Source organism: Methylobacterium sp. 001424705 (assembly GCF_059816145.1).
In genome coordinates this window covers 54623-110376 of record NZ_JCBANU010000018.1, presented here as the reverse complement: position 1 = coordinate 110376, position 55754 = coordinate 54623, and the positions used below count along the sequence as shown (strand labels likewise).

At 69.7% G+C, this 55754-nt stretch carries 54 protein-coding genes (2 of these 54 running past the window's edge); 22 read left to right on the top strand and 32 right to left on the bottom strand.

What is annotated here, in order from left to right:
• A protein-coding gene (locus tag AC6EUL_RS14845; RefSeq protein ID WP_056214370.1) for a SpoIIAA family protein crosses the window boundary here: on the top strand, positions 1-158 show its final stretch. Its footprint begins 202 nt before the window's first position; the window shows 158 of its 360 coding nt (coding positions 203-360); the start codon falls outside the window, past its left edge; the stop codon is at positions 156-158.
• A 193-nt stretch (positions 159-351) separates the two neighbouring features.
• Here the strand turns inward: AC6EUL_RS14845 and AC6EUL_RS14840 are convergent, their stop codons facing one another.
• From AC6EUL_RS14840 to AC6EUL_RS14805, 8 genes are all read right to left on the bottom strand, one after another.
• A complete protein-coding gene (locus AC6EUL_RS14840) occupies positions 352-747 on the bottom strand; it encodes a hypothetical protein (protein ID WP_056214366.1) in 396 nt (131 codons plus the stop codon).
• A 211-nt stretch (positions 748-958) separates the two neighbouring features.
• Positions 959-1954 carry an asparaginase gene (locus tag AC6EUL_RS14835; RefSeq protein WP_056275157.1) on the bottom strand — a complete coding sequence of 332 codons (996 nt, stop codon included), beginning with the start codon at positions 1952-1954 and terminating at the stop codon, positions 959-961.
• Positions 1955-1968: 14 nt separating this feature from the next.
• A complete protein-coding gene (locus AC6EUL_RS14830; protein ID WP_056214359.1) occupies positions 1969-2175 on the bottom strand; it encodes a Trm112 family protein in 207 nt (68 codons plus the stop codon).
• A gap of 27 nt (positions 2176-2202) precedes the next feature.
• A complete protein-coding gene (locus AC6EUL_RS14825) occupies positions 2203-2871 on the bottom strand; it encodes an LON peptidase substrate-binding domain-containing protein (RefSeq protein ID WP_056214355.1) in 669 nt (222 codons plus the stop codon).
• A gap of 28 nt (positions 2872-2899) precedes the next feature.
• Positions 2900-3799 (bottom strand): thioredoxin, encoded by a 900-nt coding sequence (gene trxA / locus AC6EUL_RS14820; protein WP_499870946.1) that lies wholly within the window; start codon positions 3797-3799, stop codon positions 2900-2902.
• 184 nt (positions 3800-3983) lie between these two features.
• On the bottom strand, positions 3984-4469 hold the full coding sequence (locus AC6EUL_RS14815) for a hypothetical protein (protein WP_499870959.1): 486 nt from the start codon (positions 4467-4469) through the stop codon (positions 3984-3986).
• Positions 4470-4534: 65 nt separating this feature from the next.
• The gene (locus tag AC6EUL_RS14810; RefSeq protein ID WP_499870944.1) at positions 4535-5512 is read right to left on the bottom strand and encodes a glutathione S-transferase family protein; all 978 of its coding nucleotides are present in this window, start codon (positions 5510-5512) and stop codon (positions 4535-4537) included.
• A 44-nt stretch (positions 5513-5556) separates the two neighbouring features.
• On the bottom strand, positions 5557-6537 hold the full coding sequence (locus AC6EUL_RS14805) for an alginate O-acetyltransferase AlgX-related protein (protein WP_499870942.1): 981 nt from the start codon (positions 6535-6537) through the stop codon (positions 5557-5559).
• Positions 6538-6670: 133 nt separating this feature from the next.
• On the opposite strand from AC6EUL_RS14805, the gene AC6EUL_RS14800 reads away from it, so the two are divergent.
• From AC6EUL_RS14800 to AC6EUL_RS14785, 4 genes are all read left to right on the top strand, one after another.
• Positions 6671-7201 (top strand): 2'-5' RNA ligase family protein, encoded by a 531-nt coding sequence (locus AC6EUL_RS14800; protein ID WP_499870940.1) that lies wholly within the window; start codon positions 6671-6673, stop codon positions 7199-7201.
• A gap of 90 nt (positions 7202-7291) precedes the next feature.
• The gene (locus tag AC6EUL_RS14795) at positions 7292-8065 is read left to right on the top strand and encodes a phosphatase PAP2 family protein (RefSeq protein WP_056214342.1); all 774 of its coding nucleotides are present in this window, start codon (positions 7292-7294) and stop codon (positions 8063-8065) included.
• A 94-nt stretch (positions 8066-8159) separates the two neighbouring features.
• Complete coding sequence (locus tag AC6EUL_RS14790; protein WP_056214337.1) at positions 8160-8531, top strand: hypothetical protein; 372 nt, start codon at positions 8160-8162, stop codon at positions 8529-8531.
• Between the two features lie 132 nt (positions 8532-8663).
• Positions 8664-9974 carry a Gfo/Idh/MocA family protein gene (locus AC6EUL_RS14785; protein WP_499870937.1) on the top strand — a complete coding sequence of 437 codons (1311 nt, stop codon included), beginning with the start codon at positions 8664-8666 and terminating at the stop codon, positions 9972-9974.
• A 39-nt stretch (positions 9975-10013) separates the two neighbouring features.
• Here the strand turns inward: AC6EUL_RS14785 and AC6EUL_RS14780 are convergent, their stop codons facing one another.
• The gene (locus AC6EUL_RS14780) at positions 10014-11444 is read right to left on the bottom strand and encodes a TAXI family TRAP transporter solute-binding subunit (protein WP_056275142.1); all 1431 of its coding nucleotides are present in this window, start codon (positions 11442-11444) and stop codon (positions 10014-10016) included.
• An 81-nt stretch (positions 11445-11525) separates the two neighbouring features.
• Between AC6EUL_RS14780 and AC6EUL_RS14775 the strand changes: the two genes are divergently transcribed.
• From AC6EUL_RS14775 to AC6EUL_RS14765, 3 genes are all read left to right on the top strand, one after another.
• Positions 11526-12143, top strand: coding sequence for a regulatory protein RecX (locus tag AC6EUL_RS14775; protein WP_056275140.1), 618 nt, complete (start codon positions 11526-11528; stop codon positions 12141-12143).
• 123 nt (positions 12144-12266) lie between these two features.
• A complete protein-coding gene (locus AC6EUL_RS14770; protein WP_499870934.1) occupies positions 12267-13481 on the top strand; it encodes a putative DNA modification/repair radical SAM protein in 1215 nt (404 codons plus the stop codon).
• A 1-nt stretch (position 13482) separates the two neighbouring features.
• Positions 13483-14964, top strand: a complete 1482-nt coding sequence (locus AC6EUL_RS14765; RefSeq protein WP_056381169.1) for a UdgX family uracil-DNA binding protein — start codon at positions 13483-13485, stop codon at positions 14962-14964.
• 4 nt (positions 14965-14968) lie between these two features.
• Here the strand turns inward: AC6EUL_RS14765 and AC6EUL_RS14760 are convergent, their stop codons facing one another.
• The gene (locus AC6EUL_RS14760) at positions 14969-16783 is read right to left on the bottom strand and encodes a monovalent cation:proton antiporter-2 (CPA2) family protein (RefSeq protein WP_056214315.1); all 1815 of its coding nucleotides are present in this window, start codon (positions 16781-16783) and stop codon (positions 14969-14971) included.
• Positions 16784-17129: 346 nt separating this feature from the next.
• Here AC6EUL_RS14760 and AC6EUL_RS14755 point away from each other — a divergent pair, with 346 nt between their 5' ends.
• From AC6EUL_RS14755 to AC6EUL_RS14735, 5 genes are all read left to right on the top strand, one after another.
• Positions 17130-18287, top strand: coding sequence for a YihY/virulence factor BrkB family protein (locus AC6EUL_RS14755; RefSeq protein ID WP_499870931.1), 1158 nt, complete (start codon positions 17130-17132; stop codon positions 18285-18287).
• Between the two features lie 45 nt (positions 18288-18332).
• Complete coding sequence (locus AC6EUL_RS14750) at positions 18333-18629, top strand: nucleotidyltransferase family protein (protein ID WP_499870929.1); 297 nt, start codon at positions 18333-18335, stop codon at positions 18627-18629.
• A complete protein-coding gene (locus AC6EUL_RS14745; RefSeq protein WP_499870927.1) occupies positions 18619-18909 on the top strand; it encodes a HepT-like ribonuclease domain-containing protein in 291 nt (96 codons plus the stop codon). Before AC6EUL_RS14750 ends, AC6EUL_RS14745 begins: the two co-directional genes overlap by 11 nt.
• 103 nt (positions 18910-19012) lie before the next feature.
• Positions 19013-22105, top strand: a complete 3093-nt coding sequence (gene polA, locus AC6EUL_RS14740; protein ID WP_499870925.1) for a DNA polymerase I — start codon at positions 19013-19015, stop codon at positions 22103-22105.
• A gap of 423 nt (positions 22106-22528) precedes the next feature.
• The gene (locus tag AC6EUL_RS14735; protein ID WP_056214300.1) at positions 22529-23245 is read left to right on the top strand and encodes a DUF4142 domain-containing protein; all 717 of its coding nucleotides are present in this window, start codon (positions 22529-22531) and stop codon (positions 23243-23245) included.
• A 78-nt stretch (positions 23246-23323) separates the two neighbouring features.
• Here AC6EUL_RS14735 and gph read toward each other — a convergent pair whose 3' ends face one another.
• On the bottom strand, positions 23324-24004 hold the full coding sequence (gph, locus tag AC6EUL_RS14730) for a phosphoglycolate phosphatase (protein WP_499870921.1): 681 nt from the start codon (positions 24002-24004) through the stop codon (positions 23324-23326).
• A 311-nt stretch (positions 24005-24315) separates the two neighbouring features.
• On the opposite strand from gph, the gene AC6EUL_RS14725 reads away from it, so the two are divergent.
• Positions 24316-24837 carry a GcrA family cell cycle regulator gene (locus tag AC6EUL_RS14725; protein WP_499870919.1) on the top strand — a complete coding sequence of 174 codons (522 nt, stop codon included), beginning with the start codon at positions 24316-24318 and terminating at the stop codon, positions 24835-24837.
• A gap of 89 nt (positions 24838-24926) precedes the next feature.
• Entirely contained in the window at positions 24927-25169 is a 243-nt protein-coding gene (locus tag AC6EUL_RS14720; RefSeq protein ID WP_056277091.1) for a hypothetical protein, read from the top strand.
• Positions 25170-25176: 7 nt separating this feature from the next.
• On the opposite strand, the gene AC6EUL_RS14715 is transcribed toward AC6EUL_RS14720, so the two are convergent.
• The 15 genes from AC6EUL_RS14715 to AC6EUL_RS14645 all read right to left on the bottom strand — a co-directional run bounded on the left by AC6EUL_RS14715 (position 25177) and on the right by AC6EUL_RS14645 (position 40961).
• The gene (locus AC6EUL_RS14715) at positions 25177-25386 is read right to left on the bottom strand and encodes a hypothetical protein (RefSeq protein ID WP_156389702.1); all 210 of its coding nucleotides are present in this window, start codon (positions 25384-25386) and stop codon (positions 25177-25179) included.
• 114 nt (positions 25387-25500) lie between these two features.
• Complete coding sequence (recN, locus tag AC6EUL_RS14710) at positions 25501-27174, bottom strand: DNA repair protein RecN (RefSeq protein ID WP_499870917.1); 1674 nt, start codon at positions 27172-27174, stop codon at positions 25501-25503.
• Positions 27175-27316: 142 nt separating this feature from the next.
• The gene (locus tag AC6EUL_RS14705) at positions 27317-28195 is read right to left on the bottom strand and encodes an outer membrane protein assembly factor BamD (RefSeq protein WP_056215974.1); all 879 of its coding nucleotides are present in this window, start codon (positions 28193-28195) and stop codon (positions 27317-27319) included.
• A gap of 221 nt (positions 28196-28416) precedes the next feature.
• Positions 28417-29364: a UDP-3-O-acyl-N-acetylglucosamine deacetylase gene (gene lpxC / locus AC6EUL_RS14700; RefSeq protein WP_499870914.1), complete on the bottom strand. Its 948-nt coding sequence runs from the start codon at positions 29362-29364 to the stop codon at positions 28417-28419.
• A gap of 329 nt (positions 29365-29693) precedes the next feature.
• Positions 29694-31490 (bottom strand): cell division protein FtsZ, encoded by a 1797-nt coding sequence (gene ftsZ, locus AC6EUL_RS14695; protein WP_056215978.1) that lies wholly within the window; start codon positions 31488-31490, stop codon positions 29694-29696.
• Positions 31491-31613: 123 nt separating this feature from the next.
• Entirely contained in the window at positions 31614-32936 is a 1323-nt protein-coding gene (gene ftsA, locus AC6EUL_RS14690; protein WP_499870912.1) for a cell division protein FtsA, read from the bottom strand.
• A 66-nt stretch (positions 32937-33002) separates the two neighbouring features.
• The gene (locus AC6EUL_RS14685) at positions 33003-33989 is read right to left on the bottom strand and encodes a cell division protein FtsQ/DivIB (RefSeq protein WP_056215983.1); all 987 of its coding nucleotides are present in this window, start codon (positions 33987-33989) and stop codon (positions 33003-33005) included.
• A complete protein-coding gene (locus AC6EUL_RS14680; RefSeq protein ID WP_499870909.1) occupies positions 33956-34879 on the bottom strand; it encodes a D-alanine--D-alanine ligase in 924 nt (307 codons plus the stop codon). Before AC6EUL_RS14680 ends, AC6EUL_RS14685 begins: the two co-directional genes overlap by 34 nt.
• Before the next feature lie 38 nt (positions 34880-34917).
• Positions 34918-35241, bottom strand: coding sequence for a type II toxin-antitoxin system PemK/MazF family toxin (locus AC6EUL_RS14675; protein WP_499870907.1), 324 nt, complete (start codon positions 35239-35241; stop codon positions 34918-34920).
• Positions 35242-35278: 37 nt separating this feature from the next.
• On the bottom strand, positions 35279-35512 hold the full coding sequence (locus AC6EUL_RS14670) for an AbrB/MazE/SpoVT family DNA-binding domain-containing protein (RefSeq protein WP_056215989.1): 234 nt from the start codon (positions 35510-35512) through the stop codon (positions 35279-35281).
• A gap of 37 nt (positions 35513-35549) precedes the next feature.
• The gene (gene murB / locus AC6EUL_RS14665; protein WP_499870904.1) at positions 35550-36482 is read right to left on the bottom strand and encodes a UDP-N-acetylmuramate dehydrogenase; all 933 of its coding nucleotides are present in this window, start codon (positions 36480-36482) and stop codon (positions 35550-35552) included.
• Between the two features lie 219 nt (positions 36483-36701).
• Positions 36702-36848, bottom strand: coding sequence for a hypothetical protein (locus AC6EUL_RS14660; protein WP_499870903.1), 147 nt, complete (start codon positions 36846-36848; stop codon positions 36702-36704).
• Between the two features lie 352 nt (positions 36849-37200).
• Entirely contained in the window at positions 37201-38616 is a 1416-nt protein-coding gene (gene murC, locus AC6EUL_RS14655; RefSeq protein ID WP_056215994.1) for a UDP-N-acetylmuramate--L-alanine ligase, read from the bottom strand.
• A gap of 72 nt (positions 38617-38688) precedes the next feature.
• Positions 38689-39798: an undecaprenyldiphospho-muramoylpentapeptide beta-N-acetylglucosaminyltransferase gene (gene murG / locus AC6EUL_RS14650; RefSeq protein WP_499870900.1), complete on the bottom strand. Its 1110-nt coding sequence runs from the start codon at positions 39796-39798 to the stop codon at positions 38689-38691.
• Complete coding sequence (locus tag AC6EUL_RS14645) at positions 39795-40961, bottom strand: FtsW/RodA/SpoVE family cell cycle protein (protein WP_056215997.1); 1167 nt, start codon at positions 40959-40961, stop codon at positions 39795-39797. Before AC6EUL_RS14645 ends, murG begins: the two co-directional genes overlap by 4 nt.
• 528 nt (positions 40962-41489) lie before the next feature.
• Here AC6EUL_RS14645 and AC6EUL_RS14640 point away from each other — a divergent pair.
• Positions 41490-43181 carry a methyl-accepting chemotaxis protein gene (locus tag AC6EUL_RS14640; protein WP_499870898.1) on the top strand — a complete coding sequence of 564 codons (1692 nt, stop codon included), beginning with the start codon at positions 41490-41492 and terminating at the stop codon, positions 43179-43181.
• A 39-nt stretch (positions 43182-43220) separates the two neighbouring features.
• Here AC6EUL_RS14640 and AC6EUL_RS14635 read toward each other — a convergent pair whose 3' ends face one another.
• Positions 43221-44207, bottom strand: coding sequence for a CobW family GTP-binding protein (locus tag AC6EUL_RS14635; protein WP_056216000.1), 987 nt, complete (start codon positions 44205-44207; stop codon positions 43221-43223).
• Positions 44208-44260: 53 nt separating this feature from the next.
• Entirely contained in the window at positions 44261-44863 is a 603-nt protein-coding gene (locus AC6EUL_RS14630) for a TetR/AcrR family transcriptional regulator (protein WP_499870895.1), read from the bottom strand.
• Positions 44864-45016: 153 nt separating this feature from the next.
• Between AC6EUL_RS14630 and AC6EUL_RS14625 the strand changes: the two genes are divergently transcribed.
• The 4 genes from AC6EUL_RS14625 to panB all read left to right on the top strand — a co-directional run bounded on the left by AC6EUL_RS14625 (position 45017) and on the right by panB (position 48927).
• The gene (locus AC6EUL_RS14625; RefSeq protein ID WP_499870893.1) at positions 45017-45970 is read left to right on the top strand and encodes a quinoprotein relay system zinc metallohydrolase 2; all 954 of its coding nucleotides are present in this window, start codon (positions 45017-45019) and stop codon (positions 45968-45970) included.
• Positions 45971-46108: 138 nt separating this feature from the next.
• Positions 46109-46966 (top strand): quinoprotein dehydrogenase-associated SoxYZ-like carrier, encoded by an 858-nt coding sequence (locus AC6EUL_RS14620; RefSeq protein ID WP_499870891.1) that lies wholly within the window; start codon positions 46109-46111, stop codon positions 46964-46966.
• Positions 46967-46982: 16 nt separating this feature from the next.
• On the top strand, positions 46983-47570 hold the full coding sequence (locus AC6EUL_RS14615; protein WP_499870957.1) for a rhodanese-like domain-containing protein: 588 nt from the start codon (positions 46983-46985) through the stop codon (positions 47568-47570).
• A gap of 532 nt (positions 47571-48102) precedes the next feature.
• On the top strand, positions 48103-48927 hold the full coding sequence (gene panB / locus AC6EUL_RS14610) for a 3-methyl-2-oxobutanoate hydroxymethyltransferase (protein ID WP_056277125.1): 825 nt from the start codon (positions 48103-48105) through the stop codon (positions 48925-48927).
• Between the two features lie 43 nt (positions 48928-48970).
• Here the strand turns inward: panB and AC6EUL_RS14605 are convergent, their stop codons facing one another.
• From AC6EUL_RS14605 to AC6EUL_RS14595, 3 genes are all read right to left on the bottom strand, one after another.
• Positions 48971-51049 (bottom strand): TonB-dependent siderophore receptor, encoded by a 2079-nt coding sequence (locus tag AC6EUL_RS14605; RefSeq protein ID WP_200927247.1) that lies wholly within the window; start codon positions 51047-51049, stop codon positions 48971-48973.
• Between the two features lie 477 nt (positions 51050-51526).
• Positions 51527-51826 carry a hypothetical protein gene (locus tag AC6EUL_RS14600; RefSeq protein ID WP_056216013.1) on the bottom strand — a complete coding sequence of 100 codons (300 nt, stop codon included), beginning with the start codon at positions 51824-51826 and terminating at the stop codon, positions 51527-51529.
• Between the two features lie 191 nt (positions 51827-52017).
• A complete protein-coding gene (locus AC6EUL_RS14595; protein WP_056216016.1) occupies positions 52018-52950 on the bottom strand; it encodes a LysR family transcriptional regulator in 933 nt (310 codons plus the stop codon).
• Positions 52951-53203: 253 nt separating this feature from the next.
• On the opposite strand from AC6EUL_RS14595, the gene AC6EUL_RS14590 reads away from it, so the two are divergent.
• Together AC6EUL_RS14590 and AC6EUL_RS14585 are read left to right on the top strand one after the other, a co-directional pair.
• On the top strand, positions 53204-54316 hold the full coding sequence (locus AC6EUL_RS14590; RefSeq protein WP_156649818.1) for an asparaginase: 1113 nt from the start codon (positions 53204-53206) through the stop codon (positions 54314-54316).
• Between the two features lie 187 nt (positions 54317-54503).
• Positions 54504-55385 carry an AraC family transcriptional regulator gene (locus tag AC6EUL_RS14585; protein WP_499870887.1) on the top strand — a complete coding sequence of 294 codons (882 nt, stop codon included), beginning with the start codon at positions 54504-54506 and terminating at the stop codon, positions 55383-55385.
• A gap of 121 nt (positions 55386-55506) precedes the next feature.
• Here AC6EUL_RS14585 and AC6EUL_RS14580 read toward each other — a convergent pair whose 3' ends face one another.
• Positions 55507-55754, bottom strand: the end of a protein-coding gene (locus tag AC6EUL_RS14580) for a bestrophin family protein (RefSeq protein ID WP_499870885.1). The gene runs 673 nt beyond the window's last position; 248 of the gene's 921 nt are visible here — the last part of the coding sequence; its start codon lies beyond the right edge, outside the window; its stop codon occupies positions 55507-55509.

The window sequence follows — 55754 nt, the reverse complement described above, 5'->3', positions numbered from 1 at the left end:
TCGCCATGATGAAGGGCGTCAGCCACGTTGCCCTGGTGACCGACGCCTCGTGGCTGCGGATGATCGCCGACACCTTCGGCAAGGTCTCGCCGGCCCAGATCAAGACCTTCGACCGCGCGCATATCGAGGAAGCGCGCCAATGGCTCGCGGCCGCCTGAGGCCCTGAACCGACGGCCGGGACACGCATCCGGCCGGCTCGTCCCTCTCCCCCTGTGGGGAGGGGTGAGGCGCGGGGGCCCTGGGGCCCCGTCCACCGCGGATCGACCGCCGGTCGCGGTCGTCCACAAGCGCGACGAGAGTCCCTTCAGGCCCGCGATCCGCCGGGGAAGCGGGCCGCGTCCGGCTCGAACCCTACTCCGCCTGGGCGGTCCGGGTGGTGTGGCGTCGGGCCGTCCAGCGGCCCGAGCACAGGGAGGAGACCTTCCAGGTGCCGCCGCCGCTCTGGGCCTGGAGGCGGCCCGAGACCGCACCCGAGGCGGTGCCGTTCGAGACGTTGAGGCCGACGGTGCCGTCCGGCCCGACGCGGCCGTTCAGGGTGGCGCCGGCCGCCGCGGAGGTGAGGCGCACCTGCCCCTCCTGCACCGACACCGCATAGGTGTAGCGGCTGTCGCAGACCATGCCGCTCTCGGTGACCAGTTCCACCGACCAGGCCCCGTTGAAGTTTCCGCCGTCGCGGGCCGCGGCCGGGATCATCGCGGGCGAGGACAAGCCGGCTCCGAGCGCCAGAACCACCGCAACTTTGGACATGCATCATCCTTCGGCAAAACAGCGTCCGTCCGAGCCGCGGCCACAGGATGGCGCACCGGCGGTTCAAGCAGACGATCAAGTGAGAGTGCGCTGAGCATACCCGCCGAAGCGGCAGGATTGTGACAAGCGCCGCAATCGATGGATGAGACTTATTGCCGAACGTGTCTGAACAGGCCATGACCATGGCCCAGGACCAAGCCGAAGCTTGGCGTTACCGGTCGTAATACGCTTGCAATGCTTGGCGGTCCCGGGTGATCGGCAGGGCGAGGAGTGCCAGGACCCGGGCCTTGTCCGGCGAGAGGTCGTCGGCGAAGACCGCGCCGGCCGCCCGCAGCGTGCTGCCGCCGCCCTTGAAGCCGTAGACGGGCAGCGCCCGGCCATGCGGGACCTGGCTCGCCACCACGATGGTGACGCCGGCGGCGATGGCTTCGACCACCGCGTCGTAGAGGGCCTCGTTGACGTTGCCGAAGCCGTAGGCGGCGACCACCACGCCCTCGGCCCCATCCGCCACCGCGTGGCGGAGCTGGCGCCCGTCGTCACCGGCCGCCATCGCCACGAGCGCGACCCGGGCGAGCCGCTCGGGGAGCGGCAGGGTCTGGCGCCGCAGGGGCTTGCGGGCGAACACGACCCGGTCCTCGTCCACCTGCCCGAGGAAGCCGGCCTCGCCGGAATTGAAGGTCTCGACGTTGTTGGTGTGGGACTTCCGCACCGCGCGGGCGGCGTTGATGTTGTGGTTCAGCGTCACCGTCACCCCCAGCCCACGCAGATCTTCGCGCGCGCCCTGGGCCAGGATCTGGCGGACCGCATTGAGGAGGTTGCGCGCGCCGTCGGCATCCGCCTCGGAGGCGTTGCGCTGGGCGCCCACCATCACCACCGGCTTGTCGCTCGCCAGCGTCAGATCGAGGAAATAGGCGGTCTGGTCGAGGGTGTCGGTGCCGTGCAGGACGATGGCGCCCGCGATGTCCGGCCGCGCCAGCAGGTCCGCCACCGTGCGGCTGAGGCCGGGCCAGAGGTCCGGGCCCATATAGGCGCTCGGCACGTTGGCGAACTCCACCACCGCGATCCGGGCGAGGTCGGCCAAGCGCGGCACCGCGGCAGCGAGGTCGGCCCCCGTCAGGGCGGGCACCGGGGCCCCCGTGACGGGATCGTGCTTCATCGCGATGGTGCCGCCGGTGGCGACGAGGGCGATGGTCGGGCGATCGGTCATGCCGGCGCGGCCGATCAGTCGGTGAGCGCCCGCGCCTCTTCCGGCAGCATGATCGGGATGCCGTCGCGGATCGGATAGGCGAGGCGGGCGGAGCGGCTCACCAGTTCCTGGCGGCCGGCATCGTATTCGAGGGTGTCCTTCGTCAACGGGCAGACGAGGAGCTCGAGGAGCTTGGGGTCGACGCGGGTGGCCTCGACGGGGCCCGGGGTGTCATCGGCCATCTGGGGCGTATCCTTCGCGGGAAAAAACTATTGCAGCGTGGGCTCGGAGCCCGACCCGCGCACCAACTCCATTTCGGTCACCGCAATCAAGACCTCGGCCCGCGTCTTGAGGTCCGGCGCCTCCAGCATGGCCTGCTTCTCGCGGGCGCCGAAGGGACTCATCATGCAGAGGGCGTTGACGAGGGCCTCGTTGGGCGCCTCCTCGATGCCGGCCCAGTCGACCTTGAGGTCGTTGACCTCGACGAAGTCGCGCAGGGCCTTGAGCACGCCCTCCCGGTCCACCGCCGCCTCACCCGCCCGCGCCTCGAAATCCGTGGCGAAGTCGTCGTAGGAGACCTGGCAGCGGCGGTAGCGGGTGGTGGTGGCGAGCTCGCTCTCCACCCGGAACCGGGCGATGCCGGTGAGCGAGATGAGGTAGCGCCCGTCACCGGTCTCGGCGAACTGGGTGATCCGCCCGGCGCAGCCGACGCGGAAGAGTTTCGGCGTCATCGGCGACGAGCCCGCCTCCACGTCGGGCTGGATCATGCCGATGATCCGGTCGTTCCGCAGGGCATCGTCGATCATGGCGAGGTAGCGCGGCTCGAAGATGTTCAGCGGCATCTGTCCGCGCGGCAGCAGCAGCGCACCGGGCAGCGGGAAGACCGGAATCACTCCGGGGCAGTCGGCCGGTCCCTTGTAGCCCGCATGCGTGCTCATCGTGTTCCCCTGCGGTTCGTTCGCGGCCTCACGCGAAGACGAGCGTCGACAGGCGTCGCCGCCCGCGGATCGAGGCCTTGTCCATCAGGCCCCAGGCCTCGAAGAAGGTGAGGAGCTGCTTGCGCGCCGCGCCCTCGTTCCAGGTGCGGTCCCGGCGCTCGATCTCGATGAGCTGGTCCACCGCCTCGTCGCGCAGGTTGCGGCCGTTGAGACCGAGCGCGAGGTCGAAGCGAGCCTGGAAATCGTTCGGGTCTGCCTCGATCCGGGCCTGAAAGGTACCGAGGTCGCCCAGGGCCGCCGCCTGCTCGGCGAGCTCGATCGCCGCGCGCACGCTGGCGAGGCCGGCATGGGACGCCGTCTCGGGCGGCGCCATGGCGACGAGCTCCTTGGCGTTCTCGATGTCGCCGGCGTCGAGCTGGATCTTGGCCAGCGCCGCGATCGCGTCGACGTTCGCGGGCTCCTCGGCGAGCACGGCGGCGTAGAGCTGCGCGGCCTGCGCCACGTCGCCGACCCCGAGGAAGGCCTCGGCCTCGGACAGGGCCTCCTCGATCGGCGTCGGACCGGCGGGGCCGGCCAGGCGCGTGATGAAGTCCTTGATCTGGGCCTCGGGCACCGCGCCCATGAACCCGTCGACCGGCTGCCCCTTGTCGAACGCGATCACGGCGGGGATCGACTGGATGCCGAGCTGGCCGGCGATGGAGGGATGCTCGTCGATGTTCATCTTGACGAGCTTCACCTTGCCGGCGGAGCCCGCGACCACCTTCTCCAGCACGGGGGCGAGCTGCTTGCACGGGCCGCACCACGGGGCCCAGAAGTCGACGAGCACGGGCTGCTGCATCGACTCGGCGATGACGTCCTGGCGGAAGCTCGCCGTGGTCACGTCCTTGGTGGGGGTGGGGCCGCCCGGCACCGGCGCATCGTTCAGCATAACGTCCTCGAGGCCTTCGTTTGGATCCGTCGGAGGGTCCGGGTCTGTCCACCCGTTCCGTCCTGCGTCAAGAGATGGGAACTCCGCGCGCTCGGACCAGAGCGGACGTCCACACGCAATCGCCCCCGGGTCATCGGCGGATCCCGTTTCGACACGACCCACCCACCGGAGGAAGCCCGCGCTCCTAGCGGGGGGCGCTGCCGCCGGCCTTGCCCGCATCCGGTGCCTTGGCATCGGTCACGAAGACACCCTGGTAGGTTCCCTTGGCGGCGTTCGCCTCGCAGGTGATCGTCGTCTTGCCCGGCTCCGGGGTGCTGAAGGCGCAGGAGCCGACGGCGACCAGGGGGCCCTGGACCACGCCGTCCTTGGTGGTCTCGCTCGGGATCACGAGGTTGATCGGCTGGAGCGGGTCGGTCTCCTCCGTCCGCTCCTGCTGGGCGCCGTTGCCGCTGAAGCTCAGGGACCGGCCCTCGGCGGCGAAGTCGAAGCTCGTACGGTTGCGCGAGACCGTGTTCATCAGGGTGTTCTTGCAGCTGGCCGAGACGTCCTGGCCGGCGATCACGAGCTTCTCGCAGCGCCCCTCGAGCTTGACGGCCGTCTGGGCGAAGGCGGGCGCGGCCGTGAGCAGCGGGGCGGCGAGAAGGACGAGGCGGGTGGTCGAGAGGCGCATCATGATTCCGATGTAAGGCTGCGGGTCGGTTCGTCGAGGGGCTGCGGGCGCGCAGGGCTCCGGGCTCAGGCGGGAAAGCGGGCGGCGCGGTCGTTCGGGGCGTCGAAGTCGAGGGCCGGCCCGAGGGGCACGATCCGGGTCGGATTGATGGTCGGGTGGCTCTCGTAATAGTGCCGCTTGATATGGGCGAGGTTCACCGTGCCGGCGACCCCCGGCAGGGCGTAGAGGTCGCGCAGATAGTTCGACAGATTGGGATAGTCGGCGATGCGCTGGCGGTTGCACTTGAAATGCCCGACATAGACGGCGTCGAACCGCACCAGGGTGGTGAACAGGCGGAGATCCGCCTCGGTCAGCCGGTCGCCGCAGAGGTAGCGCGCCGTGTCGAGGCGGGCCTCCAGGGCGTCGAGTTCGGCGAACAGCGCGGTGAAGGCCTCCGCGTAGGCGGCCTGCTCGGTGGCGAAGCCCGCCTTGTAGACCCCGTTGTTGACGGCGTCGTAGACCCGGGCGTTGACCGCGTCGATCGCGCCCGCGAGGTCGGCCGGGTAGAGGTCCGGCCCGGCGGTCCCGAAGGCGCCGTTCAGCATCCGGATGATCTCGGCCGACTCGTTCGACACGATGGCGGCGCGCTGCTTGTCCCACAGCACCGGCACGGTGACGCGGCCGGTGAAGTCGGGGTCGTTCTTCAGGTAGACCTCGTAGAGGCGGGTCGCGCCGTTGACCGTGTCGGGCGTGGCGCCGGGCGAATCGCCGAAGACCCAGCCCTCCGGGCCCATGTGCGGATCGACCACAGAGACCGAGATCGCCGCCTCCAGGCCCTTCAGGGCCCGCACGATCAGAGTGCGGTGGGCCCAGGGGCAGGCCAGCGACACGTAGAGGTGGTAGCGCCCGGCCTCCGCCGGGAACCCGCCCTCCCCGCTGGGACCGGGGGATCCGTCGGCGGTGATCCAGTTCCGGAACTTGGCGTCGGTGCGCTTGAAGCGGCCGCCGGTCTCCTTGGTGTCGTACCAGGTATCCTGCCAGACGCCGTCGACGAGCAGCCCCATGATCGTTCCCTCCCGCGTTTGCGTGTCCGCGGAAAGATGGGCGCTCAGGCCTCGGCGGATAGCCCCTCCGGTGCGGGGACCTCGGCCGGGGGGGCCGCGACGGCGGGCGCGGCGGCCGCGAGGTGCTCGCCCTTCTGGTAGGTGGCGATGTCGAAGGTGTCGTCCGGCAGGCGGGTGACGAAGCGCTCGGCCATCTCGAAGACCAGGAGGTCGGGCCGCACCCGCTCGACGTAGCCCCAGTCGATGCTCGACGACCAGACGAAGTGCACCTCGCGGAAGCTCTCCGCCAGGATGCCGGTGAGCATGATCGGCGCGAAATGCGCGTAGGAATCGCCGAACAGCACCAGGGTGCGCGGATCGACGTCCGGCCGGTCGTTCCGGAAGCAGACATGGGCGCCCACATGGAGATCCGGGGCGCGGCCGGCGGCCTCGTAGGCGGCCACGAGCGGGCTCGCGTAGGTCCGGCGGGCGTCGCGGTCGAGCACCGCATGGCTCGCCGTCTCGATCGGCTTCTCCGGAATCTTCTCGCCCAGATCGCGCACCCGGGTGGTCTCGTAGCGCTCGCGGGCATCGAGATCGGCCGGGGGCACCGCCCCGCAGGCCCGCATCAGCACGCCGTAGGCCAGCCGGCAGCCCTCGTAGTTCCAGTGCGTGTCGGTGCGGTAGTAGAGCGGCACCGCGCCGTCGCGCGCCGCCCGCATCGGCGCCAGCAGGTCGACGTAGTGGGGATTGTTGATCAGCCGCCGGGCCAGCACGCGGGTGGGCGCCTGGAGCGGATCGAAGCGCAGATCCTGGGTCCGGTCGTCGTAGACCGACAGCTTCTCGGGCACGACGACGTGCACGTAGCGGATGCCAAGCGCCTGGGCCCGGGCGGCCCGCGCCGCGACGAGCTTGACCCAGCCGCGCAGGCGCCACCACCGGGACAGGCTGGCGCGATACTGCTCGAGGACACCGTTCGTGCCTCCGATCAGGAAGAGCCAGCCCTCGCGCCCCACATGGACGATTTCCCGGTGTTTGCGCCGCATCGGGGCTCTCTACCCGGCCCGGACCGCCCTGAACAGGCCGGGCGGCGGCGGCCACGCCGCGGACCGTGGCGGCGCCCGGCCCTGGACGCAGCTCCCGCCCGCGCCATCTCCCTGCCTCACGCCGGATCGGACCATGACAGACTACACCCCCACGCCCGACCCGCTGATCCTCACCCTGGGGATGGATCCCGACACCTTCGCGCGGTTCGACGGCCTGCGCCGCCGGCACTTCCCGCAGGCGCTGAACCACATCCCGGCCCACGCGACCCTGTTCCACCACCTGCCGGGCCCGAGCGAGCCGGGCATCGTCGAGACCCTGTCGGCGATGACCCGGACCCAGGCGCCGCCGGAGGTGGCGGTGACCGGCCTGCGCTTCACCGGGCGCGGCGTCGCCTACGTGCTCGCCTCCGACGCCCTCTCGGCCTTCCGGGCGCGGCTCGCCGACCCGTTCGAGGCTTTGGGCGAGGGCCTGACCGCGCAGGATCGGCAGGGCTGGCGCCCGCACGTCACGGTGCAGAACAAGGTCGATCCCGGCACCGCCCGGACGCTGCACGCCGAGCTGGAGGCGGATTTCACGCCCTTCCGGTTCACGGCGCCGGGCCTTCTGCTCTGGCGCTACCTCGGCGGTCCCTGGGAGCGTCGCGCCAGCTTCGCGTTCGGGTAACGCCGCGTCCGCCCGGATGGAGGACGCCCCGCCGATCCGCTATGCCGGGAGCCCCCAGCCCCCCATCGACCAGTTCGCGAAGACGCCCGCATGAAAGCCCTGCCCTCCGGCTACCGCAACAATCCGCTCGTCACCCGGGCGAACGCCCTGCGCCTGGCCCTGCGCCTGAACGAGGTCGGCCCGGTCCTCGCGCTGCTGGCGGTGAGTCTCCTCGGCTACGGCTTCTTCGCCCTGGCCAACGAGGTCGGCGAGGGCTCGACCGCCGCCCTCGACCGCAAGATCCTCCTCGCCCTGCGCAATCCCGCCGATCTCTCCGACCCGATCGGGCCGCGCTGGCTCGAAGAGACCATGCGCGACATCACCGGGCTCGGCAGCGTCTTCACCATCGTGTTCGTGACGGCAGCGGCCTGCGCCTATCTGGCGATGACGGGGCGCCGGCGCATCGCCGTCTTCGTGGTCGCGGCGATCGGCGGCGGCGAGATCGCCTCGACGGTGCTCAAGATGTTCTACCAGCGCCCCCGCCCGGACCTCGTGCCCCACGGGATGGAGGTGTTCACCGCGAGCTTCCCCAGCGGCCACGCCATGATGTCGGCCATCGCCTACCTGACCCTGGCGAGCCTGATCGCCCGGGTGGACCGCCAGCGCGGGGTGAAGATCCTGGTGCTCATCGTCGGGGTGTCGATGACGCTGCTGGTGGGGCTCAGCCGCATCTATCTCGGGGTGCACTGGCCGAGCGACGTGGTCGCCGGCTGGTGCGTCGGAGCCGCCTGGGCCGCCCTCTGCTGGTTCGTCGCCCTGGTTCTGCAGCAGCGCGGCGACGTCGAGGCCCCGACCCGTCACGGAGAGCCGGAGCGGACGCCTTAACCCTACCGGACGATGAATCGCTCCGGCGCTTTCGCCCACCGGCACCGGGAGGCCACAACCCTGTTACCCCAATGCCACTTCTGAAGAGGGTCACATGGGTTCGATCACCCGCGAGCGTCGACAGGGCAACCGGCTGCGGAGCCTCCTCGGCGCCGAGATCCGCATCGCCCCGCACGCCTCCGACACGGCCTGCCTGATCCGGGACTGCGGTCCCGATGGCTTGCGCCTCGCGCTCAGCGACGGCGTGCCCCTGCCGGAGATCTTCGACCTCCACATCCGCAAGACCCGGCAGATGCGACCGGTACGCCTGATCTGGCGGGGCGACGATTGCGTCGGCGTCCAGTTCGTGCCGGACCCGCCCGCCGCGGTGCCCATCCCCATCGGACTCATGCGCGACCTTCGGGCGGCGCGCTCGGAGATCGCGTCCCTGCGGGCCCGCCTGGCCGCGCGGGGCGACGAGGCCTGAGGGCGGCAGCGATCCGGTGGCGCAGGCCGTCGGATCGCCGGAACCGCGTTTCTCGCCGTGACGTTCCCGAAGGAGCAGGCCGGCGGTTCTCCATCCGCGGCCCCTGTCCCGCCGGAACCGACAGCGAGCTTCATGACGGATGACATCCCCCTCTCCCGCCGCAACGTCCTGCGCGCGGGCAGTGCGACCCTGACCGGCCTCGCCCTCGGGGCGACGGGCGCGGGCGCGCAATCGGGCCCGCCCGGCCCCTCGGTCCCGGCCGATACCGGCGCGGTGCAGGGCGGCAAGGTCATGTTCCCGAACTGGCGCGGCCCCGGGGACCGGGCGCCCCCGCCGCCCCCCGCCCCGATGCCGCCGGGCCAGCGCGTGGGCTTCGCCATCGTGGGCCTCGGACGCCTCAGCCTGGAAGAGATCCTGCCGGCCTTCGGCGAGACGAAGCGGGCCCGCGTGGTCGCTCTGATGTCGGGCACCCCTGCCAAGGCGAAGCTCGTGGCCGAGCAGTACGGGATCGCGCCGGAGGCGGTCTACGGCTACTACGAGTGGGACCGCCTCGCGCAAAACCCCGCGGTTCAGGCCGTGTACGTGGTGACGCCGAACGCCGTCCATCGCGGGGACGTGCTGGCCGCGGCCAAGGCCGGCAAGCACGTGCTCTGCGAGAAGCCGATGGCGAATTCCTCCGCCGAGGCCCGGGACATGATCGCGGCCTGCGCGGCGGCCAAGGTCAAGCTGATGATCGCCTATCGCTGCCAGTACGAGCCCTACAACCGCGAGGTGGCGCGTCTCGCCCGCTCCGGTGAGGTCGGCCGGACGCGCCTGATCCAGGCCTTCAACGGCCAGACCACCGGCCTGCCCCAGCAATGGCGCCTGAAGAAGGCCCTGGCCGGCGGCGGTGCCCTGCCGGATATCGGGCTCTACTGCCTGAACGGCGTGCGCGCCCTCACCGGCGAGGAGCCCGTCTCGGTGGAGGCACAGATCCATTCGCCGGAAGGCGATCCGAAATTCGCCGAGGTCGAGGAGTCGGTCTCCTTCACCCTGCGCTTCCCCTCGCAGGTCATCGCGCAGTGCCTGACGAGCTACGGGGTTCACGAGTCGCGCCGGCTCCAGGTCCATACCGACCGGGCCGCCATCGACCTGCAGAACGCCTTCGCGTATCGCGGCCAGCGCCTGGTGATCGCGCGACCGGACGGGCAGGCGGAATCGCAGGACACCCGCATCCTCGCGCAGAAGAACCAGTTCGCCCTGGAGATCGACCACATGGCGCGCTGCATCCAGGAGGATCGGCGCCCGCGCACCCCCGGCGAGGAGGGCCTGCAGGACCAGGTGCTGATGGAGGCGATCTATGAGGCGGCCCGCACGGGCCGGCCCGTCACGGTCGGCCCGCCGCCGGGCGCACCGAGCGGCCTCGACGTCACCCGCGGCCCCGAACTCGACGCGGCGGGCTGATCCCGGACGTCCGCCGCGTCGCGATCGGGTCTCGGCCGGCTACTCCGCCGCCGGCGTGTGGAGCGAGAGGAGGCGGGCCGTGCGAGCGTGGTCCACCGCCCGCCCGCTCTCGATGTCACCCGCGCCGAGATTGCGGCGCTCGTCATTGATCGCCGCATGGACCGCGTCGATGGCCAGGATGAGGGCGCTCACGGTGCGGTTGTCGATGTTGCGCTCGCGGGCATGCTGGACGACGTCGGCCACGAGGTCGTCGGTCTCGCGCACGAGGCCGTCGAGGTCGGCCTTGCCGGTGGCGGCGCGCACCTCGCGCAGGATGTCGAGGAGCCGGTCGAGGACGATGTCGATGCGCTCGCGCCGCTTTCGGGCGAGGCGCTGGGCGACCCAGGCGACACCTGAGCCGACGGTGCCGCCGAAGAACGCCAGCAGGTAGATGTAGTCCTCGTAGCGCTCGAACATCGTCTGCTGTTCGCGCTCGAAGTAGTCCACCGCGCCGGGATGATTCGGCAGGCGAGCGCTCGTGGCCGCGACGGTGGAATCGAAGTCCGGCGCCTTCATCAGGTTGGCGATCGGCGCCAGGGGCGCCAGCTTCGAGCGCCACTCGAACAGGTGCTGGGTCACCGAGGCGACCGTGAAGCGGCTGACGCCGCCGCGGGCCATCAGCCGGTAGGAGGCGCCCACCGTCTTCACGTCCTCGTCCGGGCGCTTCGGGCGACCGCCGAAGGTGCCCGCCGGGATCGTCACGGATTGCAACTCGGGCATCCGCTGGATGATCGCCCCGCCATCCGGCACGGAGACGAAATTGATCTTCTTCTCGGCCGAGGCCGCCTCGACGGCACGCACCGTCGAGATCGCCGCCTTCGAGGCCGGAGCGGCGATGACCGCCACCGCGTCGACGCGGCCCTCCGCGATGGCGCTGGTGACCTCCTGGGGGGTGAGCGGCACGAGGGCGATCCGGGCCGGGCCGAGCCCGGTTTCGGGGACCGGCTCGGCCGCCGGCTGGGCGGAGAAGTCGTAGAAGGCGAGGAGGTTCGTCAGGAACGGCATGTCGGCGGCGTGCCGCTCGACCACGCCGAGGCGCTTGCGCGCGAGGTCGGGGAAGTTCTCGATGCCCGCCGCTTCCGGCGCGGCGATCAGCAGGGCCTCGTCGTGCAGGATCGCCAGGGTGAGCCCGTTCTCGGGCAGGAGGACGTCGGGCCGGACCACGGCGAGGTCGGCCTTGTTGCGCTGGAGCGCCTCGGCGCTGTCGCGCACGTCATCGTAGAAGTTCAGCTTGAGGCGGACATCCTCGCGACCGCGGGCCAGAGCCTGGGCGTAGGTCTGAAGCAGGGTCGCCTCGGCGCCGTCCCGGGGACCGACCGCCACGGTCAGGGTGGTGGGACGCGACAGGTAGACCAGCATCCCCGCCACGACGGCGAAGCCGAGCGCCAGAAGGACGAGAAGCCACTCGCGTCTCACGAGAAATGCCGGCATGGCAGGAACGAGCCTTTGTCCAGCGGGATCACCATATCTGCGAGACCGACCCCCGAACCCCGTCCGGATCGTGAAGAACCGATGACACCGCGAAACGTTGCGTCCCGCCGCCCCACCGGAGCCGCACCGGATGACCGGGCCGAGGTCAAACCGCCCCCGCCCGTCACCCCCGCCTATCTCGAGCGGGCGGCCCTGCATTACCTCGAACGCTACAGCGCCTCCGTGGCGATGCTGCGGCAGACCCTGAAGCGCCGGGTCGACAAGCGCTGCCGCCTGCGCGGGGAGGAGGCGAGCGCCTTCGCCGAGGCGATCGAGGCCACGGTCGCCCGCGCGGTCGGCGCCGGCCTCGTCGACGACGCCCGCTTCACCGCCGGGCGCCTCGCGGCCCTGCGCCGACGCGGTGCCTCCGCCCGGGCCCTGTCGGCCAAGCTCGCCGCCAAGGGCGTGTCGCGCGAGCAGGTGGCGAGCGCGATGGAGGCCGAGCGCGAGACGGCGGAGGCGGGCGTCGACCTCGAGGCGGAAGCGGCCCGGGCCTATGCCAAGCGGCGGCGCCTCGGACCCTGGCGCCGGCCCGGGACGCGCGAGGCCCATCGCGACCGGGATCTCGCCGCCATGGCCCGCGCCGGCTTCCCGTACGGCCTCGGCCGACGGGTGATCGAGGCCGATCCCGACGCCGAGCCCCTCGACCACGAGGCTTAGCTTCGGGACCGGGTTCCGGGCTTTGGTTCCCCGATATAAGGCTGCGACATCGCGGCGGCGGAGAAAGCCCGAATCCGCACGCGAAAACTTGAACGAAGCGCGAACGAGGCGCATTTCTCGTCGATGGACGAAACGCTCGCGAAGAAGCTGCGCATCCTCGCCGATGCCGCCAAGTACGACGCCTCGTGCTCGTCGTCCGGGGCGCCCAAGCGCACGGCCGGCAAGGGCGAGCTCGGCTCGACCACCGGCGCCGGCATCTGCCACGCCTATACGCCGGACGGGCGCTGCATCTCGCTCCTGAAGATCCTGCTGACGAATTACTGCCTGTTCGACTGCGCCTACTGCGTGAACCGGCGCTCCTCCAACGTGCAGCGGGCGAAGTTCTCCGTCGAGGAGGTCGTGACCCTCACGGTGGAGTTCTACAAGCGCAACTACATCGAGGGCCTGTTCCTCTCGTCGGGCATCATCAAGTCGCCCGATCACACCATGGAGCTGCTGACGCGGGTGGCGAAATCGCTGCGGCGCGACCACGGCTTTCGCGGCTACATCCACCTGAAGTCGATCCCGGAGGCGAGCCCCTGGCTGATCGAGGAGGCGGGCCTCTACGCCGACCGTCTGTCGATCAACGTCGAGTTGCCCACCGAGGCGAGCCTGGAGCGCCTGGCCCCCGAGAAGGACGGCGCCATCATCCAGAACGCCATCGCGCAGATCGGCGAGCGCATCGCCGAAGCGAAATCCGAGAAGCGCCGGTTCTCGCCGGCCGGGCAGTCAACGCAGGTCATCGTCGGGGCCGACGCCACCACGGACGAGGCGCTGATCCGCAAGAGCGCCCTGCTCTACGGCTCCTACAACCTCAAGCGGGTCTACTACTCGGCCTTCAGCCCGATCCCGGACGGGTCCACCATCCTGCCGCTGACCGCGCCGCCGCTCCAGCGCGAGCACCGCCTGTACCAGGGCGACTGGCTGCTGCGGTACTACGCCTTCACCCCCGACGACGTGGCCGATGCCACCGAGGACGGGATGCTCTCCCTCGACATCGACCCGAAGCTGGCCTGGGCCCTGAAGCACCGGGCGCGCTTTCCCGTCGACGTGAACGCCGCCGACCGCGAGATGCTGCTGCGGGTGCCGGGCCTCGGCGCCCGGGCGGTGGACAAGATCATCCGGGCCCGCCGGCACACCCGCCTGCGCCTCGACGACGTCGCCCGCCTGACCTCGGCCCTGAAGCGGGCGCGGCCCTTCCTCATCGCCGCCGACTACCATCCGGCGGGCGGCCTCACCGACCGGCTCGACCTGCGGGCACGGCTCGCCGACCCGCCCAAGCAATTGTCGCTGTTCTAGGATGGCGGGCGCACACCGATCGGCTCCTCCCTCCCCCGCGGAGGGGACAGGGTTCGGGCGCGGCGCGCTCGAAGCCGTCGACCTCTCCCCGGGCGCCGACCTCGAGGGCTTCCGGGCCGCGGCCCGTCGCCTCGCCGGCCGGGGCATCCCGCCGGAGCGGGTGCTGTGGTCCATCGGCGAAGCGTCCGGGCTGTTCGGGGCGCCGCCCCCCGCGCCCTCGGAGGAAGCTCCCTTGAGCCTGCCGCGCGGGGTGGGCGAGATGGTCGCCCGGGTGGTGCTGCACCGCGACCCTGAGCGCTACGCCCTGCTCTACGATCTGATCTGGCGCATCCAGCGCGGCGAGCGGCGTTTGCTAGAGATCTCGAGCGACCCGCTGGTCCATCGCCTGGAGCGGATGCGCAAGGCCATCGCCCGCGACCTGCACAAGATGCACGCCTTCCTGCGCTTCCGCCGCGTGGAGGGCGATGGGCCGGAGCGCTTCGTCGCTTGGTTCGAGCCGGACCACCACATCCTGGGGGCCGCCGCCCCGTTCTTCGTCGATCGCTTCCGCGGACTGGACTGGACCATCCTGACGCCGGAGGCCTCCGCCCGCTGGGACGGCGATGTCCTCGCGTTCGGACCGCCAGGGCGACGCGAGGACGCACCGGCACAGGACGGATTCGAGGCCGGCTGGCGCGATTACTACGAGAGCACGTTCAACCCCGCCCGGACGAACCTCGCCGCGATGCGGGCGGAGATGCCGAAGAAGTACTGGCGCAACATGCCCGAGACCGCCGCCATTCCGGGCCTCGTCCGGCAGGCGGCGGCGCGGACCGGCGCCATGATCGAGAGGACGCCGCAGATGCCGGTCAAGCGCAATCCCGCCCGGGCCGTCGCGGCCATGGCGGACCAGGCCCCGGATTCGCTGGAGGCGCTCAACGCCCTCATCCGGCGCTCGGAGCCGCTGGTCCCCGGCGCGACCCAGGCCGTCCTCGGCGAGGGGCCGCTGGGCGCGTCCATCGCCTTCGTGGGCGAGCAGCCGGGCGACCAGGAGGACCGCCAGGGGCGCCCCTTCGTCGGCCCAGCCGGGCAACTGCTCTCACGGGCGATGGCCGAGGCCGGGATCGCGCGAGGCGAGGCCTACCTCACCAATGCGGTCAAGCACTTCAAATTCGAGGAGCGGGGCAAGCGCCGCATCCACCAGAAGCCCACCGCCGGCGAGGTCAGCCACTATCGCTGGTGGCTCGACCGGGAGCTCGATTTCGTCGCGCCGAAGCTCGTGGTGGCGCTCGGCGCCACCGCCGTACTGGCGCTGACGGGCAAACAGATCCCGATCACCCGGGCGCGCGGCCCGGCGGATTTCGAAAAACCCTATGCGGGCTTCATCACCGTGCACCCGTCCTACCTGCTGCGCCTGCCGGACGAGGCGAAGGCGGAGGCCTACGCGGCCTTCGTGGCCGATCTCCGCCGCGTCCACGACCTCGGGCGCTCCCTGGCCGCCTGACGCCTCACGCCCCCTCCTCCTTGTGGGGGCGCAGCTCCGGCGTGACCTGGTCGATCGCGGTCTCGATGGGGGCGGAGCGGCTCTCGACCCGGGTGCTGTCGACGAAGATGCGGGCCTCGCCCTCCTTCAGGCCGAGGCTGCGCAGGGCGTAGAGGGTCATGCCGAAGGCCAGTTCGCGCTCGGCCATCAGCACGAGTCCGACGCCCTGCTCCTCGAAGTGGCGGCGCTCGCCGTCGTTGTGGGTGCGCACCAGGGTGTCGATGCCGGGATGGATCTCCCGGGCGAGCTCGACGATGCGCCGCGTCGTGTGGGCCTCCGGGGTCGCGACCACGATCAGGCGGGCCTGGGCGATGTCGGCGGCCTGCAGGATGCCCGGCGCCGTGGCGTCGCCGAACACCGCCTCGATGCCCTCCTGGCGCAACTCCAGGACCCGGCGGCGGTCGCGGTCGAGGACGATGTAGGGCAGGTCCCAGGCCTTGAGCGCCTGGCCGATGGTACTGCCGACCCGACCATAGCCGATGAGGATCGCGTGGCCCCGATGCGGCGGGCTCTCGCTGGTGACCGCCAGGGCCGCGGCGCCCTGGCGCTCGAAGCGGGCGGCCAGGGCCGGACGCTCGGCGACCTTGCGGCCGACCCAGTCGGTGAGCGCGAAGAACAGCGGGTTGAGGGTGATCGACAGGATGGCGCCGCCGAGGATGAGGTCGCGCCCCTCCTCCGGCAGGAGCTTCAGGGACAGGCCGAGGCTGACGAGGATGAACGAGAACTCGCCGATCTGGGCGAGGCTCGCCGCGATGGTGAGGGCGGTGCCCAGCGGATGCCGGAAGGCCAGCACGATCGCCACCGCCGCCAGGGACTTGCCGATGAGGATGACGCCGAGCACCGCCAGCACCGAGAGTGGCTCGCGGATCAGGATGCCGGGGTCGAACAGCATGCCGACCGAGACGAAGAACAGCACCGCGAAGGCGTCCTGCAGCGGCAGGGAATCGGCCGCCGCCTGATGGCTGAGGTCGGATTCGGCGAGCACCATGCCGGCGAAGAAGGCGCCGAGCGCGAACGAGACGCCGAAGAGCTCCGCCGAACCGAAGGCGATGCCGAGCGCCAGGGCCAGCACCGCCAGGGTGAAGAGCTCGCGCGAGCCCGTGCGTGCCGCCTGGTCGAGGAGCCAGGGCACGAAGCGGCGTCCGCCCACCAGCATCACGGCGGCGAAGATCCCGACCTTGGCCAGCGTCAGCCCCAGGGTCAGCCAGATGTTGCCGTCCCCGGCATGGTGCGCGACGCCCGCCCCGTCGCCCCCGAGGGAGGGGGCCAGCGCCGGCAGCAGCACGAGGGCCAGCACCATGGCCAGATCCTCGACGATGAGCCAGCCCACCGCGATGCGTCCCTTGTCGCTGTCGAGGAGCCGACGCTCCTCGAGCGCCCGCAGCAGCACCACCGTGCTCGCCACCGACAGGGCAAGGCCGAAGACGAGCCCCGCCCCGAGGCCCCAGCCCCAGGCCAGCGCCAGTGCGCCGCCCATGGCGGTGGCCGCCAGGATCTGCACGATGGCGCCCGGCAGCGCGATGGTGCGCACCGCCATCAGGTCCTTGATCGAGAAATGCAGGCCGACGCCGAACATCAGCAGGATCACGCCGATCTCGGCGAGCTGGCCGGCGAGCTGGCTGTTGCCCACGAAGCCCGGCGTGTAGGGGCCGACGAGGACGCCCGCGAGGAGGTAGCCCACGAGGGGCGGCAGGCGCAGGCGCTGCGCCAGCATTCCGCACACGAAGGCCAGCACGAGGCCGAGGGCGATGATGGCGATCAGCTCTGTCGCGTGCGGCACGGGTCGGGAGTCTCCGGGTCGAGGTTTTGGGGTCGAGGTCTGGGGCTCCCTCGGCCGTGCCGCGTGGCGCCCGCCAGGGCAAGCCGCGATCGGCCCTCACGTCCAGGCTGGCCCCGAAATTCCGCACCGCGCGTCGCTTCGCGTGCCCCGACGCACAACGTCGGCCCTCGGACGGGGGTTTCGCGGAATAAATCCGGCTGGGCCGCCGCGTCGCCTGCGCTCGCTTTTCCGTGAACCGGAAGGAAACCCTTGGCCGTCACCTCCCGTTGTCGAACCAACGTTTGTTGCGTCGAGCAACGCCAGAATCACCTTGCGATTACGATTCCTTCGGCGGAACGGACGATCGATGACCTCACCGAACGAGCATTCGACTGCACCCAATGCAGTCGAGACCCGAAACTCGACCCTCTGGACCGTGGCCCTCGCCACCGCACTTCTCGGCTTCGTCGCGCTCCCGCGTCGGGCCGGAGGGACGGCACCGGCCCGGGCGATGCCGAAGGATCCGACCCGCCAGCCCTCCCCGTCCCATGCCGGCACCGAGGCCCGCCGGGTGGCCAGCGCCGAGCCCGAGCGCGGCCGCGGCGCGCGCACGCCGTCCGACATCCCGGCGAAGGGCTGGAAGGATATCGGGATGCGGGCGTTCCACGACGTCTCGGAGAACAACATCGTTTCGGTCGCAGCCGGCGTGACCTTCTACGTGCTCCTGGCGATCTTCCCCGCCATCGCCGCCCTGGTCTCGTGCTACGGGCTCGTGGCGGACGTGGCCACCATCAACGAGCACCTGCAGAGCCTGCAGGGTGTCATCCCCTCCGGGGCCCTCGACATCGTCGGCGAGCAGGTCAAACGCATCGCCGCCAAGGGCGACACCACCCTCGGCTTGACCTTCTTCACCGGCATCGTGCTGTCGCTGTGGAGCGCCAACGGCGGCATGAAGGCGGTCTTCTCCGCCCTGAACATCGTCTACGAGGAACGCGAGACGCGCAGCTTCGTCTGGCTCAACCTGCGCTCGCTGGCCTTCACGGGCGGCGCGCTGCTGTTCATCATCCTGGCGCTGGTCGGGATCGTGGTGGTGCCGGCGGCGATCAACATCATCGGGCTGAGTTCGGAGGCCTGGTACATCGCCCTGCTGCGCTGGCCGGTGCTCCTCGCCGCGGTGCTCGGCGGCCTCGCCCTTCTCTACCGCTACGGCCCGAGCCGCGACGCCCCGCGCTGGCGCTGGGTGACCTGGGGCAGCGCCCTGGCCGCCGTGGCCTGGCTCATCACCTCGCTGGGCTTCTCCTGGTACGTGGCCAATTTCGGCAAGTACAACGAGACCTACGGCTCGCTGGGTGCCGTGATCGGCTTCATGACCTGGATCTGGATCTCCACCACGATCGTGCTCATCGGAGCCGAGATCAACGCCGAGATGGAGCATCAGACCGAGGCCGATACCACCCGCGGCCCCGAGCAGCCGCTCGGCACCCGCGACGCCCGGATGGCCGATACGGTGGGGGCGGCGACGTGAGGGGGAGCCCTTCAGCTCAGGTCTGATTTCGAGTACGGTCGCGGTATGGATCGCAGCACCGCCCTCGAGATTCTTCGCGCGCACGAGGCCGAGTTGCGCGAACGGGGCGTTCTGCATGCCGCCCTATTCGGTTCCGTCGCGCGTGGCGAGGCGCATGCGGCAAGCGACCTCGATGTCATGATCGACATCGACGAGACCACGATCCGGGATGTCTACGGGTACGTCGGCCTCGTCGGGTTCATCGCCGATCTGTTCCCTGTCGAAGTGGATGTCGCAACCCGCTCGATGCTGAAGCCTCACGTACGCCCCGGAGCCGAGCGCGACGCGATCCATGCTTTCTGAGCGGGGCCGCCGCGCCCTGCTCGGCATCATCGAAAATGTTGAAGCGGCTCAGGATTTCACTGCGGACCTGAGCTTCGAAGATTTCGCCAGCAACCGGCTTCTACTCTACGGCGTGACGCGCTGCCTGGACATCATCTCGGAGGCGAGTCGGCGCGTCGACGAGGAAACCCGACTCCGGAACGTCCATATCCCATGGCGGCAGATCGCGGACTCGGGGAACGTCTATCGGCATCGATATGAGCGTGTCTCGGCAAAGCTTCTGTGGGGGGACCGTCCATGAGGCATTGCCTGACCTACTCACGGTATGCCGGAACGAACTACGGGCCGACCAATGATCTTCGCGGCGACGTCGCCATTTGCCCCCTCCTTTCGTTGATCGATCGATGACCGCTTCCTCCTCCGAAAAGCCCGTCGGCCCCGGCGATCAGCTCATCCTGGTCGACGGCTCTTCGTTCATTTTTCGCGCTTATTTTCAATCGATCAACCAGGACCAGAAGTACAACACCCGGCCGTCGGACGGCCTGCCCACCGGGGCGGTGCGGCTGTTCTGCACCAAGATCGCCCAGTTCGTGCAGGAGGGTGCGGCCGGGGTGATGCCGACGCATCTGGCCATCGTGTTCGACAAGTCGGAGGGCTCGTTCCGCAAGGAGCTGTTTCCCGACTACAAGGGCCACCGGCCGGACGCGCCGGACGACCTCAAGCGGCAGATGCCGCTGATGCGCGACGCCGTGCGGGCCTTCGGCCTGCAGCCGATCGAGCTCATCCGCTACGAGGCCGACGACCTCATCGCCACCTATTCGCGCCAGGCCGAGGCGCGGGGCGCCGGCGTCATCATCGTGTCCTCCGACAAGGACCTGATGCAGCTCGTCGGCCCCCTGGTGCGGTTCTACGACTTCGAGTCCGGCGCCAAGGGCAAGCCCGGCTACCGGCCCGAGCGCAACCTCGACCGCGAGGCGATCATCGCCAAGTGGGAGGGCCTCACCCCCGAGCAGATCGGCGACGCCCTGGCGCTGATCGGCGACACCTCGGACAACGTGCCGGGCGTGCCCGGCATCGGCCTGAAGACGGCGGCCGCGCTCATCAAGGAATACGGCAGCCTCGACGCGCTGCTCGATCGCGCCGCCGAGATCAAGCAGCCCAAGCGCCGCGAAACCCTGCTCGCCAGCATCGATCAGGCTCGGCTCTCGCGAAAGCTGGTGGCGCTGGAGGAGAATGTGCCCCTCCTGGTGCCGCTGGACGACCTGCGCCTGCCCAAGCCCGATCCGCAGAAACTCGTCGGCTTCCTCAAGGCGATGGAGTTCAACACCCTGACCCGGCGCATCGCCCAGATGCTCCACGTGGACCCGGAGGCGGTGCAGCCCGACCCGGCGCTGCTGCCGAACCGCGAGCCCGCGCCCGACGCCCCGTTCTTCCCCGATGCCCACGGTGATCCCGTGCCGGTCGATCCCGAGACCGCGTCCGGCGCGCCGAGCGGCGAGGTCGATCCCTTCGCCGATCTCGGCCTGCCCGACGTCGCGCCCAAGCCCCGCGGCCCCTCCGAGCCGACCCCCGCCGGCCTCGTGGCGGCGCGGGCGGCGGAGGCGGTGAAGCCCTTCGACACGGCCGCCTACGAGACGATTCAGTCCGTCGAGCAACTCGACGCCTGGATCGCCGAGGCCGAGGAGGCCGGCGTCATCGCCGTCGACACCGAGACGGATTCGCTGGACGCCAACCACGCCAACCTCGTGGGCGTCTCCCTCTGCGTCGCGCCGGGACGGGCGGCCTACATCCCGCTCCGGCACCAGGAGCCCGTCAAGGGCGCGGACGGAGACCTGTTCGGCGACGCCAAGGCGGCCTCGGAGGCGTTCCAGCCGGCGGCGGGCCAGATCGACGCGAAGGTGGTGATCGAGCGCCTGAAGCCGCTCCTTGAAAATCCCGGCGTGCTGAAGGTCGGCCAGAACCTGAAATACGATCTCGCCGTCCTGTCCCGCTACGACATCCGCGTGACGCCCTTCGACGACACCATGCTGATCTCCTACGTGCTCGATGCCGGCAAGGGCGGACACGGCATGGACGAGCTCGCCCGCCGCCACCTCGGACACCAGCCCATCACCTTCTCGGACGTGGCCGGCACCGGCCGGGCCAAGATCACCTTCGACCGGGTGGCGCTGGACAAGGCCACCGCCTACGCGGCCGAGGATGCCGACGTCACCCTGCGCCTCTGGCGGATGATGAAGCCGCGGCTCGTGGCCGAGAAGCGCGTCGCCGTCTACGAGACCCTGGAGCGCCCGCTGGTGCCGGTGATCGCTCGGATGGAGGGGCAGGGCATCCGCGTCGACCGCAACATGCTGAGCCGCCTGTCTGGCGACTTCTCCCAGATCCTGGTGCGCCTGGAGGAGGAGATCCAGGAGGATGCGGGCGAGAGATTCCAGGTCTCCTCGCCCAAGCAGATCGGCGACATCCTGTTCGGCAAGATGGGCTTGCCCGGCGCCAAGAAGACGCCCTCGGGCCAGTGGGCGACGCCCGCGACCCTGCTGGAGGAGCTGGCCCAGGCCGGGCACCCCCTGCCGAAGAAGATCCTCGAATGGCGCCAGCTCGCCAAGCTGAAATCCACCTACACGGATTCGCTGCAGCAGCATGCGGACCGCGAGACCGACCGGGTCCACACCTCGTTCTCGTTGGCCGCCACCACCACCGGCCGGCTCTCCTCCTCCGAGCCGAACCTGCAGAACATCCCGATCCGCACGGAAGAAGGGCGCCGCATCCGCCGCGCCTTCGTGGCGGCGGAGGGCAACCGCCTGATCTCAGCCGATTACAGCCAGATCGAACTGCGCCTCCTCGCCCACATCGCCGACATTCCGCAGCTGCGCCAGGCTTTCGCGGACGGCATCGACATCCACGCGGCCACCGCCAGCGCGATGTTCGGTGTGCCGCTCGCCGAGATGACGCCGGACCTGCGCCGGCGCGCCAAGACCATCAATTTCGGCATCATCTACGGCATCTCGGCCTTCGGCCTCGCCGACCGCCTCGGCATCGGCCGCGAGGAGGCCGGGGCCTTCATCAAGCAGTATTTCGAACGCTTCCCCGGCATCCGCGCCTATATCGACGACACCAAGCGCCGCTGCCGGGATCTCGGCTACGTCACCACCCTGTTCGGCCGGGTCTGCCACTACCCGCAGATCCGCTCGAACAATCCCAACGAGCGCGCCTCCGTCGAGCGTCAGGCCATCAACGCCCCGATCCAGGGCTCGGCCGCCGACATTATCCGCCGGGCGATGATCCGCATGGAGGAAGCGCTCCGGGCCGAGCGTCTCAACGTGCGCATGCTCCTGCAGGTGCACGACGAGCTCGTGTTCGAGGCGCCCGAGGACGAGGTCGAGAAGGCCCTGCCGGTGATCACCCGTATCATGGTCGACGCCCCCGCCCCCGCCCTGACCCTGCGGGTGCCCCTGGTGGTCGAGGCCCGGGCCGCCCTGAACTGGGAGGAAGCGCACTGAGAGGTGCCTCGCTCCGCCTCGGGTCCGGCCGAGGCCGGCGGCGAGATCGGCGACACGGACCAGGAGCCGGTTTGGCGGCGATCCGTACGACGGGCTAGGCCCCCCGGTTGATCCGCAGCTGCCGCGCGACGGTCGGTCCGTCGAACCGGTAGTGGACCATGGCGTCCGAGTCGCCGGTCTTGATCGCGGAGGGCGGCGCGCTGCGGTGCCCCGCGCCGGCGGACGCGACATCCGACGGGCGCACCGGCATGCCCCCCTCGGGGAACGGGGCCGCTTTGGAGTCGGGCGGGCGGAATGACACCCCTTCGAACGCAATGCTCCAATGCGACGCAGGGTGGAACGCCCGCTTGGGCCGCGTGTTGCCGCACCGCAAACGATCAACAAGAACGGCGCCGTTCGGGCGCCCCGGAAAGAGACCCTGCCATGACCAAGTCCCTCCTCGCCGCCCTCGGCCTGTCGGTCGCCGCCCTCGCCACTCCGGCGCTCGCCCAGGAGCCCCTGTCGTTCCGCGTCGCGCCGCAATTCGGCGACAACCAGCCGACCGTGACCGACACCTCCGACTTCCGCGCCGCGGCGCTGCGCTCGGATGCCGTCAGCATCGAGTCGAGCCGCATCGCCCTGGAGCGCTCGCGCAACCCGCGCGTCCGTCAGTACGCCCACAACGTTCTGGTCGAGCGTAAGGCCACCACCCAGGCGCTGCTGCCCGAGGGCACCTCGCTGACCGCCGGCGGCACCGTCGTGTCCGACACCCAGCCCTTCGAGACCCGCCTCGACAACCCGATCGGCGTCGTCCTCGCCCCGGTGACGATCTCGGCCACCATCGCCCAACGCGTCGTGGGCGGCGTCCTCGGCGGCGTCGGCCTCGTCGACAACAGCCCCTCGGAGCCGGGCCGCCGCGTCGCCATCGGCGCCGAGGGCCAGGGCCGCATCGACCGTCTGAAGTCCGCCCGCGCGGGCCGCGACTTCGACCGCACCTACGTCGACCAGCAGGCCAACTCGGACGCCCGCACCCTTGGCCTCTACGCCTCCTACGCCCGCAACGGCGACAACGCGCAGGGTCGTGAGTTCGCCAACCAAGCGCTGCCGTACATCGCTGGCGAGCACGCCCACTCGGCCAACCTCGCCGACCGGATCAACTGACCGGCACGCCCACGTTGGAATGAGAGAGGGCCGCCCCGTGGGGCGGCCCTTTTTCGTGGTCCGCAACCGTCGCCCGCATCAGGCGGCGGGGAGAAGGGCCTCCACGGCGGCGCCGAGATCGTCGAAATGGGCGATGACCCGGTCCGGGCCGAACTCCGTCACGGGCAGGTCGGTGTAGCCGAAGGGCACCGCCACCACCGGGATCCCGGCAGCCTTGGCGGCATCGATGTCGGCGCGGGAATCCCCCACCATCACGGCCCGGGCCGGATCGCCGCCGGCACGCTCGACGGTCAGGGTGATGTGGCGCGGATCCGGCTTGAAGTACGGGAAGGTCTCGCGGCCGCAGATGGTCGCGAAGCGGTCGGCCACCCCGAGGAGTTCGAGGAGGCGCACGGCCTGGCCCTCGTACTTGTTGGTGCAGACGGCGAGAAGGAAGCCGCGCGCCCGCAGGGCGTCCAGGGCCTCGACCACGCCGGGGAACAGGTGCGACTGCTCGCAGAGATGGTCGCCGTAATGGGCGATGAAGTCCGAGAACAGCGCCTCCAGCCGCTCGGTCGACAGCGGCTCGCCGGCCGTGGTGAAGCCACGCTGGATCAGGGCCTTGGCGCCTGCCCCGATCATGTCTCGGGCCTGTTCGAGGGGCAGGGCCTGGAGCCCCTCGCGGCGCAGGATCACGTTCAGGGTGCCGATCAGGTCGCCGGCGGTCTCGGCCAGGGTTCCGTCGAGGTCGAAGACGGCGATGGGCGGCAGGGCGGTCATGAACACTCGCAGGGGGTCAGGGGGCGGACGGGAGGGCACGGAGCCGCCGCTCTAGCTTATCCGGGCCGCACGGGCGAGGCCGGCCGGCGCGCGGCAGCTCGGCCTTTGCCGGTGGACAGGTGAGCGGGGTGCCGGGGCCTGATCCTGCCCGCACTTGCCTCGGCGTCTCGGCGTCCTGTACGGTTCGCACATCGACGGCCGGGGGGCCGCTGTCCTTCCTGCGATGACGGTCTTGATCTCGGCGCCGCAGGCCCGGTGCAGGGGCGTCACGTGAGCCGAACGGACGGAAGCGGGCGATTTCGGAGGGGGCTATGACGGAAACGGTCCCGGGTTGGTCGGACGAGCGGGTCGATCTCCTGCGCCGGCTGTGGGAGGATGGCCTGAGCGCCAGCCAGATCGCGACGCAGCTCGGCGGCGTGACCCGCAACGCAGTGATCGGCAAGGTCCACCGGCTCGGCCTGTCGGGCCGCGTCAAGGCGGCCGAGACGCCCGGCGTATCGCCCCGCAAGGTCGCGCGCGAGCCGGAGCTGGAGGTCGTGGCGCCCGCGATCGTGGCCCCGGACCTCGACGAAGCTCCCGTTGCCTTCGCGGCTCCCGCGGCCGCACCGGCCGTGGTGCCGCCCGTGGCCCTGACGATCTCCCGTCGCGTGACGATCATGGACCTGCGGGAATCGATGTGCCGGTGGCCCATCGGCGATCCGACCTCGCCCGACTTCCACTACTGCGGCGACCGCTCGATCACCGGCCTGCCCTACTGCACCGCCCATGCACAGATCGCCTACCAGCCGGCCGCCGAGCGCAAGCGAGACCGGCGCGTCGGCGGCTTTCGCTGATCCGTCGCGCGCGAGCGCGGCACGGTTTCGGGACTTCGCGCGTTGATCTTCGTCGTCGGTCCCCGACCGCCGAGAGAAGGTGAGGAGCCGTGACGGAGCCGACGACTGCCATCGATGCCGACGAGGCCGCCTTCCTCGACCTGCATGCGCAGCGCGAGGATCTGGAACGCCAATTGTCGTTGGTGCAGTTGCGCCGGCAGTTCGGCCCGGGCCAAGTGGCCGTGGACCAGGCCGCCGACGACGAGAAGGTGTTGCTCCTCAGCCTCGACCGCGTCCTCACCCAGATCCGCGCCGCCGAGTACAAGCGGCAGCCCAATGCGCGGCGCTGGTAGTGGACCCCTAGTCGAGCCGCCGCAGGTCCCGCTCCTTGTGCCGCAGGCGCAGGAGGAGATCGATCTGGCTGTCCGGGATCGGCAGGGTGTCGCAGGTTTCTTCGTAGATCGATCGCAGCGCGGTTCCGAGACGGTACCGCGTGTCGTCGGGCAGGTTGGGCTGACACGCATGCGTCGTGTCCTCCCGCATCTCGCCGTCGCAAACTCTCTGGTCCAACGTCTCAGTCCCTCGTTCGAGCGATCCAACGCCGGCGCCGAAATGGAGCACACTCGCCGTTCAACGAGTGTCGCCCAACATGGTTAAGGAACCGTTAAAGGCCGCGCCGCGCCGCTACGGTGAGACGTCGGCCGCCTGAAGCAGGCGCGCAGCCGCGGCCCGGGCCTCGTCGGTCACCGTCGCGCCGGCCAGCATCCGGGCGATCTCCTCGCGACGCGCGGGGGCTTCGAGGGAGGCGACCCGGGTGGCGACCCGGTCGCTGCCCTTCACGGGGTCCTTGGCGATCAGGAAGTGCGTCTCCGCCCGCGCCGCCACCTGCGGCGCGTGAGTCACAGCCACCACCTGGACCCGAGTGGAGAGGCGCCCAAGCCGGGCGCCGATCGCATCCGCCACCGCCCCGCCGACGCCGGTGTCGATCTCGTCGAAGATCAAGGTCGGCGCGGACCCCTTGTCGGCGAGCACCACCTTCAGGGCGAGCATGAAGCGCGAGAGTTCGCCGCCCGAGGCGACCTTCATCATCGGCCCCGGGCGCGTGCCGGGATTGGTCTGGGCCCAGAACTCCACGCGGTCGTAGCCGGACGGATCGCGGGAGTCCGGATCGGTGGCGATCTCGGTGATGAAGCGGGCGCGCTCCAGCTTGAGCGGAGGCAGCTCGGCCTTCACCGCCGCGTCGAGGGCCTTGGCCGCGCGCTTGCGGCCCTCCGTGAGCTTGGCCGCGGCCTTCGCGTAGGCGGCCTCGGCCGCGGCGAGCGTCGCCTCCAGGCCGCCGAGGGCTTCCTCGCCGGCGTCGATCGCCGCGACGTCCGCGGCGTAGCGCGCGCGCAGGGCCGCGAGGTCGTCCACCGGCACCTGGTATTTCCGCGAGGCGGCCCGAAGCGCGAACAGCCGCTCCTCCACCCGCTCCAGCTCGCGCGGATCGAACTCCGCCTCGCGCAGGGCCACGTCGAGGATGGTGTGGGCCTCGTCGAGGGCGGTCAGGGCGGTGTCGAGGGCGGCGACGCAGGGCTCGACCAGGGCCGGCAGCTGCGCCGCCCGGCGCTCCAGCTTGCGCAGGGCGGAGGAGAGATGGGAAACGATGGGACCGCCCGAAGCCTCGATCGCCTCGTTCAGCTCGCGCGCGACCTTCTCGCTCTGCTGCATCACCGTGCGGCGCTCGGCCAGGGTGGTCTCCTCGCCCGGCTCCGGCGCGAGGGTTTCGAGCTCCGCCACGGCATGACGCAGGAAATCGGATTCCTTGGCAGCGGCTTCGACCCGGGCCCGGTGCTCGGACAGGGCGGAGCGGGCGCCTTTCACGCGCTTGGCCGCCTCGGCGACCTGAACCAGTGGGCCCTGCAGGCTCCCGAAGGCGTCCAGGATGGCGCGGTGGGTCGTGGGATCGGCCAGGGCCCGGTCGTCGTGTTGCCCGTGGATCTCCACGAGGGCCGCGCCGATGGCCCGTAGGACCTGGACGCCAACGGCCTGGTCGTTGACGAAGGCGCGCGTGCGCCCGTCCGCCATCTGCACGCGACGCAGGATGAGATCGCCCTCGGTGTCGATTTCCGCCTCGGCGGCGAGCGCACGGGCCGGATGATCGAGGGGCACGTCGAACACGGCCGTGACGGCGCCCTGCCCCTCCCCGTGACGCACGAGCCGGCCGTCGCCGCGGCCGCCGAGGGCCAGCGCGAAGGCGTCGAGCAGGATCGACTTGCCTGCGCCCGTCTCGCCGGTGAGGACGCTGAGGCCCTCGCGGAAGTTCAGGACGAGCTTGTCGATGAGAACGATGTCGCGGATCGCGAGCTGGCTCAGCATGCCGCGTCTGAGGTCCCGTTGTGAAGCCTGGCGCTGTCCTTACGGCGAAGTGCCGCCGGCTTCACGCAAAAAGATGCCGCCCCCACCGGGAGCGGCCAAGCGGCGCTCGGATCGCCGAACGGGCGCCGGAGCGGCGCCGGGATTACTGGGCCTCGGCGGTGCGCCCGATGACGCCGCGATAGACCTTGCTGATCCACGAGGTCTTCTCCTCGCGCGGCTCGAGACCCCCGTTCTGCAGGAGCGCGTGGGCATCCTTGTACCAGGGGCTGTCGGGGAAGTTGTGGCCGAGCACGGCGGCGGAGGTCTGGGCCTCCTGAGTCAGGCCGAGGGCCATGTAGGCCTCGGTCAGGCGCTCCAGGGCCTCTTCGGCGTGACGGGTCGTCTGGTACTTGCTGACCACGTCGCGGAACCGGTTGATCGCGGCCGGGAAGTTGCGGCGCTCGAGGTAGAAGCGCCCGACCTCCATCTCCTTGCCGGCGAGCTGGTCTCGCGTGATCTGGATCTTGGCCTTGGCGTCGGCCGCGTATTCGGAGGTCGGGTACTTCTGGACGAGCTCCTGCAGGCCGGCGAGCGCCTTCTCGGAGCGGTCCTGGTCGCGGGTCACGTCGGGGATCTGCTTGTAGTGCGACATCGCCATCAGGTACTGGGCGTAGGCCGCGTCCTTGCTCGCCGGATGGCGCTGCAGGTAGCGCTTCGAGGCGTTGATCGCGTCGTCGTACTTCGCGCCCTCGTAATTCGCGTAGGCCGTCATCAGCAGCGCTTTGCGCGACCAGTCGGAATAGCTGTAGGCCTTGTCGAGTTCGCCGAACTTCTTCGAGGCGCCCTCGTAGTCCTTGTCTTCCATCCGCGCCAAGCCCTCGCTGTAGAGCTTGTCGGCGGGAACATCCGGAACCACTTCCGGCTTGTACTTCTCGGCGAAGGGATTGATCGAGTCGAGGGCGTCGCATCCGCCGAGGCCGAGGCCGAGGACGGACACCAGCACGGCCGCCATCGCACCGCGGTTGGGATGAGTAAGGCGCATTCCGGTGTTCCCCCAACAGACGGGTCCGTTCTCGGACTCGCGTCGTCAAGCCATCACAAAGGTCGGTCGCGTGGCTGACGGCCTCATGCCACGATCCGGGTGCGCTGCACACCGGACGGACGTCCCGTTTCACGCTCGATTCACCGTGGAGCGCGATTTGGGCGCGAAAGCGGCGGGCGGGCCACGCCCTGGACAGAAACGACGGCTGTGTGTCGGTGGCGCTACAGATCGCCCACGAAGGCGGCGATGCCGAGGCTGGCGCCGAACTCGGTCAGGCTGGTCTCGCGGCGGGCGCCGGGAGCCTCGACGATGGCGTAGTTGGCGCGATCGGAGAACAGGGCGGTGAGGACGCCGACATTCATACGGTGACCGCCGCAATAGGAGCGGTAGCCGCCCTGGAGCGGGAGACCCGCTAGGGCGAGATCGCCCACGGCGTCAAGGAACTTGTGCCGGACGAACTCGTCGGCGTAGCGCAGGCCCTCGGGGTTCACGACGGCGGTCTCGCCGACCGCGACGGTGTTCTCGAGGGAGGCGCCGAGGGCGAAGCCCGCCTTCCAGTAGCGCTCGACGTCCCGCATCATGCCGAAGGTGCGGGCGCCGGCGATCTCGCGACGGTAGGCGGAGGGGGTGAGGTCCATCGCCTTGCGGCTCCGGCCGATCACCGGGTTCTCGAAATCGATCTCGACGTCGAGGCGGAAGCCCCGGTCGATGGGGCGGAGCTCGGCGAAGGCCCGGCCGACCTCGATGCGGACGGAGCGGAGGACCTTGATCCACCGCTTGGCGGCGCCGCAGGTCGCGGTGCCCACGGCGTCGATGGTCTGGACGTAGGGGAGCGCGCTGCCGTCGAGGATGGGCATCTCGGGGCCGTCGATCTCGACGAGGACGTTGTCGATCCCGAGACCGTAGAGCGCCGACATCAGGTGCTCGATGGTGGCGACCGCGCCGCTCTCGACGTCACCGATGACGGTGCAGAGCTCGGTGGCGGAGACGCAGGCGTGATGGGCCTTGATGAGCCGGTCGTTGCCGGTGGGCATTCCGGTGCGAAGGAAGGCGATGCCGTGGTTGGCGGGCGCCGGATGCAGCGTGATCTCGACCGGGTTCCCGGAATGGACGCCGATGCCGCTCAGGGTCGCGGGGGCTTTGAGTGTCGTCTGTTGGTTCGTTCGCATTCCATAGCCCTCGGCCGTGATCGGGCGCGCCCATCCCGTCGGGATGGGCCCTGCGCCCCTTGCGATCCGTCCGCTGCTTGAAGCCCCTGCCGGCGTCTGATGGCCGAAACCACCGCGCCTTGTCGTTCCAAAATTCGTATAGCCGCGCCTCCAAGGCAGGCCAAATCACGGATTCTTACGCTGTGTTACAGCCGCGGTTTCCACCAGCGAATCCGAATCTCGTTTTGGAACAACGGTTTAACAATAGGCAAAGCCCGGAGCCGCGAGGCTCCGGGCCTGTGGCTGAAATATCTCAGCCTTGGCGTTGACGCGTCCGCCGGACCCCGGTTTCAGTTCGCCTGGCGGCGCAGGAAGGCCGGGATCTCGAGCTGGTCGTCGTCCATCATGCGGGCCTGGGGAGCGACGCGACCCTGAGGATCGAGGTTGCCCTGGGCCGGGCGGTAGGCCGGGGGAGCCTGCACGGGAGCGCGCTTGGCGTAGTCCGCGGGCGGAGCGGCCTGCGGGACCGGGGCGGCGGGCGCCCGCATCTGCGGAAGCGGCGCGGCCTCGACCTCCTCACGGCGTCCGCCGAAGCCCACCGTCGCGAGACGGCGCAGCAGCGTCATGCGCTTGGAATCGCCGGCCGGCTCGGCCGGCTGCTCCTCGCGGGCCCGGAGCTGGGCCTGGGCGGGAAGCGGCAGGTCCTGGATCTGCGGCATGCGCGGGGCGCGGGCCACGGCCACGGCCGGCCGGGGCGGCACGAACGGGCCGGCGGCATGCTGGGGCGCGGGCTCGGGAGCCGGCATCGGTGCGGGCTCGTAGGACATGGCGGCGCGCGGCTGGGTCTGCGTCAGCATCACCTCGTCGCGCATCACCGGGGCCTGGGGCAGCTCGACCCGCATCGGCTCGGGGGCGAGGGCCATCGGCTCGGGGGCGCGCAGGGCCTGCTGCACCGGAGCCTGGACCGGAGCGGCCTGGATCGGGGCGGCCTGCAGCGACGCCGGAGCGGCGGGCTGCGCGGCCGGGGCCGCTACGGCTCCGTCCTGTCCGACGGGGCGAAAGGTCGACGCGGGCTGTGCGGCCCGCGCCCTCGCTTCCGCACGCAGACGCTCGGCGACCTCGGCGATGCGCTGCTCGGTCTGGACGATGTCGGGGTTGTTCTGCGAGTTGGCGGCGATCAGCGCCGGCTCGATGCCGGTGGCGACCACGGACACCCGGATGATGCCGTCGAGGCTCTCGTCGAAGGTGGCGCCCAGGATGATGTTGGCGTCCGAATCGACCTCCTCGCGGATGCGGGTGGCGGCCTCGTCGAGCTCGTAGAGGGTGAGGTCGTTGCCGCCGGTGATCGAGATCAGCAGGCCGCGCGCGCCCTTCATCGAGACGTCGTCGAGGAGCGGGTTGGCGATGGCGGCCTCGGCGGCCCGGTTGGCGCGGTTCTCGCCCGAGGCCTCGCCGGTGCCCATCATGGCCTTGCCCATGCCGCGCATGATGGCCCGGACGTCGGCAAAGTCGAGGTTGATCAGGCCTTCCTTGACCATCAGGTCGGTGATGCAGGCGACGCCCGAGTACAGCACCTGGTCGGCCATCGCGAAGGCGTCGGCGAAGGTGGTCTTCTCGTTGGCGACCCGGAACAGGTTCTGGTTCGGGATGACGATCAGGGTGTCGACGGCGGCCTGGAGCTCCTGGATGCCGGCCTCGGCGGTGCGCATGCGGCGCACGCCCTCGAACTGGAACGGCTTCGTCACGACGCCGACGGTGAGGATGCCCATGTCACGGGCCGCACGGGCGATGACGGGGGCCGCGCCGGTGCCGGTGCCGCCGCCCATGCCGGCGGTGATGAAGCACATGTGGGCGCCGGAGAGCTGGTCACGGATCTCGTCGATGACCTCGTCGGCGGCGGCCGAGCCGACCTCGGGGTGCGAGCCGGCGCCGAGGCCCTGCGTCACGCCGAGGCCCATCTGGATCACGCGCTCGGCCTTCGAGGAGGTCAGCGCCTGGGCGTCGGTGTTGGCGACCACGAATTCGCAGCCCAGCAGGCCGGATTCGATCATGTTGTTGACGGCGTTGCCGCCTGCTCCGCCGACACCGAAGACGGTGATGCGGGGCTTGAGTTCCCGGATATCCGGCGCCTGCAGACTGATGGCCATGGTGTCGAGCCTCTCGTGCCTTTCACGTTTCGTTTGACGCCTCGGTTGAGGAAGGCGCCGATTCTCGTCTGGCCGTTCGCACCCACCCCGATGTGTGGGGTTTGGGGCGCGACGGCGGTCGTCTCAGAAACTCTCGCGGATCCAGCGTCCGACGCGCGAGAGGTAGCCGTCCGTTCCCGTGCCGGCGAAGGCTCCGTGGCCCCGCGGCTCGAAATGCTCCGCATGCGCCACCTGCGGGTAGACCAGGAGGCCCACCGCCGCGGAGAAGGCGGGTCCCTTGGCGGCCTCCGGCAGGCCGCGGATGCCGAGCGGCCGGCCGATGCGGACCTGGCCCTCCATCACCCGGCGGGCGACCTCCGGCAGACCGACGAGCTGGCTCGCGCCCCCCGTCAGCACCACTCGCCGCCCGGCCTGGGCCGAGAAGCCGGCGGCCCGGAGGCGGTCGCGCACCAGTTCCACCACCTCCTCGACGCGCGGGCGGATGATCCGCACGAGCTGCGAGCGCGGCACGTGGTTGGGGGCATCGCCCTCGTCCTCGCCCACCCCATGGACCGCGATCATGTCGCGCTCGTCGGAGGCGGTGGCGATGGCCGAGCCGTAGAGGGTCTTGAGGCGCTCGGCCGCGGCGACCCGGGTGGAGAGGCCGCGGGCGATATCCATGGTGACGTGGTGGCCGCCGACCGCCACGGCGTCCACGTGGACGAGGTGGCCGCCGGAGAAGACGCCGACGCTGGTGGTGCCGCCGCCCATGTCGACCACGGCGACGCCCATCTCGGCCTCGTCGTCGACCAGGGCCGAGAGCCCGGCGGCGTAGGGGGTGGCGATCACCGCCTCGACGCCGAGGTGGCAATGCTCGACGGCGAGCATGAGGTTGCGGGCGGCGGCCGCCTCGCCGGTGACCACGTGGAGATCGACCCCGAGGGCGTCGCCCATCATGCCCGACGGATCGATGACCGTGCCCTGGCCGTCGATGGCGTAGCCGGTGGGCAGAGCGTGGAGCACCGCCCGGCCGGGGCTGACGCCGTGCGCGGAGGCGGACTCCAGCACGCGCTCCACGTCGGAGCCCGTGACGGTGCCGGTGCGGGTGCCGACGCGCGCCTCGAAGTGCTGCGAGCCGATCCGGCCGCCGGACATGTTGACGATGACCGACTGCACCTCGACCTTCGCCATCCGCTCGGCGGCGTGGACCGCCTGGCGGATCGCGCCCTCGGCGGCCTCGAGGTCGACGATGACGCCGCCCTTAAGACCCTGCGAACGCTGGTGGCCGATGCCGATGACGCGGGCGAAGTGGGTGCGCCCGCGCAGGGTGGTGAGGGCCTCGGCCGGCTGAAGCTCGGCGATGAGGCAGACGACCTTGCTCGTTCCGATGTCGAGCACCGAGAGGGTGGTGCTGCGCCGGGCGGAGAGAGGCTTCAGGCGTGGGGTGAGGCCGTGCGGGTCGTGCATCGGGCTACCGAGCGGAGGAGGTGAAACGGGGACGGGACGCGGGATGCGCCGGACGGATCGTGCGGCTCATGTGCTGGTCCCCTTGGGCTTGGACTTCTTCTGGGATTCGGCGCGGGCCGCGGCCGCCTCCTCGGTGAGCCGCACCACCACCCGGTCGGGCATGCGCAGGTCCACCGCGATGATGTCCTTCTCAAGGATGCGGTTGTCGCGCTCGAGCTTGACCAATCGAGCCAGGGCCTCGGTGGCGCCCGTCTCGGGCAGGCGGATGTCGACGCCGTCGAGCTTGAGCGTCCAGCGCCGTCCGGACACGTAGGTGCCGGCCTTGACCCGCTCGGCCAGGGCGCCGGCCGCCTCGATCAGGGCGAGGTAGTCCTTGAGCTTGAGGTTGGCGTCGTCACCGACCACGAGGGGAAGCGCGGCGTAGCGGTCGTCGCGCATCTGGTCGATCACCGTGCCGTCGGCGGCGATCACGGCGATCTCGCCGTTGCGCTGCCAGAGGGCGGCGGGCTCGCGCTCGACCTGGGTGATGACGATCTCGTTCGGATAGACCTTGCGCACGGAGGCACTCGCGATCAGCGGCACCGCCAGCAGGCGCTCGCGGGCCTCCGCCACGTCGAGGAAGACCACCGAGGAGTGGCCGTCGATGCCGGCGGCCTGCAGCACCTCGCGTTCGTAGAGCCGGGCGATGCCCGAGATGGTGACGCGCTCGACGCCGAAGCCGGCGATCCGCGCCGCGATGTCGAGGGGGCGGCCGTGCTCGGCCACGAAGCGGTCATAGGCGCCGCTGCCGATGAAGCCGGCGAGGGCGAGGGCGGCGAAGGAGACCGAGAAGGCCGCCGTCCCGAGGTGGCGCGGGACGCGGCGCTCGATCGGGACCGCGAGGCGGGAGCGCCGACCGGGCGGCGTGAAGCGGCGCAGGCGCGCCGCCAGCGCGGACCGGACCGAACGCACGGTGCCGGCGGCCGGACCCGGCAGGCCCGACCCGGGGAGGCCGTGGCCGCCGAGCGGGCCTTCGGCCCCTAGCGGCCCAACGTTGCGTCCTCCACCATCCATTGAACGAGCTCACCGAAACTATAGCCCGCATGGGCTGCCATCTCCGGGACCAAGCTCGTCTTCGTCATGCCGGGTTGCGTGTTGACCTCCAGCACGACGAGGGCACCGGTTCCCCCCGGTGTGTCGTCGTAGCGAAGGTCCGCACGGCTGATGCCCCGGCACCCGAGTGCTTGATGCGCCGTTAACGACAACTCTTGGACACGCTGGTAAAGATTTGGTTTAATTTCTGCCGGGAGGACGTGGATCGACCCCCCCTCGGCGTACTTCGCGTCGAAGTCGTACCACTCCCCCGAAGCGGGCTTGATCTCGATCACCCCGAGGGCCCGGTCGCCCATCACGGCGCAGGTCAGCTCGCGCCCGGCGACGTAGGTTTCCGCAAGGATTTCATCGCCATAGCCCCAATCCGCCCGGCCCACTTCCTGGGGCGGATGGGAGCGTCCGTCGCGCACGATGATGACCCCCATGGAGGAGCCCTCGGCCACCGGCTTGAGCACGTAGGGCGGCGTCAGCACGTGTGACTTTGAGGCCTCATGACGGTTAACGACGCGGCCCTCCGGGACGCTGACGCCGGCCGCCCGCATGACCACTTTGGCACGCTCCTTGTGCATCGCCAGAGCCGAGGCCAGCACGCCGGAATGGGTGTAGGGGATGCGCAGCAGCTCCAGCAGGCCCTGGATCGTGCCGTCCTCGCCCGCGGGCCCGTGCAGCGCATTGAACGCCACGTCGGGCCGCAGGTCGGTGAGCACCGTCGCGATGTCCGGCTGGACGTCGACCCGCGTGACGCGGAAGCCCTGCCCCTCCAGGGCATCGGCGCAGGCATGGCCCGAATTCAGCGAGACCGGCCGCTCGGAGGACCACCCGCCCATGAGGACGGCGACGTGCTTGGACATGGGGACTCCTGGGAATTGCGCGGACATGAATTGCGTCGTCACGCCGGCCTTCGCGGGCCGATCCGGTCGTTGATCGCATCGAAAACCGCGCCGGCCGCGACCGGCGGCAATGTCCCGATACGCTTGAGGATGCGAGCCGGTTCGATGCAGGCCAGCTTGATGGGTCTGATGACCGAAGGAGCATCGAGCCCGGCAGCAGCAAGATCGTCGATCGCTTGATCGCCCCCCATGGCGGGGTTGTTCGCGCTGGTGATCATGGCGATCCAGACGAATCCCGCCTCGGCAACGGCCTCCCCCGAGACCACGACGGCCGGGCGACGCTTCTCAGCCAAATGGTTTGAATAGGGAAACGGTACGACCACCACGGTCCCTGCGGGGAACGTGCGTCCGCCTGGGTCCCTAGAGATTGCCATAGGCTTCTTCGTCGGCGGCACCGGCCCATTCCGTGAATGTCACGAAGGGATCTTCACCCTCGGGCCGCGCCTTCTCGATACGAATGCCGTCCCGGGTGATCACGTAGCGAAGGCGATCGCCCGGGCCGATGCCGAGGCGTTCGCGGACTTCGGCCGGGAGCACGGTCTGGCTCTTCACGGAGACCTTCGAATAGGCCGTCAGAACGTCCCGTCCGGTCATCGAATCCTGCCTGTCGCCCAGCTTACGTCTTACCGTCTTACGCCGTCCGTGTCGATAATCCGATGCGCTTGATCTCCCAGTGGAGTTCGACGCCGGAGGTCTCACGCACGCGCCGGCGTACCTCCTCGCCGAGCCTCTCGATGTCGGCCGCCGTGGCGTTGTCGCGATTGATCAGGAAATTGCAGTGCATCTCCGAGACCTGTGCGCCGCCGACCGTCAGACCACGGCAGCCGGCCGCGTCAACGAGTTGCCAAGCCTTGCCCCCGGGCGGGTTCTTGAAGGTGGAGCCGCCGGTGCGCTCGCGGATCGGCTGGGCCGCCTCGCGCGCCGCCGTCACCCGCTCCATCTCGGCCTCGATGGCCGGCCGCTCGCCGGGGCTCCCGCGGAACACCGCATGCGTGAAGATCACGTCGTCGGGGGCGCCGCTGTGCCGGTAGGTGAAGCCCATCTCCGCATGGGTGAAGCGACGCGCCTCGCCCCGGCGGTCGATGCCGTGGGCCTCCACCAGCACGTCGGTGGTCTCGCCCCCGTGGGCACCGGCATTCATGCGCAGGGCGCCGCCGACCGAACCGGGAATGCCGCGGAAGAACGCCAGCCCGTCGAGCCCGGCCTCCGCCGCCGCCTTGGCGAGGCGCATGTCCGGCACGGCGGTGCCGACCCGCAGGGTCTCGCCGTCGATCGCCACCATGCCGAAAGCCCGGCCGCCGAGGCGCACCACGACGCCGGGCACGCCGCCGTCACGGACGATGAGGTTCGAGCCGAGGCCGATCACCGTCACGGGTATTTCCGGATCGAGGGCCGAGAGCAGAAGGCCGAGGTCCTCCGCGTCGGCCGGGGTGAACAGCACCTGCGCCGGGCCGCCGACCCGGAACCAGGTCAGGTCCGAGAGCGGCTGGTTGGCGATGAGCCGCCCGCGCAGGGCCGGCGCCCGGGCGCGGATGTCGGGCGTGATGTCCGGGAAGGCGGTCATTGGGCGGGTGCTTTTCAGTTAAAACGACTATCGGTTGCAGGACGACGAGCGGGAGCGTGCGCTAGGCCGGACGATCGGTTCCATACGCCCGGCGGCGCGCGCTCTGATCCGGATGCCGCCCAGGACAGAGGCGCTCATCCGCGGGAAGCTGCGCCTCGTCGCTGAGAGACCGGATGCGCTCGCCAACAACATCAAGGCTCTGAGGGGTACGCAGGGATATCACCTTCGGATCGGCGATTGGCGGGTGATCTTCACGATCGCGCCGGTCGGATCATGGTGCCCGACATCGGCCCGCGCGGCTCGATTTACGGCTAGGAAGATCGGCATGACCATCGTGCGCACCAAGACGCCCTCGGGCGAAGCCATCGTGATCCTGCCGGAGGCCGATTTCGAGCGGCTCGTCGCTCTGGCCGAAGATGCGACGGGCGCGCGTACGCTGCAGGCCTCCCAGGCGCGACTGGGGAGCGGGGCGGACGAGATCCCGAGTGAGTCTGACCTCGATGCCGTGCGCCGGGCTCCGCGCCCCCTCCCCTTCTGGCGAAAGCGCCCGGACATGACGATGGCCGCCCTGGCCAGCCTCGGCGGGATCACCGAGTCCCTCCTGTCGGCGATGGAACGGGGTGAGCGCACGGCCGACCTCATTGTTTATCGCACCCTCGCGCGCTGGACGTCGACCCGGAGGATCCGATCCCGGACGGTGCCGACCCGTAGGCCGGTTTCACGCCGTCACGCCGTCCAGGGCCGCGAGTTCGCCCGGCAGGGCGTAGGCCCATTGCGTGATGTTGCCGGCGCCGAGGCAGACGACGTAGTCGCCGGGCTTGGCGCGGCCGGCGACGATGCCGGCGAGGTCCTCGGAGCGCTGCAGCGCGATGGCGTCGCGGTGGCCGCGCGACTTCAGACCCGAGACCAGCCCGTCGCGGTCCATGCCCTCGATCGGCGCCTCGCCCGCCGCGTAGACGGGGGCGACGATGACCGTGTCGGCATCGTTGAAGCAGGTGCAGAAATCGTCGAACAGCGAGGCGAGGCGCGTGTAGCGGTGCGGCTGCACGATGGCGATGACGTTGCCCTCGGTGGAGGCGCGGGCGGCCTTGAGCACCGCCTTGATCTCCACCGGATGGTGTCCGTAATCGTCGAAGATCAGGGCGCCGTTCCACACGCCGGTCCGGGTGAAGCGGCGCTTCACCCCGCCGAAGCCGGCCAGCGCCTTGCGGATCGCCTCCGGCTCGACCCCGAGCTCGTGCGCTACGGCGAGCGCTGCGGTGGCGTTCAGGGCGTTGTGCTTGCCCGGCATCGGCAGGACGAGATCCTCCATCTCAAGACGGAAGCCGGGGCGGCGGTCGCGGATCATCACGCGGAAGCGGCTCTGGCCGCCGCGCAGGTCCACGTCGATGAGCCGGACATCGGCCTGCGGGTTCTCGCCGTAGGTGATGATGCGGCGGTCTTCGATGTGCCCGACGAGGTCCTGCACGATCGGGTGGTCGATGCACATCACCGCGAAGCCATAGAACGGGATGTTGTCGATGAAGCGCCGGAAGGCGTCCTTGACCGCCTCGAACGAGCCGAAATGGTCGAGGTGTTCGGGGTCGATGTTGGTGACGATGGCGACATCGGCCGGGAGCTTCAGGAAGGTGCCGTCTGATTCGTCGGCCTCCACCACCATCCACTCGCCCTCGCCCATGCGGGCGTTGGTGCCGTAGGCGTTGATGATGCCGCCGTTGATCACGGTGGGGTCAAGGTTGCCGGCATCCAGCAGGGTGGCGACGAGGGAGGTCGTCGTCGTCTTGCCGTGGGTGCCCGCGATGGCGACGCAGGACTTGAAGCGCATCAACTCGGCCAGCATCTCGGCCCGGCGCACCACCGGCAGGCGGCGCTCGCGGGCGGCGACGAGCTCGGGATTGTCGCGGCGGATCGCGGTGGAGACCACCACCAGGGCGGCCTCCTCGACGTTGCCGGCCTCGTGGCCGATGAAGGTGCGCATGCCCTTCTCGGAGAGGCGCCGGACATTGGCGTTGTCGTTGGCGTCCGACCCCTGCACGGTGTAGCCGAGGTTGTGCATCACCTCGGCGATGCCGGACATGCCGATGCCGCCGATGCCGATGAAGTGGATGGGGCCGAGCTTGTCGGGCAGCTTCATGGGAAGGACCAGTCTCAGGGGCGTCGGGGGTCCGGACGAACCGGCCCGAAGGGGATCAATCGGCGGACGCCGTCAGGTGCGGGCCGCCGTCGCGAGGACGATGTCGGCGAGCCGCTCGGCCGCGTCGTGAATTCCAGCGCTTTTGGCGGCTGAGGCCGCCGCGGTCAATTTTCCGGGATTGGTGAAGAGGTCGACCAGCTCCGCGGTGAGCCGGTCCGGCGTGAAGGCGGATTGCGGAATCGCCTGCGCGGCGCCGATGGCGGCCAGCGTCGCGGCGTTGGCCGCCTGATCCTGGTCGAGGGCGCCGGGGAGCGGCACCAGGATGGCGGGCCGTCCGATGGCGGCGAGTTCCGAGACCGTGGACGCGCCGGACCGGCCGATGACGAGGTGCGCCGCCGCCATGCGGGCCGGCAGGTCCTTGAAGAAGGGCGCGGCCTCGAAGCCCGCGAGCCCGAGGCCAAGATAGAGATTCTGGACCTGCGTCAGGTCCTCGGCCCGCACCTGCTGCACGAGGTGGAGCCGGGCGCGCAGATCGGCGGGCAGGTTGGCGATGGCGGCCGGAACGACTTCGCCCATCACCCGGGCGCCCTGGCTGCCGCCGAAGACGAGGAGGTGCAGGGGATCGTCGGCACCGGCCGGCGGATAGGCGACCTTCGCGGCCGCGAGCACCGCCGGGCGCAGCGGGTTGCCGGTGTGGGTCCGGGGTGCCAGCGCCTTAACTGGCACGCCCCGGACCTCGCGGAAGCCCGTGGCGATGGCGCGGGCGCCCCGTGCCAGGAAGGCGTTGGCCCGACCCATCACGGCGTTCTGCTCGTGCAGGATGGTGGGGACGCGCAGGATCTGCCCCGCCAGCATCGGCGGCACCGTGGGATAGCCGCCGAAACCCACAATGGCGGCCGGATCGATGCGCCGGATCTCCCGCGCGGCGACACCGAAGCCCCGGCCGAGGGTGAGGAGCGCGCCGGCGCGCCTGATCGGGGAGCGTCCCGAGGGCGTCGCGGACGCGATGGTGACGATCTCGGAGGCCGGGAAGCCGGTGGCGATGGAGTCCACCCGGGCATCGGTGGCGAGCACGACCCGCACGCCTCGGGCGCGCAGGGCGTAGGCCAGGCTCTCGGCGGGAAACAGGTGCCCGCCCGTGCCCCCGGCACAGAGCAGGATCGTGGCGGTGGCAACGGTCAACGCATCACTCCGGCGATCGTCGCCGGGGCGGTGCCCGGCGGCTTCTGGCTCAGGGTGGTGGTCCGGGGGCGCTTGCGGGTCAAGGCCACGAGGAAGCCCATGCCGAGGGCGAGCGAGATCAGCGACGAGCCGCCGTAGGAGACGAAGGGCAGCGTCATGCCCTTGGCGGGCATCAGCCGGACGTTCACCGCCATGTTGATGCAGGCCTGGAGGCCGAACAGGGTGGTGAGGCCCGTGATCGCCAGCCGCGAAAAGGTGTCGTCGGTGCGCCGGGCCAGCTTCAGGCCGCGCATGACGATGTAGGCGAACAGGAGGACGAGGCCGAGGCACACAACGGTGCCGAACTCCTCACCCGTCACCGAGAAGATGAAGTCGGTGTGGGCGTCGGGCAGGTGGCGCTTGGCGACGCCCTCCCCCGGACCGGTGCCGAACCAGCCACCCGAATTGAACGATTGCCGGGCCCAGAAGCCCTGGAAGTTGTCACCGGAATCGCTGTCGAGGAAGCGATCGATGCGCTCGCGCACGTGGTGCAGGAAGCGGTAGGCGGCGGCCACGCCGATGAGGCCGCCGGCGCCGAGGCCCGCCACCCAGAACCAGTGCAGGCCGGCCACGAAGAACAGCGCGCACCACACGATGGTGATGAGCATGGTCTGGCCGAAATCGGGCTGCAGCACGAGGGGCACGATGGTGACCGGCAGGAGCAGGATCGCCAGCAGGCCGCCCGGCATGTCGCGGCGCTGCGCGCCCTCCGAGAAGGCCCAGGCCGCCACCACCACGAAGGCGGGCTTGACGAATTCCGAGGGCTGGATGCCGATGGCGCCGAACTGGATCCAGCGGTGCGCGCCCTTGATCTCCGGCCCGAACTTGCTCGCCAGGATGCAGAGCGCAACGCCCATCATCCAGGTGAAGAGCGCGACGCGGCGGATGTGGCGCAGGGACAGGAACGAGACGCCGACGATGATGAGGATCGTGGGCGCGAGGTAGAGCGCCTGCCGGTTGAGGAAGTGGAAGGTCGGCAGGCCGATCTTCTCGGCCACGGGCGGCCCGCCGCCCATGAGGAAGACCAGGCCCGCCACCATGAGCGCGCCGAGGCCGGCCAGCAGGCCGCGGTCGACGGTCCACCACCAGTCCGTCAGGGGCGTGCGTTCGGCGCGGGACATCATGGGATCAGCGCTCTCCGGGGCCTCACGGCGCCCGGGCAGGGCAGCCGATCGCGGCCGGCGGCGGCAGGCCGGCACGGGACCGATCCTGTGCCGGAATGGTAAACCAAGTGTTGCGATGCGCCGTCGAAGCCTCGCGTGTCCCGAGGGTCACGTCGTTAGGATACCCGGCCGTTCGAGATGATCTGACGACGGCTCCAGCGCATTCAAAAAACCCTCTTCAGCAATGTCCTTCTTGCCGAGCCAGGAACACCCACCGAACCCGAGATCTCGCAGAAGGCAGCGTACGGGAACTCTTCCGTTCCATGACGCTATCTCCAAATCAGAACATCTGAACTTATCCTGCGGTGAATAATAATCTTTCTAAACTCATCCTTCTAGGATTTGTAACGTGACAACACTATTATCGATCTTTCAACAATAAGACCTAATTTAAACAGATAAATTGCGAATGTTAAATGTTATTTAACCGTCAAATGAGATCCGTGAAGAAACAAATATGATCCTCCATTTGCAGAGGCGGGATGCGTGATGAGGACGTTCAATAATCTAAGCCTCCTGGTAAAGATCATCATTCCGTTCGCCATGACGGCACTGGTCGCCGTAGGTCTTGTGATCTACGCCCGTCATGCGCTGTCCCAGATTGCGGACCAGACACGGGAGATCGTCCAGGTGCAGATGGCGCGGCAGAGCTACGCACTCGGCCTGCAGATCACCTTGACGGAAGCCGCACTCCAGAATCGCAACATCCTGATCGATCCGACCGGTCCGAGAAGCCACGACTTCAAGTCCCGGCAGGCCATCGCCATCAAGGCGACCTACGCGGCACAGGCCAGCCTTGCCGCCCTGGCGGATACGTCCGATCGCGTCGCGGCGAACGCCGAGCTTCGACGGGGGTTGGAGGTCTACTTCGCCGTTCTGAACCGCTCCTCCGAGGCCGCCCTGAACAACGATCCCGCGACCGGAAACAGGATCGCCCAGACAGAAGCGACACCGTTGCGGGCCAAGCTGCGCGAGGAGGCGAATCAGCGGATCGCCCTCATCGACGCGGAGTTGAAGGCAAGCGCCGTCAACGCCGACGAGATCGTCAGAAGCACCACGACCACGCTGGTGGCGTCGGCCGTCGTCGGGCTGCTGGCCGCCCTGGGCAGCGCCGGCCTGATCGTGATCTTCGCGATCACCCGTCCGGTCACCGCCATGGGCGCCGCGATGGGCCGTCTCGCGAGCGGCGACCTGACCGTCACCGTCGAGGGCATGGCGCGCAAGGATGAGATCGGCCTGCTGGCGCGCTCCCTGGAAGTCTTCAAGCGCAACGCGACCGACGCGCGTCAGCTGGCGGCCGAGCAGGACGCCGAGAACCAGGCGAAGATCCGCCGGGCCGAAGTGCTCGACGGGCTGACGAAGCGTTTCGAAGCCAACGTCTCGCACCTCACGCAGGGTCTGGCGGGGGCGGCCACCGAGATGGAGGCCACCGCCCAGTCGATGGCCTCCACGGCGGATCAGTCGATCCGGCAGGCGACGACGGTGGCGAGCGCGGCGGAAGAGACCTCGGCCAACGTCCACACGGTCGCGGCCGCCAGCGAGGAGATGTCCGCCTCGATCCAGGAGATCGTGACCCAGGTCAGCCAATCCTCCGGCATGGCCAACCAGGCCGTGGAGGACACGCAGCGCACCGAGGCGACCGTGAAGCGGCTGACCGAGGTTGCGTCCAGCATCACCGACGTTGTCGCCATGATCACGAACATCGCGGGCCAGACCAACCTGCTGGCGCTCAACGCCACCATCGAGGCGGCCCGGGCCGGCGAGGCCGGCCGGGGCTTCGCCGTCGTCGCCTCCGAGGTGAAGGAACTGGCCGGGCAGACCGCGCGCGCCACCGAGGAGATCCGCACCAAGATCGGCGAGATCCAGGGTGCCACCGGCGAGGTCGTGTCCGACATCACGCGGATCGGCCGGACCATCGCCGACATGTCGACCTACGCGAACGGCATCGCCGCCGCGATGGAGCAGCAGGGCGCCGCCACCCGGGAGATCGCCCGGAACGTCCAGGAGGCCGCGCAGGGCACCCAGGAGGTGACGACCAACATCGAGCATGTCCGCGCCGGCGCCGGATCGACGGGCGCCGCCGCCAGCCAGGTCCTGAGTGCCGCTCGGGAGCTGTCGCGCTACTCCGAAAACCTCGGCCAGGAGGTGTCGCAGTTCCTGGCCGGCGTGAAGGCCGCATGACGGCCCGGGGGACGAGCGCCGTCCCGCGACGATCGCTCGTCACCCGGCCTTGCAATCCTCGAAGCCGGCGCGGATCGCCTCTGGATCGAGCTTGCGGCCGATGAAGACCACGCGGGAGACGCGCGGCTCGTCGTCCTTCCACGGCCCCTGAAGGTCGCCGTCGAGGATCTGGTGGACGCCCTGGAAGACGAAGCGCTGCGGCTCGTCCGGGAAGGCGACGATGCCCTTGCAGCGCAGGATGTCGGGGCCCTGGACCTGGGTCAGAGTCGAGATCCAGGGCATGAACTTCTCGGGGTCGACCGGTCCGTCGATCTTCGCCGAGACCGACTGCATGTCGTCGTCGTGGTGATGATGATGGCCCTCCTCGAGGAAGTCGGGCTCAATGTCGAGGATGCGGCCGAGATCGAAGGCGTTGCGCTCCAGCACCGCCTCCAGCGGCACCGCGCAGCGCTCGGTGCGGTGGACCTTGGCGTAGGGGTTGATCGCGCGGATCTGGGCCTCGACCCGGGCGAGGTCCGCCTCCGCCACAAGATCGGCCTTGTTGAGCAGGATCACGTCGGCGAAGGCGATCTGATTCTTGGCTTCCGGCGCGTCCTTGAGGCGGTCCGAGAGCCACTTGGCATCGGCCACCGTCACCACCGCGTCGAGGCGGGCGGCCGCGCCGACATCCTCGTCGATGAAGAAGGTCTGGGCCACGGGGGCGGGATCGGCGAGGCCGGTGGTCTCGACGATGATCGCGTCGAACTTGCCGCGCCGCTTCACCAGGCCGTCCATGATGCGGATGAGGTCACCGCGCACCGTGCAGCAGACGCAGCCGTTGTTCATCTCGAACACCTCCTCGTCGGCGCCGATGATGAGGTCGTTGTCGATGCCGATCTCCCCGAACTCGTTGACGATCACGGCGTAGCGCTTGCCGTGGTTCTCGGTGAGGATGCGGTTGAGGAGCGTGGTCTTGCCCGCGCCCAGGTAACCGGTGAGCACGGTGACGGGAATCTTCGCGGAGGCGGTGTTCGGGCTGTCGGACATGGAGACTCTTCGTCGATGGCGCGGGAGGCGTCGCTGCAGCCTGTTATATTGTATCAGTCCGGCGGGATGAAACCCCGATCGGATGAAACCCCGCCGGCCCGCAGCCCGTCGCAGAGCGCCGTGAGTGTGCCGCGGAATCCCGCCGGCCCCGCCAGCAGGCGCTCCATGAGCAGAGCACCTTCGAGGGCGGCGATCACCATGCGGGCGGTTGCCCCGGGCGCGACGGAGCCCCGGACACTCCCGGCCGCGATCCCCTCGGCGAGCACACCCTCCAACCAGGCGATGTGCTTGTCGAAGAAGCGGGCGATGTCGGCGCGCAGGGAATCCGGCAGAGCCTCTCCCTCGATCGCTAAGACGGCGCAGAGGCAGCCCAGCCCGGCCTCGACGCCCCCGAGATAGAGCGTCCCGTAGGCGGCGATCCGACGGATCGCGTCCGGCTCGTCGGCTCGGATCTCGGCCAGGGCGGCGTCGTAGCGCGCGTCGTAGGCGGCCACCAGGGCATGGGCGAGGTCGGACTTTGTGGCGAAGTGATGATGGATGCTCGCCTTGCGGATCCCGACCGTCTCGGCAAGGTCGGCATAGCTGAAGCCGGCATAGCCCCGGCGCCGCACCAGGGTCTCGGCCTGCAGCAGCAGCGCGGCGCGGGTGTCCCTCATCGTCCCGTGGTCTCCTTGACGGACGACCGCCCTCGTCCCTCGGCGCCCGCGCGCGAGTCCGTGATCGCCCGGCCGCCGGCCTTCCGGCTTATGCCGTTGACGCGGGAAAAAATCTACCTACTAATTGGTAGAACAAGAAGACGGAGGAAGTTCATGCGGGCGGACGCCGGCCGATCACGCTGGAGCACCACGCGCCGCAGCGCCCTGTTCGGCGGCCTGTGCCTGTGCTGCCTGCCGACCCTCGGACGGTCGGCCGAGGGCTTCGACCTGCAGGAGGTCGGCCCCGGCATCTTCATCCGGCGCGGCCCCGACGCCGAGGCGACCCCCGAGAACGACGACGCCATCGCCAATATCGGCTTCATCGTCGGCGACCGGTCCGTGCTCGTCACCGAATCCGGCGGCAGCCTCGCCGATGGCGCCTGGCTGCGCGCGGAGATCCGCAAGCGCACGGACAAGCCGATCAGCCACGTGGTGCTGACCCACGTCCACCCGGACCATTGCTTCGGGGCGGCGGCCTTCGCCGAGGACAAGCCGGTCTACGTGGGCCACCATGCCCTGCGCGCCGCCCTGGATGCCCGGGGCGAATACTATCGCGGGCGCCTCGTCGAGATTCTGGGCGCGGACCGGGCCGGCAGCGTGGTCTATCCCACCCTGGAGGTGACGGACGGCGCCGAGGTGGATCTCGGCGGCCGCGCCGTGCGCTTCGCCGCGCACGGCGCGGCGCACACGAACTGCGATCTCTCGATGCGCGATTCGGCGAGCGGCATCCTGTTTCCCGCCGACCTCCTGTTCGTCACCCGCATCCCCTCCCTCGACGGCAGCCTCGTGGGCTGGCTCAAGGAGGCGGACCGCCTGCGCGCGATGGGGGCGACCAAGGCCGTTCCGGGGCACGGACCGCGGCTGGTCGATGTCGCGCCCGCCCTCGACGACCTCACCCGCTATCTCACGATCCTCCGGGACGAGACGCGGAAGGCCATCGTGGCGGACGTGCCGATCGAGAAGGCGGTGCGGACCGTCGCCCAGTCCGAGCGCGACCGGTGGGTCCTGTTCGATACCTATAACGGCCGCAACGTCACCCAGGCCTTCAAGGAGCTGGAATGGGAATGAGGGCGTGGCAGGAGACCATCACTCGAGATCATGACCCGAGACCTCAATTTGCGAGCGTCGCTTGAGGCCGATCCCGCCCGGTGCCACGTGATGTAAGAGATGTCGCAAGAAGAACGATCATCCAGCAGGAGAAACGCCATGACCCGCTCCATTGCTAAACCTGTTCTCGTCCGCTCCGTCCTGGCAGCCCTGTCGCTCGCCCTGCCGCTGGTCGGCGCCGGCACCGCGCTGCGGACCAGCCCGAGCCTTGCCGCCGGGGCTTCGGACGACGAGTCGGAACGCCTCGCCCGCTGGAAGGAGATCCGGACGTCGATCTTCGGTGACAAGACGATCGCACCGACCGACAGCCTCGTGAAGATCGACGCGCCGGCGCGGGCGCTCGATGCCTCGCTGGTCCCGATCACCCTGACCATGCCGGAGAAGGACAAGGTCGCGGGCATCCACCTCGTCATCGACGACAACCCGTCGCCCTACGCCGCCCATATCGCCTTCGGCCCGGGGGCGGATGCCGGCGAGATCAAGCTCCGTGTGCGGGTGAACAACTACACCAACATCCACGCCGTGGTGGAGACCAAGGACGGCCGGCTCTTCGAGACCACGAAGTTCGTGAAGGCTTCCGGCGGCTGCTCGGCGCCCATGGGGATGAGCGACGAGGAGGCGATGAAGGGGATGGGCGACATGAAGCTGAAATTCGCGGAGGCCCAGCCCGGGCGCCCCGTGGAGGCGACGCTGATGATCCGTCACCCGAACTTCAGCGGCATGCAGATGAACCAGATCACCCGCGACTACACGCCGGCCCGTTACATCAACAAAGTCGCGATCACCCGCGGCGACCAGGCCGTCCTGACCCTCGACGGCGACATCTCGATCGCGTCGAACCCGGTGATCAACTTCGGCCTGCAGCCGGAGGGCCAGGGGCCGATCAAGGTGGTGGCCACCGACAACCAGAACGGCCGCTGGGAGCACAGCTTCACGGCGCCGAGCGCCACGAACTGAGCGGGTCCGCACCATGATGCGGCGGCTCGTCCGGCTCGCGGTCGTGGGAACCGCCATGCTCGTCCTGGCGGCGGCCGGCCCAGCGGATTCCCCCGTGAACGTGCCGGAACCGGACGGGATCTGGACAGGGCCGCAACGGGGCTACACCCCAGCCACTCTGTCGGGCGCCACGGTCATCGACATCGACGCCCTCGATGCCCTGATCGCCCGCGACAAGCCGATCCTTCTCGACGTGTCCCTGGCCGACCGGCGCCCGGCGGGCTTTCCGGACGACCGGCCCTGGCTGCCCGCCCACCGCTCGATCCCCGGCGCGGTCTGGATGGCCAATGCCGGTGCCGCGCCCCTCGATCCGGCTCGCGAGACGCTCTTCCTCCAGCGCGTCGGGGAGTTGACCGGGGGCGACAGGGGCCGGGCCATCGTCGCCTTCTGCCATCCCGAATGCTGGGGCAGCTGGAATGCGGCCAAGCGGCTGGTGCTGCAGGGCTATACCCGCGTGCACTGGTTCCCCGAGGGCATCGAGGGCTGGCAGGAGCGCCACCCCACCACGGTGATCCCCGAGGACCCCGCGTGGAGTGCCCGAGCCGGAGGCGCAGCGCAGCGCTAGGTCAGGAACCCGGCCAAGGGCCTCTTGGTCCGCAAGCCCAGCCGCGCCCGAAAACCTGCCGGAGCGGACGATCAGTCGAACCGGGACATCGCAATACGAACCCTCTGATCGGGCACGATGTTTTCCCATGCTGCGACGACGCTGAAATGATCTGCAGATATCTGCAGACACACCGACGCATGCGCAGTTGACAGCGGTTCCGTTGTCGCAGAATAAAGGCACCCGCAGGCGCCCGCAAGTCTAGGGAGGCAACGCCCGGAGAGAGCACGGAGCAGCGACGCCATCGCTGCTACCGACGCCCCCGGGCAGGACTTACGACGCTCAGATCCTCGCTGAGATGACCTGTCGCCAGCGGGGGCGATATTTGGTATGCCACCGACAAGATAAGAGTTTTACGGATCGGAGATCCGGCGACAATGCCGGGGGACCGTTACTTCGGCCCGCGCGCGTGCGGGCGAGGCCGTGTATAGAGACGCCACCAGCAGACGGTCCGCCGGCATTCCGGCGATCCGCACCAGCCGGGTGGAGTCCCATGTCGCAAGCCGTTCAGTCCCGCCGCATCCGCGCGATCGACCTGGCGAAGCGCAAGGCCGAGGGGCGCAAGATCATCGCGCTGACCGCCTACCACGCCCATACCGCCGGCATCCTCGACCCGTATTGCGACTTCATCCTCGTGGGCGACTCCCTCGGCATGCTGATGCACGGCATGGAATCGACCCTGCCGGTGACCCTGGAGATGATGATCGTCCAGGCGCAGGCCGTAATCCGAGGGACCTCGCGGGCCCTGGTGGTCGTGGACATGCCCTTCGGCTCCTACGAGGCGAGCCCCCAACAGGCCTTCCTCAATGCTGCCCGCGTGCTCAAGGAGACGGGCGCCGGGGCGATCAAGATGGAGGGCGGCGCGCGCTTTGCCGAGACCGTGGCCTTCCTGGTGGAGCGCGGCGTGCCGGTGATGGGCCATATCGGCCTGACCCCCCAGTCGGTGAACACCATGGGGGGCTTCAAGGTGCAGGGCCGCGAGGCCGACGGCGAGCGCCGCCTGATGGCCGATGCCCGCGCCATCAACGACGCCGGCGCCTTCGCCATCGTGATGGAGGGCATCGTCGAGCCGGTGGCCCGGGCCATCGCCACCTCCCCCGACATCACCACGCCCACCATCGGCATCGGCGCCACCATGGCCTGCGACGGTCAGATCCTCGTCCTCGAGGACATGCTCGGCCTGAGCGACCGGGTGCCGAAATTCGTGAAGCGCTTCGGCACCCTGCGGGGCCAGATCGAGGCCGCCGTGAAGGACTATGCCGAGGAGGTCCGCTCCGGCACCTTCCCGGCCGAGGAGCACACCTACCAGCCGCTGTGACCGGTCTCGGCAGGGTCATCCCGCCGAGAGCGACCCCGGGTGGCTACCAGCGGTAGCCGATACTGCCGAGCACCCGGCGGCGCTCGCCGTAGTAGCAGGCCGTGACGGTGCTGCAGCTGTTGACGATCCGCTCGTCCGAGACGTTCGATACGTTGAGGGCGAAGCGCCAGCCTTCCCAATCGTAGTGGGCCACGAGGTCGCCGACGACGTAGCCCGGCACGCGGAATTCGTTGGCCTGGTCCGCGAAGGAGCGTCCGACGCCACGCACGCCGCCGCCGAGACCGAAGCCGCGCAAGACGCCGCTCTGGAACGTGTAGTCCAGGAACAGCGAGCCGTACTGCTCGGGGGTGTTGGTCGGCGTCCGGCCGAGGAGGGCCGTGTTCAGGTCGCGGGTCACCGAGAGATCGTAGGCGGTGTAGGACGCGACGGCCCGCAGGCCGGGCGCGAGGTTGGCCACCATCTCGATCTCGGCACCGCGCGAGTTCACCGCGCCGGTCTGCACCACCTGCTGAATGTTGAGCGGATTGGTGGTCACGACGTTCGAGCGGGTCAGGTCGAACAGGGCGGCGGCGAAATAGCCGTCGAAGCCCGGGGGCTTGTACTTCAGGCCGACCTCGGTCTGCTCGCTTCTCTCAGGCAGCAGGAGCTGGCCGGTCACGCCGTTGAGGCCGACGGTCGGGTTGAAGCCCTGCGCATAGGACACGTAGGGGGCAAGCCCGGACTCGTCGTTGTAGATCAAGGCGACGCGGCCGCTGAAGGCGCTGGTATCGCGGCTGGCGCTGGCGCCGATGCGATTGTCGTTGTCGGTCGCGACCCAGTCGTGGCGACCGCTGAGCACCATCGAGAAATTCCCGAACGTGATCTCGTCCTGCAGGTAGGCCGCGAACTGGTTCTGGGTGATCAGTGCGTTCTGGTAGGGCGCGCCCAGGTTGAGCGGTGTGTTGGGGTAGATTGGCCGGATCAGGTTCAGCGACGGACCGAAGCCGAAGGCCTGGTAATCGTCGATCTGGTAGCGGCGGTACTCGAAGCCAGCCAGCACCGTGTGCCCGAAATCTCCCGTGCGGAACGGAATGACCAACTGGTTGTCGATGTCGCTCTGCACTGCGGCGCCGCGGGTGAAAAAGTCGAACCGGCTGAGGTCGCCTGCGGCCGGCGTGGTGGCGTAGCCGCCGCCGTACCGGTTGAAGAGATTAACGGTGACGGTGCCGTGGCGCGCGTTCTGCCGGAACTTGATGTCGTTGTCGAAACGGTGCTCGAACTCGTAGCCGATCATGTCCTGGGACCGGGTCAGGCGGTCGGTCGCCGGATCGCCGGTGAAGCGGCTCGTCTTGATGAAGCCGAAGGGCGCGGGCGTGACCGTGCCCTCGTAGGGCAGGAAGTTCTGGGTGCCGGCGCGGTCGCGCTGCACCTGGGCGAGGACGGTGAGCGAGGTGTCGGCGTCCGGCTTCCAAGTGATCGAGGGCGCGAAGAAGAAGCGGTCGTTGTTGACGTAGTCGACCTGCGTGCCGCCCGCCCGGCCGAGGCCGACGAGCCGGTAGAACAGCTTGCCCTCGGTGCCCGGCGCATCCACCGGACCGCCGATGTCGAAGCCCGCATAGGCGTTGCCGTAGTTGTCGACGCCGGTCTCGACGTAGCGGATCGGCACGATGGGGGGTCGTTTGCTCACCGCATTGATGATGCCGCCGGGGCTGGCGCCGCCGTACAGGCCGGAATTCGGCCCGCGCAGGATCTCGAGCCGCTCCAGGCCGAAGGGTTCCAGCTTCCAGGTGGCGAAGGCCGAGGTGAACAGCTGCAGCCCGTCGAGAAAGTAGCCGGATTCCTGGGCGGTGAAGCCGCGGATCAGGAACCAGTCGTTGCGCGGGTCGGCACCGAAGGTCTCGCCGCGGACGCCCGGCGCGTAGCGGGTCGCCTCGGCGAGCGAGGCCGGCTTCTGGTCGTCGATCTGCTGGCGCCCCACCACGGAGATCGCCTGGGGCGTCCGGATGATCGCGGTGTCGGTCTTGGTGCTCGAAACGGAGCGGGTCGCGACGTATCCGGCAACGGGTCCGCGCGGATCCTCGGCCGCGCCGATCGCGGCGCCGCCCCGACGATCGCCGACGACCTCAAGGGTATCCAGGGTCACGGCCGACGCGCTCGGCGGGCTGGATTGCTGGGCCTTCGCCGGAGTCACCGCACTCGCAACCATGGCAGCCACTGAACTGGCCAGGGCCATCCTCAAGCTGAAGATACCGCGCCTCGGTTGTGCGGAGGGGATCACAAAGAAAAACGGCACGGTTCGACCTACGACCAAATGTATTGTGGCCAATTGAAACAAAATTTTCAGATGGTCAACGAGCCGGTTAGGGCGCAGATCTAAACAACTTCGCGACGTGATCGCGGAGCAACATTTTAGAACTAATACAATTATATGCTTGCGGGCTGGACGCTGGCGCGTTGCTCCCGAGGAAGCGGCGAAACGGAGACGACCCTGGTGAACGGTTCCGGCGTGGCGGCGCAGCCAGGGGGCCGCCGGAACGAGAACGGCCCCGCCGTGGAGGCGGGGCCGTCTGGCCTGACATCGAAACCGATCGTGGAGTGGCCGCTCGCCCCTCGGTCTGCCTTACTCGCAGACGCGGACGCGGCGGATGTGCTCGTAGCCGTAGGCGTCGACGTACCCGCGGCGCTCCATGTGGCAGACCTCTTCCTCGACGTAGACCGGGCGCGGGGCGCGGTAGACCGGGCGGCCGGGATAGTAGCCATCGTTCTGGGACGAGGCGATCGCACCGCCGATGGCGAGGCCGCCGAGCACGCCGAGGGCGGCGGCCCCACCGGCTCCGATGCCATCGCGCGCCTGGGCGCTCGGGGTTGCGGCGACGGCGAACGAGGCAGCCACGAGGGCCGCGACCAGCGAGTTCTTCATAGCTCCGTTCCTTTGATCCCGAAGAGCCTGTGCAAATCCAGAAGCGTCACTGTGGGAGGGAATCACCGAACGGTTGATGAACGGTAACGAACCTCGCCCTCCCGTGAATCACATCCGTGCGAATCCTCACGCGCCGCGGAAATCGCGCAGGATTGTGCCGCTTCCGTGGCTGCGCCCCGCCCCCCCGACGGTCAGATCGTTCCGGTCGGCTGCTCCACCAGGGCGAGGAGGGTCCGGCGCAGCCAGCGATGGGCGGGATCGTCGTCGTAGGAGGCGTGCCAGAGCATCGAGATCGCGACATCCTCCAGGGCAACCGGGGCCGGGCTCACGGTGAGGCCCAGCGCCCCGGCGAAGAAGGTCGCGAGTCGGGCGTGCATCGTGGTCAGGACGGGCGCACTGCGCACCAGGAACGGCACCGCGAGGAAGCGCGGCGTCGTCACCGCCAGGGTGCGCCGGCGCCCGAGCCGCGCCAAGGCATCGTCCACGACCCCGTGGGCGGTCTCCTTCAGGCTGGTGAGCACGTGGGGAAAGCGTAGGTAGTCGTCGAGCGAGATCGGCGGCGTCAGGCCGACGAGGTCGGCATTGAACATGCAGAGATAGCTGTCGCGATAGAGCAGGCGCTGCTTGTGGTGGGTCTGCCCCTCAGAGAAGAAGCCGATGCCGAGGTCGACCCGGTCCGCATCGAGCTCCTGCAGGATGCGGATGCGGTCGATGGACCGCAGCAGCAGGCTGATGCCCGGCGCCTCCCGTCGCAGGTGGGCGAGGAGGCGGGGGCCGATCAGCACCTCGGCGCTGTCGGGTAGGCCGATGGTGAAGGTGCGGGTGACCGTACGCGGATCGAACTCGGCATCGCGACGCACCAGCGCTTGGACCTGCCGCAGCAGGGTCCGCACCGGTTCGGCCAGCGCCAGAGCCCGGGGCGTCGGACGCATGCCCTCGGGCGCGCGCGTCAGGAGCTCGTCGGAGAACAGGGTGCGCAGGCGCGCCAGGCTGCTGCTCATCGCCGACTGGCCGATGCCGATGCGGGCGGCCGCCCGGGTCACGCTGCGCTCGGCCAGGAGCGCGTCGAGGGCGACCAGCAGATTGAGGTCGACCCGGGACAGATCGATGTGATCGATGGTCATGATCGGTTCGTTCCGCTCGATCCCTGCAGTACCGCACAGCCTCCTCGCCCCGGACGGGCGGGTGTGCAAGGCCCCCGCCGGATCTTCCGGTCAGGACGGCCCCCGAGACAGCCCGGTGGCTCGCGCGATCCAACCTCCCCGATGACGGTTTTCCGGATGCCTCGGGATTGACCCGTCACGGGCGCGTTTTTCGGCTGGGCCTCGCCGGTGCGCGGCGCCACAATGCCGCTCCCGAAACGACCCGAGTGTTCCCATGCGCCGTACCCTGCCGATCGCCCTGATGGCCCTGATGGCCGGAACCGCCCTCCCCGCGATCGCGCTGGAGGGCCCGATTCCGGCCAAGCCCGGCGAGACGGCCTCCGCCCCCGCCGCTGCGGCCAAGCCCCGCGTCGTCATCGTCGCCACGGGCGGCACCATCGCGGGCGCCGGCGCGGATGCGGCCAACAGCGCCACCTACCAGGCCGCCAAGGTGCCGGTGGACAAGCTCATCGCCGCCGTGCCGGCCATCGCCGGGGTGGCGGACGTGCGCGGCGAGCAGGCGTTCCAGATCGCCTCGGAGAGCTTCACCAACGCGCAGCTCATCGAGCTCGCCAAGAAGGTCTCGGCCCTGGTCAAGCGCGACGACGTCGACGGCGTCGTCGTCACCCACGGCACCGACACCGTGGAGGAGACGGCCTACTTCCTCGACCTCGTGGTGAAGACCGACAAGCCCATCGTGATGGTGGCCTCGATGCGGCCCTCGACCGCGATCTCGGCGGACGGCGCCCTCAACCTCCTCGACGCCGTCACCGTGGCCGGCGCCAAGGATGCCCGCGCCAAGGGCGTGCTGCTGACCATGAACGACGAGATCCAGGCCGGCCGCGACACCACCAAGCGCGTGAACATCAAGCCCTCGGCCTTCTTCAGCCAGTGGGGTCCGCTCGGCATGGTGGTGGAGGGCAAGACCTACTGGTTCCGCGCGCCGGTGAAGCGCCACGGCACCACCTCCGAATTCAATATCGACGGCATCGACAGCCTCCCCGAGGTCGCCATCGTGTACGGCTCGGGCAACATGCACCCCGAAGCCTACACCAGCGCGGTGGCGGGCGGCGCCAAGGCGATCATCCATGCGGGCACCGGCAACGGCTCGGTGGCGGGCTACCTCGTGGACACCCTGAAGGACATCCGTTCCAAGGGCGTGCAGATCATCCGCTCCTCGCGCGTCGGCGACGGCTTCGTCCTGCGCAACGCCGAGCAGCCCGACGACAAGTACGATTGGGTGGTCGCCCACGACCTCAACCCGCAGAAGGCCAAGATCCTCGCCGCCGTCGCCCTGACGAAGACGCAGGACTCGAAGGAGCTGCAGCGGATCTTCTGGGAATACTGACACCTCGGATCGATGGCGGACGCTTCGGGACGTATCCGCCGTCGACCCAAATCTGCCCTTCACGCGAGGATACGGCTCGCCCGCGAACAGACTTCGGAGCAGCATACAGCCCGCGCCGAACCGCAAGATCGGTCGAGCAAGTCATGCCCGTCTGCGCCTAGCTGGTCGCGCCACGAAGGTCGGGACGATGAGTGCGGCGCTCCGAAACTACCACGCCCGGATGCGGAGGGTGCTGGATCACATCGATCGGCACCTGGACGACGATCTGGATCTGGAGACGGTCAGCGCCATCGCGGCTTTCTCGAAGTTCCATTTCCATCGGCAGTTCACGGCGACCTTCGGGATGTCCGTGCACCGCTACGTTCAGCTTGCTCGCATGAAGCGCGCTTCATACCGGTTGGCCTACAGGGATGCCCAAAGCGTCACGGAAGTGGCGATGGATGCCGGCTACGACGCACCAGATGCCTTCGCCCGTGCCTTTCGGCAACGGTTTGGGCAGTCGCCGTCGTCTTTCAGCAAGGCTCCCGACTGGGGATCGTGGCTCGCGGCCTTCGGGCCTCTCGACAACGCGAGGAACACGCTCATGCTGAGAACATTCACGCCCGACGACGTGACGATCCGCGATGTGCCATCGACGCGGGTGGCGATCATGGAGCACCGCGGTGATCCGGCGACGCTCGGGGCTCCCATTCGGCGGTTCATCGAATGGCGGAAGGCCGCCGGCTTGCGCCCCAGCACGAACCCGACCTTCACCGTCTGGCGGTCCGACCGGCGTCCCCTGTCGCCCGCCGACTATGGCGTTGACCTCTGTGTCGGAACCGACCAGCCGATCGCGGCGAACGGGAAGCAAATCAAGGTCGGCGAAATCCCGGGCGGACGCTGTGCGGTGCTGCGGGTCGTTGGCAACACCGACAATCTGGAGCCTCCCGCACTCTATCTCTATCGCGGGTGGCTCCCGGCCAGCGGCGAGGAGGCGCGGGATTTCCCGCTTTACTGCCAGCGCCTCTCGTTCTTCCCGGAGATGCCGGAGCACGAGGCGGTCGCGGAGGTGTTCCTGCCGCTGAAATAACCCTGCGCAAAGGCGACGTGTCTCGCTTCCCCGCCTGAAGCCGACAGGCCACGCTCCACCCCTCCCAGACCTCAGCCGAGGCGCCGGGCCGGCACCATCGGATGCACGTGGGGCGGCCCCCTCACGTCAGCAGGTAGCGCTTCGGCACCAGAGGCGGCGGCGCGGTCTCGCCGAGAGCGTCGAGGACGATGCCATCGACGGTGTGCAGCAGCGCGTCGAGGGGCAGGTCGTTCGGCGCGAGGCCGAAGGGCTCCTCCAACTCGTCGCCCAGGGCATCGAGGCCGAAGAAGGTGTAGGCGACCAGGGCCGTCGCCACCGGCGTCGCCCAGCCGAGGGAGGCCGCGAGGCCGAAGGGCAGCAGCAGGCAGT

Bases quoted from the DNA above. Each gene is read 5' to 3' on its own strand.
- AC6EUL_RS14840 (WP_056214366.1), bottom strand. From the start codon at position 747: ATGTCCAAAGTTGCGGTGGTTCTGGCGCTCGGAGCCGGCTTGTCCTCG.
- AC6EUL_RS14835 (WP_056275157.1), bottom strand. From the start codon at position 1,954: ATGACCGATCGCCCGACCATCGCCCTCGTCGCCACCGGCGGCACCATC.
- AC6EUL_RS14830 (WP_056214359.1), bottom strand. From the start codon at position 2,175: ATGGCCGATGACACCCCGGGCCCCGTCGAGGCCACCCGCGTCGACCCC.
- AC6EUL_RS14825 (WP_056214355.1), bottom strand. From the start codon at position 2,871: ATGAGCACGCATGCGGGCTACAAGGGACCGGCCGACTGCCCCGGAGTG.
- trxA (WP_499870946.1), bottom strand. From the start codon at position 3,799: ATGCTGAACGATGCGCCGGTGCCGGGCGGCCCCACCCCCACCAAGGAC.
- AC6EUL_RS14815 (WP_499870959.1), bottom strand. From the start codon at position 4,469: ATGCGCCTCTCGACCACCCGCCTCGTCCTTCTCGCCGCCCCGCTGCTC.
- AC6EUL_RS14810 (WP_499870944.1), bottom strand. From the start codon at position 5,512: ATGGGGCTGCTCGTCGACGGCGTCTGGCAGGATACCTGGTACGACACC.
- AC6EUL_RS14805 (WP_499870942.1), bottom strand. From the start codon at position 6,537: ATGCGGCGCAAACACCGGGAAATCGTCCATGTGGGGCGCGAGGGCTGG.
- AC6EUL_RS14800 (WP_499870940.1), top strand. From the start codon at position 6,671: ATGACAGACTACACCCCCACGCCCGACCCGCTGATCCTCACCCTGGGG.
- AC6EUL_RS14795 (WP_056214342.1), top strand. From the start codon at position 7,292: ATGAAAGCCCTGCCCTCCGGCTACCGCAACAATCCGCTCGTCACCCGG.
- AC6EUL_RS14790 (WP_056214337.1), top strand. From the start codon at position 8,160: ATGGGTTCGATCACCCGCGAGCGTCGACAGGGCAACCGGCTGCGGAGC.
- AC6EUL_RS14785 (WP_499870937.1), top strand. From the start codon at position 8,664: ATGACGGATGACATCCCCCTCTCCCGCCGCAACGTCCTGCGCGCGGGC.
- AC6EUL_RS14780 (WP_056275142.1), bottom strand. From the start codon at position 11,444: ATGCCGGCATTTCTCGTGAGACGCGAGTGGCTTCTCGTCCTTCTGGCG.
- AC6EUL_RS14775 (WP_056275140.1), top strand. From the start codon at position 11,526: ATGACACCGCGAAACGTTGCGTCCCGCCGCCCCACCGGAGCCGCACCG.
- AC6EUL_RS14770 (WP_499870934.1), top strand. From the start codon at position 12,267: ATGGACGAAACGCTCGCGAAGAAGCTGCGCATCCTCGCCGATGCCGCC.
- AC6EUL_RS14765 (WP_056381169.1), top strand. From the start codon at position 13,483: ATGGCGGGCGCACACCGATCGGCTCCTCCCTCCCCCGCGGAGGGGACA.
- AC6EUL_RS14755 (WP_499870931.1), top strand. From the start codon at position 17,130: ATGACCTCACCGAACGAGCATTCGACTGCACCCAATGCAGTCGAGACC.
- AC6EUL_RS14750 (WP_499870929.1), top strand. From the start codon at position 18,333: ATGGATCGCAGCACCGCCCTCGAGATTCTTCGCGCGCACGAGGCCGAG.
- AC6EUL_RS14745 (WP_499870927.1), top strand. From the start codon at position 18,619: ATGCTTTCTGAGCGGGGCCGCCGCGCCCTGCTCGGCATCATCGAAAAT.
- polA (WP_499870925.1), top strand. From the start codon at position 19,013: ATGACCGCTTCCTCCTCCGAAAAGCCCGTCGGCCCCGGCGATCAGCTC.
- AC6EUL_RS14735 (WP_056214300.1), top strand. From the start codon at position 22,529: ATGACCAAGTCCCTCCTCGCCGCCCTCGGCCTGTCGGTCGCCGCCCTC.
- gph (WP_499870921.1), bottom strand. From the start codon at position 24,004: ATGACCGCCCTGCCGCCCATCGCCGTCTTCGACCTCGACGGAACCCTG.
- AC6EUL_RS14725 (WP_499870919.1), top strand. From the start codon at position 24,316: ATGACGGAAACGGTCCCGGGTTGGTCGGACGAGCGGGTCGATCTCCTG.
- recN (WP_499870917.1), bottom strand. From the start codon at position 27,174: ATGCTGAGCCAGCTCGCGATCCGCGACATCGTTCTCATCGACAAGCTC.
- AC6EUL_RS14705 (WP_056215974.1), bottom strand. From the start codon at position 28,195: ATGCGCCTTACTCATCCCAACCGCGGTGCGATGGCGGCCGTGCTGGTG.
- lpxC (WP_499870914.1), bottom strand. From the start codon at position 29,364: ATGCGAACGAACCAACAGACGACACTCAAAGCCCCCGCGACCCTGAGC.
- ftsZ (WP_056215978.1), bottom strand. From the start codon at position 31,490: ATGGCCATCAGTCTGCAGGCGCCGGATATCCGGGAACTCAAGCCCCGC.
- ftsA (WP_499870912.1), bottom strand. From the start codon at position 32,936: ATGCACGACCCGCACGGCCTCACCCCACGCCTGAAGCCTCTCTCCGCC.
- AC6EUL_RS14685 (WP_056215983.1), bottom strand. From the start codon at position 33,989: ATGGATGGTGGAGGACGCAACGTTGGGCCGCTAGGGGCCGAAGGCCCG.
- AC6EUL_RS14680 (WP_499870909.1), bottom strand. From the start codon at position 34,879: ATGTCCAAGCACGTCGCCGTCCTCATGGGCGGGTGGTCCTCCGAGCGG.
- AC6EUL_RS14670 (WP_056215989.1), bottom strand. From the start codon at position 35,512: ATGACCGGACGGGACGTTCTGACGGCCTATTCGAAGGTCTCCGTGAAG.
- murB (WP_499870904.1), bottom strand. From the start codon at position 36,482: ATGACCGCCTTCCCGGACATCACGCCCGACATCCGCGCCCGGGCGCCG.
- AC6EUL_RS14660 (WP_499870903.1), bottom strand. From the start codon at position 36,848: ATGGCTTCGCCCGAGGGCGTCTTGGTGCGCACGATGGTCATGCCGATC.
- murC (WP_056215994.1), bottom strand. From the start codon at position 38,616: ATGAAGCTGCCCGACAAGCTCGGCCCCATCCACTTCATCGGCATCGGC.
- AC6EUL_RS14645 (WP_056215997.1), bottom strand. From the start codon at position 40,961: ATGATGTCCCGCGCCGAACGCACGCCCCTGACGGACTGGTGGTGGACC.
- AC6EUL_RS14640 (WP_499870898.1), top strand. From the start codon at position 41,490: ATGAGGACGTTCAATAATCTAAGCCTCCTGGTAAAGATCATCATTCCG.
- AC6EUL_RS14635 (WP_056216000.1), bottom strand. From the start codon at position 44,207: ATGTCCGACAGCCCGAACACCGCCTCCGCGAAGATTCCCGTCACCGTG.
- AC6EUL_RS14630 (WP_499870895.1), bottom strand. From the start codon at position 44,863: ATGAGGGACACCCGCGCCGCGCTGCTGCTGCAGGCCGAGACCCTGGTG.
- AC6EUL_RS14625 (WP_499870893.1), top strand. From the start codon at position 45,017: ATGCGGGCGGACGCCGGCCGATCACGCTGGAGCACCACGCGCCGCAGC.
- AC6EUL_RS14620 (WP_499870891.1), top strand. From the start codon at position 46,109: ATGACCCGCTCCATTGCTAAACCTGTTCTCGTCCGCTCCGTCCTGGCA.
- AC6EUL_RS14615 (WP_499870957.1), top strand. From the start codon at position 46,983: ATGCGGCGGCTCGTCCGGCTCGCGGTCGTGGGAACCGCCATGCTCGTC.
- panB (WP_056277125.1), top strand. From the start codon at position 48,103: ATGTCGCAAGCCGTTCAGTCCCGCCGCATCCGCGCGATCGACCTGGCG.
- AC6EUL_RS14600 (WP_056216013.1), bottom strand. From the start codon at position 51,826: ATGAAGAACTCGCTGGTCGCGGCCCTCGTGGCTGCCTCGTTCGCCGTC.
- AC6EUL_RS14595 (WP_056216016.1), bottom strand. From the start codon at position 52,950: ATGACCATCGATCACATCGATCTGTCCCGGGTCGACCTCAATCTGCTG.
- AC6EUL_RS14590 (WP_156649818.1), top strand. From the start codon at position 53,204: ATGCGCCGTACCCTGCCGATCGCCCTGATGGCCCTGATGGCCGGAACC.
- AC6EUL_RS14585 (WP_499870887.1), top strand. From the start codon at position 54,504: ATGAGTGCGGCGCTCCGAAACTACCACGCCCGGATGCGGAGGGTGCTG.